At 63.5% G+C, this 55,342-nt stretch carries 56 protein-coding genes, 1 pseudogene and 1 riboswitch; of the genes and pseudogenes, 13 read left to right on the forward strand and 44 right to left on the reverse strand.

Annotated features, from left to right (window positions below; all coding sequences use genetic code 11):
• Both LD110_RS17975 and LD110_RS17980 read right to left on the reverse strand, forming a co-directional pair.
• Window positions 1–219 (reverse strand): hypothetical protein (locus LD110_RS17975; protein WP_225500723.1); only part of this gene is annotated, 219 nt, incomplete at its 3' end.
• A 93-nt stretch (window positions 220–312) separates the two neighbouring features.
• Window positions 313–852, reverse strand: a complete 540-nt coding sequence (locus LD110_RS17980; RefSeq protein WP_225500725.1) for a hypothetical protein — start codon at window positions 850–852, stop codon at window positions 313–315.
• 208 nt (window positions 853–1,060) lie between these two features.
• On the opposite strand from LD110_RS17980, the gene LD110_RS17985 reads away from it, so the two are divergent.
• Both LD110_RS17985 and LD110_RS17990 read left to right on the forward strand, forming a co-directional pair.
• A complete protein-coding gene (locus LD110_RS17985; RefSeq protein WP_225500904.1) occupies window positions 1,061–1,561 on the forward strand; it encodes a sigma-70 family RNA polymerase sigma factor in 501 nt (166 codons plus the stop codon).
• Window positions 1,558–2,229, forward strand: a complete 672-nt coding sequence (locus LD110_RS17990) for an anti-sigma factor (protein ID WP_225500727.1) — start codon at window positions 1,558–1,560, stop codon at window positions 2,227–2,229. The genes LD110_RS17985 and LD110_RS17990 overlap by 4 nt, the downstream gene beginning before the upstream one ends.
• A gap of 4 nt (window positions 2,230–2,233) precedes the next feature.
• Here LD110_RS17990 and LD110_RS17995 read toward each other — a convergent pair whose 3' ends face one another.
• From LD110_RS17995 to katG, 3 genes are all read right to left on the reverse strand, one after another.
• On the reverse strand, window positions 2,234–2,641 hold the full coding sequence (locus tag LD110_RS17995; protein ID WP_225500729.1) for a hypothetical protein: 408 nt from the start codon (window positions 2,639–2,641) through the stop codon (window positions 2,234–2,236).
• Window positions 2,642–2,653: 12 nt separating this feature from the next.
• Window positions 2,654–3,568 (reverse strand): tRNA (guanosine(46)-N7)-methyltransferase TrmB, encoded by a 915-nt coding sequence (trmB, locus tag LD110_RS18000; protein WP_225500731.1) that lies wholly within the window; start codon window positions 3,566–3,568, stop codon window positions 2,654–2,656.
• A gap of 102 nt (window positions 3,569–3,670) precedes the next feature.
• Window positions 3,671–5,896 carry a catalase/peroxidase HPI gene (katG, locus tag LD110_RS18005; RefSeq protein ID WP_225500732.1) on the reverse strand — a complete coding sequence of 742 codons (2,226 nt, stop codon included), beginning with the start codon at window positions 5,894–5,896 and terminating at the stop codon, window positions 3,671–3,673.
• A gap of 128 nt (window positions 5,897–6,024) precedes the next feature.
• On the opposite strand from katG, the gene LD110_RS18010 reads away from it, so the two are divergent.
• On the forward strand, window positions 6,025–7,332 hold the full coding sequence (locus LD110_RS18010; protein WP_374200365.1) for a CynX/NimT family MFS transporter: 1,308 nt from the start codon (window positions 6,025–6,027) through the stop codon (window positions 7,330–7,332).
• A 38-nt stretch (window positions 7,333–7,370) separates the two neighbouring features.
• Here the strand turns inward: LD110_RS18010 and LD110_RS18015 are convergent, their stop codons facing one another.
• The 3 genes from LD110_RS18015 to LD110_RS18025 all read right to left on the reverse strand — a co-directional run bounded on the left by LD110_RS18015 (window position 7,371) and on the right by LD110_RS18025 (window position 10,431).
• Window positions 7,371–7,805 (reverse strand): ester cyclase, encoded by a 435-nt coding sequence (locus tag LD110_RS18015; RefSeq protein ID WP_225500733.1) that lies wholly within the window; start codon window positions 7,803–7,805, stop codon window positions 7,371–7,373.
• Between the two features lie 87 nt (window positions 7,806–7,892).
• Window positions 7,893–9,182: an MFS transporter gene (locus LD110_RS18020; protein WP_225500734.1), complete on the reverse strand. Its 1,290-nt coding sequence runs from the start codon at window positions 9,180–9,182 to the stop codon at window positions 7,893–7,895.
• Between the two features lie 25 nt (window positions 9,183–9,207).
• Window positions 9,208–10,431, reverse strand: a complete 1,224-nt coding sequence (locus tag LD110_RS18025) for a M20 family metallopeptidase (protein ID WP_225500736.1) — start codon at window positions 10,429–10,431, stop codon at window positions 9,208–9,210.
• Between the two features lie 142 nt (window positions 10,432–10,573).
• Here LD110_RS18025 and LD110_RS18030 point away from each other — a divergent pair, with 142 nt between their 5' ends.
• Window positions 10,574–11,620 carry an Lrp/AsnC family transcriptional regulator gene (locus LD110_RS18030; protein WP_225500738.1) on the forward strand — a complete coding sequence of 349 codons (1,047 nt, stop codon included), beginning with the start codon at window positions 10,574–10,576 and terminating at the stop codon, window positions 11,618–11,620.
• On the opposite strand, the gene LD110_RS18035 is transcribed toward LD110_RS18030, so the two are convergent.
• On the reverse strand, window positions 11,584–12,237 hold the full coding sequence (locus LD110_RS18035; protein WP_225500740.1) for a bifunctional 2-polyprenyl-6-hydroxyphenol methylase/3-demethylubiquinol 3-O-methyltransferase UbiG: 654 nt from the start codon (window positions 12,235–12,237) through the stop codon (window positions 11,584–11,586). The two genes, LD110_RS18030 and LD110_RS18035, sit on opposite strands and share 37 nt — an antisense overlap.
• Before the next feature lie 331 nt (window positions 12,238–12,568).
• On the opposite strand from LD110_RS18035, the gene LD110_RS18040 reads away from it, so the two are divergent.
• Entirely contained in the window at window positions 12,569–14,275 is a 1,707-nt protein-coding gene (locus tag LD110_RS18040; RefSeq protein ID WP_225500743.1) for a DEAD/DEAH box helicase, read from the forward strand.
• Between the two features lie 74 nt (window positions 14,276–14,349).
• Here LD110_RS18040 and LD110_RS18050 read toward each other — a convergent pair whose 3' ends face one another.
• The 5 genes from LD110_RS18050 to LD110_RS18070 form a co-directional block, all read right to left on the reverse strand.
• Window positions 14,350–15,000, reverse strand: a complete 651-nt coding sequence (locus tag LD110_RS18050) for an MBL fold metallo-hydrolase (protein ID WP_225500747.1) — start codon at window positions 14,998–15,000, stop codon at window positions 14,350–14,352.
• A 9-nt stretch (window positions 15,001–15,009) separates the two neighbouring features.
• Entirely contained in the window at window positions 15,010–16,020 is a 1,011-nt protein-coding gene (locus tag LD110_RS18055; RefSeq protein WP_225500749.1) for an aldo/keto reductase, read from the reverse strand.
• 213 nt (window positions 16,021–16,233) lie between these two features.
• The gene (locus tag LD110_RS18060) at window positions 16,234–16,554 is read right to left on the reverse strand and encodes a multidrug efflux SMR transporter (protein ID WP_225500752.1); all 321 of its coding nucleotides are present in this window, start codon (window positions 16,552–16,554) and stop codon (window positions 16,234–16,236) included.
• Window positions 16,555–16,574: 20 nt separating this feature from the next.
• Window positions 16,575–16,898 (reverse strand): multidrug efflux SMR transporter, encoded by a 324-nt coding sequence (locus LD110_RS18065; protein WP_225500754.1) that lies wholly within the window; start codon window positions 16,896–16,898, stop codon window positions 16,575–16,577.
• A 10-nt stretch (window positions 16,899–16,908) separates the two neighbouring features.
• A riboswitch (guanidine-III (ykkC-III) riboswitch) is annotated at window positions 16,909–16,973 on the reverse strand.
• A 2-nt stretch (window positions 16,974–16,975) separates the two neighbouring features.
• Window positions 16,976–17,581, reverse strand: coding sequence for a HutD family protein (locus tag LD110_RS18070; protein ID WP_225500756.1), 606 nt, complete (start codon window positions 17,579–17,581; stop codon window positions 16,976–16,978).
• 99 nt (window positions 17,582–17,680) lie between these two features.
• Between LD110_RS18070 and LD110_RS18075 the strand changes: the two genes are divergently transcribed.
• The 4 genes from LD110_RS18075 to LD110_RS18090 all read left to right on the forward strand — a co-directional run bounded on the left by LD110_RS18075 (window position 17,681) and on the right by LD110_RS18090 (window position 20,492).
• Window positions 17,681–18,277 (forward strand): phosphoribosylanthranilate isomerase, encoded by a 597-nt coding sequence (locus LD110_RS18075; RefSeq protein WP_225500758.1) that lies wholly within the window; start codon window positions 17,681–17,683, stop codon window positions 18,275–18,277.
• 200 nt (window positions 18,278–18,477) lie between these two features.
• Window positions 18,478–18,960: a hypothetical protein gene (locus LD110_RS18080; protein WP_225500760.1), complete on the forward strand. Its 483-nt coding sequence runs from the start codon at window positions 18,478–18,480 to the stop codon at window positions 18,958–18,960.
• Between the two features lie 45 nt (window positions 18,961–19,005).
• Window positions 19,006–20,094, forward strand: coding sequence for an ATP-dependent DNA ligase (locus tag LD110_RS18085; RefSeq protein WP_225500762.1), 1,089 nt, complete (start codon window positions 19,006–19,008; stop codon window positions 20,092–20,094).
• Complete coding sequence (locus tag LD110_RS18090; RefSeq protein WP_225500764.1) at window positions 20,091–20,492, forward strand: YccF domain-containing protein; 402 nt, start codon at window positions 20,091–20,093, stop codon at window positions 20,490–20,492. Before LD110_RS18085 ends, LD110_RS18090 begins: the two co-directional genes overlap by 4 nt.
• Before the next feature lie 40 nt (window positions 20,493–20,532).
• Here LD110_RS18090 and LD110_RS18095 read toward each other — a convergent pair whose 3' ends face one another.
• The 6 genes from LD110_RS18095 to LD110_RS18120 all read right to left on the reverse strand — a co-directional run bounded on the left by LD110_RS18095 (window position 20,533) and on the right by LD110_RS18120 (window position 24,610).
• Complete coding sequence (locus tag LD110_RS18095) at window positions 20,533–21,003, reverse strand: pyridoxamine 5'-phosphate oxidase family protein (RefSeq protein WP_225500766.1); 471 nt, start codon at window positions 21,001–21,003, stop codon at window positions 20,533–20,535.
• 48 nt (window positions 21,004–21,051) lie between these two features.
• The gene (locus LD110_RS18100) at window positions 21,052–21,864 is read right to left on the reverse strand and encodes a 2-phosphosulfolactate phosphatase (protein WP_225500768.1); all 813 of its coding nucleotides are present in this window, start codon (window positions 21,862–21,864) and stop codon (window positions 21,052–21,054) included.
• A complete protein-coding gene (locus LD110_RS18105; protein ID WP_225500770.1) occupies window positions 21,861–22,727 on the reverse strand; it encodes a DUF4031 domain-containing protein in 867 nt (288 codons plus the stop codon). Before LD110_RS18105 ends, LD110_RS18100 begins: the two co-directional genes overlap by 4 nt.
• A 19-nt stretch (window positions 22,728–22,746) precedes the next feature.
• The gene (locus LD110_RS18110; RefSeq protein WP_225500772.1) at window positions 22,747–23,205 is read right to left on the reverse strand and encodes a hypothetical protein; all 459 of its coding nucleotides are present in this window, start codon (window positions 23,203–23,205) and stop codon (window positions 22,747–22,749) included.
• Window positions 23,206–23,250: 45 nt separating this feature from the next.
• On the reverse strand, window positions 23,251–23,901 hold the full coding sequence (locus tag LD110_RS18115; protein WP_225500774.1) for a signal peptidase I: 651 nt from the start codon (window positions 23,899–23,901) through the stop codon (window positions 23,251–23,253).
• A gap of 82 nt (window positions 23,902–23,983) precedes the next feature.
• Window positions 23,984–24,610, reverse strand: a complete 627-nt coding sequence (locus LD110_RS18120) for a CalY family protein (RefSeq protein ID WP_225500776.1) — start codon at window positions 24,608–24,610, stop codon at window positions 23,984–23,986.
• A 588-nt stretch (window positions 24,611–25,198) separates the two neighbouring features.
• Here LD110_RS18120 and clpB point away from each other — a divergent pair.
• Window positions 25,199–27,847, forward strand: coding sequence for an ATP-dependent chaperone ClpB (gene clpB, locus LD110_RS18125; RefSeq protein WP_225500778.1), 2,649 nt, complete (start codon window positions 25,199–25,201; stop codon window positions 27,845–27,847).
• 2 nt (window positions 27,848–27,849) lie between these two features.
• Here the strand turns inward: clpB and LD110_RS23945 are convergent, their stop codons facing one another.
• Window positions 27,850–28,659 carry a septum formation family protein gene (locus tag LD110_RS23945; protein ID WP_225500779.1) on the reverse strand — a complete coding sequence of 270 codons (810 nt, stop codon included), beginning with the start codon at window positions 28,657–28,659 and terminating at the stop codon, window positions 27,850–27,852.
• Window positions 28,660–28,889: 230 nt separating this feature from the next.
• On the opposite strand from LD110_RS23945, the gene LD110_RS18135 reads away from it, so the two are divergent.
• On the forward strand, window positions 28,890–29,123 hold the full coding sequence (locus LD110_RS18135; protein WP_225500781.1) for a DUF3073 domain-containing protein: 234 nt from the start codon (window positions 28,890–28,892) through the stop codon (window positions 29,121–29,123).
• A gap of 163 nt (window positions 29,124–29,286) precedes the next feature.
• Window positions 29,287–30,072 carry a VOC family protein gene (locus LD110_RS18140; protein ID WP_225500783.1) on the forward strand — a complete coding sequence of 262 codons (786 nt, stop codon included), beginning with the start codon at window positions 29,287–29,289 and terminating at the stop codon, window positions 30,070–30,072.
• 76 nt (window positions 30,073–30,148) lie between these two features.
• Here the strand turns inward: LD110_RS18140 and purM are convergent, their stop codons facing one another.
• The 6 genes from purM to uraD form a co-directional block, all read right to left on the reverse strand.
• Window positions 30,149–31,291 carry a phosphoribosylformylglycinamidine cyclo-ligase gene (gene purM / locus LD110_RS18145; RefSeq protein ID WP_225500786.1) on the reverse strand — a complete coding sequence of 381 codons (1,143 nt, stop codon included), beginning with the start codon at window positions 31,289–31,291 and terminating at the stop codon, window positions 30,149–30,151.
• Entirely contained in the window at window positions 31,288–32,895 is a 1,608-nt protein-coding gene (gene purF, locus LD110_RS18150) for an amidophosphoribosyltransferase (protein WP_225500788.1), read from the reverse strand. The genes purM and purF overlap by 4 nt, the downstream gene beginning before the upstream one ends.
• 53 nt (window positions 32,896–32,948) lie before the next feature.
• Entirely contained in the window at window positions 32,949–33,293 is a 345-nt protein-coding gene (locus LD110_RS18155; RefSeq protein ID WP_225500790.1) for a hypothetical protein, read from the reverse strand.
• A gap of 30 nt (window positions 33,294–33,323) precedes the next feature.
• A complete protein-coding gene (locus LD110_RS18160) occupies window positions 33,324–34,052 on the reverse strand; it encodes a metalloregulator ArsR/SmtB family transcription factor (RefSeq protein ID WP_225500792.1) in 729 nt (242 codons plus the stop codon).
• Window positions 34,053–34,183: 131 nt separating this feature from the next.
• Window positions 34,184–34,525: a hydroxyisourate hydrolase gene (gene uraH / locus LD110_RS18165; RefSeq protein ID WP_225500794.1), complete on the reverse strand. Its 342-nt coding sequence runs from the start codon at window positions 34,523–34,525 to the stop codon at window positions 34,184–34,186.
• Window positions 34,522–35,019 (reverse strand): 2-oxo-4-hydroxy-4-carboxy-5-ureidoimidazoline decarboxylase, encoded by a 498-nt coding sequence (gene uraD / locus LD110_RS18170; RefSeq protein WP_225500796.1) that lies wholly within the window; start codon window positions 35,017–35,019, stop codon window positions 34,522–34,524. Before uraD ends, uraH begins: the two co-directional genes overlap by 4 nt.
• A 286-nt stretch (window positions 35,020–35,305) precedes the next feature.
• Here uraD and opgC point away from each other — a divergent pair, with 286 nt between their 5' ends.
• A complete protein-coding gene (gene opgC, locus LD110_RS18175) occupies window positions 35,306–37,747 on the forward strand; it encodes an OpgC domain-containing protein (protein WP_225500798.1) in 2,442 nt (813 codons plus the stop codon).
• 13 nt (window positions 37,748–37,760) lie between these two features.
• On the opposite strand, the gene LD110_RS18180 is transcribed toward opgC, so the two are convergent.
• The 17 genes and pseudogenes from LD110_RS18180 to LD110_RS18260 form a co-directional block, all read right to left on the reverse strand.
• Window positions 37,761–38,192, reverse strand: coding sequence for an ATP-binding protein (locus tag LD110_RS18180; RefSeq protein ID WP_225500800.1), 432 nt, complete (start codon window positions 38,190–38,192; stop codon window positions 37,761–37,763).
• On the reverse strand, window positions 38,185–38,517 hold the full coding sequence (locus LD110_RS18185) for an STAS domain-containing protein (protein WP_225500803.1): 333 nt from the start codon (window positions 38,515–38,517) through the stop codon (window positions 38,185–38,187). Before LD110_RS18185 ends, LD110_RS18180 begins: the two co-directional genes overlap by 8 nt.
• The gene (locus LD110_RS18190; RefSeq protein ID WP_225500805.1) at window positions 38,507–40,474 is read right to left on the reverse strand and encodes a glycosyltransferase family 2 protein; all 1,968 of its coding nucleotides are present in this window, start codon (window positions 40,472–40,474) and stop codon (window positions 38,507–38,509) included. The genes LD110_RS18185 and LD110_RS18190 overlap by 11 nt, the downstream gene beginning before the upstream one ends.
• A gap of 30 nt (window positions 40,475–40,504) precedes the next feature.
• Window positions 40,505–41,626 carry a PP2C family protein-serine/threonine phosphatase gene (locus LD110_RS18195; RefSeq protein WP_225500807.1) on the reverse strand — a complete coding sequence of 374 codons (1,122 nt, stop codon included), beginning with the start codon at window positions 41,624–41,626 and terminating at the stop codon, window positions 40,505–40,507.
• A gap of 144 nt (window positions 41,627–41,770) precedes the next feature.
• Window positions 41,771–42,238: a thioredoxin-dependent thiol peroxidase gene (gene bcp, locus LD110_RS18200; RefSeq protein ID WP_225500809.1), complete on the reverse strand. Its 468-nt coding sequence runs from the start codon at window positions 42,236–42,238 to the stop codon at window positions 41,771–41,773.
• A 68-nt stretch (window positions 42,239–42,306) separates the two neighbouring features.
• Window positions 42,307–42,996, reverse strand: coding sequence for a winged helix-turn-helix domain-containing protein (locus tag LD110_RS18205; RefSeq protein WP_225500811.1), 690 nt, complete (start codon window positions 42,994–42,996; stop codon window positions 42,307–42,309).
• 11 nt (window positions 42,997–43,007) lie between these two features.
• On the reverse strand, window positions 43,008–44,351 hold the full coding sequence (gene allB, locus LD110_RS18210; RefSeq protein ID WP_225500813.1) for an allantoinase AllB: 1,344 nt from the start codon (window positions 44,349–44,351) through the stop codon (window positions 43,008–43,010).
• Window positions 44,344–45,543: a glycerate kinase gene (locus LD110_RS18215; RefSeq protein WP_225500814.1), complete on the reverse strand. Its 1,200-nt coding sequence runs from the start codon at window positions 45,541–45,543 to the stop codon at window positions 44,344–44,346. Before LD110_RS18215 ends, allB begins: the two co-directional genes overlap by 8 nt.
• Before the next feature lie 24 nt (window positions 45,544–45,567).
• A complete protein-coding gene (gene gcl / locus LD110_RS18220; RefSeq protein ID WP_225500816.1) occupies window positions 45,568–47,346 on the reverse strand; it encodes a glyoxylate carboligase in 1,779 nt (592 codons plus the stop codon).
• Window positions 47,347–47,474: 128 nt separating this feature from the next.
• Complete coding sequence (locus LD110_RS18225; protein WP_225500818.1) at window positions 47,475–48,353, reverse strand: 2-hydroxy-3-oxopropionate reductase; 879 nt, start codon at window positions 48,351–48,353, stop codon at window positions 47,475–47,477.
• Window positions 48,354–48,382: 29 nt separating this feature from the next.
• Window positions 48,383–49,198, reverse strand: a complete 816-nt coding sequence (locus LD110_RS18230) for a hydroxypyruvate isomerase family protein (RefSeq protein WP_225500820.1) — start codon at window positions 49,196–49,198, stop codon at window positions 48,383–48,385.
• Between the two features lie 213 nt (window positions 49,199–49,411).
• Window positions 49,412–49,510, reverse strand: a pseudogene (locus tag LD110_RS24105) (CGNR zinc finger domain-containing protein); the annotation flags it as partial.
• 22 nt (window positions 49,511–49,532) lie between these two features.
• Window positions 49,533–50,345 (reverse strand): hydrolase, encoded by an 813-nt coding sequence (locus LD110_RS18240; RefSeq protein ID WP_225500822.1) that lies wholly within the window; start codon window positions 50,343–50,345, stop codon window positions 49,533–49,535.
• A 996-nt stretch (window positions 50,346–51,341) separates the two neighbouring features.
• Entirely contained in the window at window positions 51,342–52,025 is a 684-nt protein-coding gene (locus LD110_RS18245; RefSeq protein ID WP_225500824.1) for a hypothetical protein, read from the reverse strand.
• A 1,322-nt stretch (window positions 52,026–53,347) separates the two neighbouring features.
• The gene (locus LD110_RS18250) at window positions 53,348–53,827 is read right to left on the reverse strand and encodes a hypothetical protein (RefSeq protein WP_225500825.1); all 480 of its coding nucleotides are present in this window, start codon (window positions 53,825–53,827) and stop codon (window positions 53,348–53,350) included.
• Between the two features lie 406 nt (window positions 53,828–54,233).
• Window positions 54,234–54,623 (reverse strand): branched-chain amino acid transporter permease, encoded by a 390-nt coding sequence (locus tag LD110_RS18255; RefSeq protein WP_225500827.1) that lies wholly within the window; start codon window positions 54,621–54,623, stop codon window positions 54,234–54,236.
• Window positions 54,616–55,254 carry an AzlC family ABC transporter permease gene (locus LD110_RS18260; protein WP_308012458.1) on the reverse strand — a complete coding sequence of 213 codons (639 nt, stop codon included), beginning with the start codon at window positions 55,252–55,254 and terminating at the stop codon, window positions 54,616–54,618. The genes LD110_RS18255 and LD110_RS18260 overlap by 8 nt, the downstream gene beginning before the upstream one ends.
• Between the last annotated feature and the right edge of the window lie 88 nt (window positions 55,255–55,342).

Genomic DNA, 55,342 nt, shown 5'->3' on the forward strand with positions numbered 1-55,342 from the left:
GGTGATGGCTTCCTCCGCGCGGGCCAGGGCGCGCAGTTTCATCGCGGTGGCCCAGGCGATCAGCCGGTCCGCGGCCACGGCCACGTGCAGGGCGCCGTCCGCGGTGAGGCAGGACGCCAAAGGCAGCCGGACGGTGCCGGAGAGCAGGGAATCTTCCTGGTCGGTGAACAGCTCGGCCGGAACACATGCGTCATCACCGTCAACGAACGCCCCAACCATCCAAACCACCCCCCTTCCCGAAGTACCTTCAACCTAAAGGGAGGCACTGACAAAATAGGGGCGGTCCACCCGGTCGGCGGCAATGACCCCTGCTCAGTAGCCCATCGTCGGGGGCGCAGAAGAGGTGTTGATCATGTCACCGGACGGGCTCACCACGTACCAAGCGTTGTTGACGCCCTGTCCCTTGACGTCGCCCGCAGCCTTGTCCTGCGCGTAGTGGTAAAGCGGAAGCCCGTTCAGCGTGACCTGCTTCTTGCCATCAGACGTCGTGATGGTTCCCACTGTGCCCGTGACACCGTCCACGTTGGGCGTGTCCGCCGTCGTCGTGACCGCCGGCCACGTGGCGACGCAAGAGCCGGAACATGCGCTCTTGCCGGAACCCTTGGTGTCCTTGGTGAAGAAGTAGACCGTCATTCCCTTGCCGTCCACCACGATCTTCCCGGCGGACGATGAGGCGGTCTTGAGTTCGACGGCGGCAGCTGGCGTTGCGGAGGACGTCGCCGATGGGCTGGAGGTGGCTGTGTTCGTGGCGGGCGCCGTCGTCGCAGGCTGGGTGCCCGCGCCGCCGGCGCAGGCGGAGAGCAATACGCCAAGGCCGAGCAAGGCGAGTCCGGTTCGGATCGAGTTTTTCATTACTGCTCCTCACATGGGTTGTGACTGGCGGCGTTCGAGGCGCTAACCCCTATGACGCCTTCAGGTGAAGAATGGTTCACATCTGAACCACAATTGCCCTTCCGCGCGTCGTACCGCAGAGAAAGGCAGGAGGCAAGGTTCGGACATGCTGGATGTGGACATGCTGGACACGAACTGGTCGGACAGGACACGGGGAAGCGGGGCGCGGATGCCGCTGGATGAGGACGTGGTGGCCGCCATTTACCGGGACCACGGTCCTGCCTTGCGCAGGTTCGTTCTCGGTTGCATGCCCGACGCGGCCCTCGCCGACGACGTGGTCCAAGAGACCATCCTGCGTGTTTGGCGCCAGGCCCCGGCCATCACCGGCAGCCTCCGCAGCTACCTCTTCCGGACGGCGCGCAACATCATCATCGACAACTACCGGCGCGCCCAGCATCGTCCCATCGAGGCTGCCGAGCAGGATGTCGCGGACCCGGCCGGCGCCGAGGAACGCGTGGACGAACTGCTGAACCGGGTGCTGATGGAGGAAGCCCTGATGCGTTTGAGCAGTGAGCACCGGGATGTCCTGGTCGCCCTGCATTACCGCCGTTTCACCGTTGCCGAGGCCGCCGTCGAACTGAACATCCCGCAAGGCACCGTGAAATCCCGCGCTTTCTACGCTGTCCGCGCCCTGCGGACAATCCTGGACGAAATGGGGGTGCAGCGATGAATGACGCCGAGCGCCACCAAATGCTGGGCGCCTACTTGCTGGGTGGACTGGACAAGGACGAGGCCCGCGAATTCGAAGAGCACCTCGCCGGATGCGCCCAGTGCCGCAGGGAACTGGAACACCTTGAGAGCCTCCCCGCCTTGCTTGACGCCGTGCCGGTGGACGACGCGGTCGCGCTTACCTCGCGCGGCGCAGCCTCTGCTGGGCCGGCCCCGGCGGGTGAAGTTTCAGGTGCCTTGCTCGCAAAACTTGCCAAACGGCGTCGTAATTCCCGACGACGGCGGGTCGCCCTGGTGAGCGGCGTCGCCGCTGCGTGCCTGGGCGCCGGACTACTTGGTGCCCCCCTGCTCAGCCCGCCTCCCCAGCCGGACGCCAGCTATTCGGTATCGGCGGACAACGGGCTCCAGCTCACCGTCGGATTGGTCAAGAAGAACTGGGGCACTGAACTGAATCTTGAGGGCCGGAGCATGCCGTATGACGGCACCTATTCGCTGTGGGTCAAGGCCCGTGACGGCCGGGAGGACCGAGCCTGCGCCTGGACTGCCACGCCGGGCGGACGGGTTAAAGTCACCGGTGCCACACCTGTGCAACTCGGGGCGATCACCGGCGTCGAACTCCGCGACGAAGAGCAGCACGCTGTCGCGTCGATATCGGTCACGGGCCACTGAGCCATTAACCGCCTTGGATGCTGCCCGCCACCATCATTGCCGAAAAGAGCATGCCGAACGCCGTCAGCGCGACGATGCCAAGTCCAATGAACCCGGTGACGCGACCGGCGTTTACCCTGCGGGAGCGGAACACCGCGAACAAGCCGGAAATCACTGCGGTCAGTACCAAGGTCGCGGCAAGTACAAGCAGGACCAGTGCACCAACCCACCAGCCCTCGTTCCGGTCCGCATACCTGGTGATCTGGGCCGCCAATGACAGGAAACCGAGCGGAACGCTGAGCAGCGCCGCCATGGGGGCCAGGATGGCGGTGACGATGCTGGTGATTCCCGCGGCCAGGCCACGCCTGTCAAAGCGCGGGGGCTGAGGTCCCAGCGGTGGGTACAGCGACGGCGATCCCGGCTGCCGGCTCATGGCGTTCCCTGTCTAGATCCTGCGATACGTGAGATCGAAAATCATACGCCCCGCATCGTGGGCCTTGTTTTCGAAGCTGGTCCGGATGCGGCCATCGAATCGAGGGGCCCAACCGCCCACGTCGTCGACGCCCTCGCTGGGGCCGGTGTGCTGCGTGCTCACAGGGGCCCTGCCTTCCTTGACCGGGGCGCCGCCCACCATGGTTTCGACGCCGGACTCCCACACTTGGGTCAGCGGACTGTCGGCACCGCGGCGCTCGCCGTGGTGCACGTTTTCAAAGTCCGGCGAACCGGCCAGGACTTCGCGAACGTGGACCGCATAGTTGGACCAGTCTGTGGCGATACGCCACAGCCCGCCCTTTTCCAGGGCCTTGGCGGCGACTTTGGCGAACGCCGGTTGGATGAGTCGGCGCTTGTGGTGCCGGGCCTTGTGCCACGGGTCCGGGAAGAAGACCCAAATCTCACTGACGGAGCCCTCCGGGAGCATTGTCTCCAGGACCTCAGGGGCGTTGGCCTGCACCACACGAACATTCGTCAGTCCGCGCTGGCCGATCCTGAGCAGGGTGTTGGCAAGGCCCGGGGCATAGACCTCGACGGCCAGGAAATCCTTGTCCGGGTTTTGTTCCGCGGCGTGGACGACGGCTTCGCCCAGCCCGGAACCGACCTCAACGATCAGGGGCGCTTTTCGCCCAAACTCTTCTTCGGCGTCGAACGCGTAATCCGGGTGCACCGAGGTGTCGGCGATGTGCCGCGGGACGTCGACCACAAACTTGTCGGAGTGTTCCTCCCAAGCCTGCTGCCGGCGGCCCTGGAGCCGTGTTCCACGGCGCACAAAACTGACCGGTTGGTGCCGGTAGGTGCCGAAGGATGCCTGGCTGCCCGGCGTGATCGGCCGCGGGAATTGGGGTTGTTCAGGGGTGTCGCTCATCCCTTTCAGGATAGTTGAGAGTTTTCATGCAAAAGGAGGGCCGGGGCCATCACGACGACGACCCCGGCCCTTCCCGTCCCAGGTACCGGGACTGTGGCTGGCTCAGGCGATGTCGAACCGATCCAGCGTCATGACCTTGTCCCACGCCCGGACAAAGTCGTGGACAAATTTCTCCTGCGCGTCGTCGCATGCGTAGACCTCGGCGATCGCCCGCAGTTGTGAGTTCGCCCCGAAGACCAAGTCAACAGCGGTGGCCGTCCACTTCCACTCGCCTGTTGTCCGGTCGCGACCCTCGTAGACGTTCTCCTCGGACCCGGACGCCTTCCACTCTGTCTTCATATCGAACAGGTTCACGAAGAAATCGTTGGTCAGAGTCCCGGGCCGATCGGTGAAGACACCGTGCTCGGACGGCCCGAAGTTGGCCTTCAGGGCGCGCATGCCGCCTACGAGAACCGTCATCTCGGGCGCGGTCAGGTTCAGCATAAAGGCCCGGTCCACGAGCAGCGTCTCCGGCTGCAGCTTTTGCCCGCTGCGGAGATAGTTGCGGAAACCATCCGCCTTCAGCTCCAGCACGGCGAACGTCTCCACATCCGTCTGCTCCTGGGTGGCGTCCGTACGGCCAGGAGCGAAGGGGACAGTGACCTCGAACCCCGCATTCTTCGCAGCCTGCTCGATGGCCGCGCACCCACCGAGCACAATCACGTCCGCGAGGGAGACCTTCTTCCCGCCGGACAGCGAGCTGTTGAAGTCCTGCTGCACCTGCTCGAGGGTCTCCAGTACCTTGGCCAGCTCCGCGGGCTGATTGACCTCCCAGTCCTTCTGCGGCGCCAGGCGAATGCGCGCCCCGTTCGCGCCGCCCCGCTTGTCAGTACCCCGGAAGCTGGCTGCCGACGCCCATGCCGTGGAGACCAGCTGGGAGACGGACAGCCCCGATGCAAGGATCCTGGCCTTGAGGTCCGTAACGTCTTCCCCACCGATGAGCTCATGGTCGACAGCTGGAACCGGGTCCTGCCAGAGTTGCGGTTCCGCAACCCACGGGCCGAGGTACCGCGTGACAGGGCCCATGTCGCGGTGGAGCAGTTTGTACCAGGCCCTGGCAAACGCATCGGCGAGTTCGTCGGGGTGCTCATGGAAGCGTTTTGAGATTGGCCCGTAGATCGGGTCCTGCCTGAGGGCGAGGTCCGTGGTCAGCATCATGGGCGCGTGGCGCTTCGACGGGTCGTGGGCGTCGGGGACGGTGTCCTGAGCCTCGGGATTCGTCGGCTTGAACTGCTTCGCCCCGGCCGGGCTCTCAGTCAGCTCCCACTCGTACTTGAACAGATTGTCAAAGAATCCGTTGTCCCATTTGATCGGCTCATTGGTCCACGCGCCTTCGGGCCCGCCTGTGAGGGTGTAGGGGCCGTGGCCCGTGCCAACCAGGTTCTTCCAGCCCAGGCCCTGCTGCTCGAGGGGGGCAGCCTCCGGCTCAGGACCGAGGTTCTCCGCCGTGACGGCCCCGTGGGTCTTGCCGAACGTGTGGCCGCCGGCGATCAGCGCCACGGTCTCCTCATCGTTCATCGCCATCCGGCGGAAGGTCTCGCGGATGTCCTTGGCGGAAGCCAGCGGATCCGGATTCCCTTGCGGCCCCTCCGGATTCACGTAGATGAGCCCCATTTGCACTGCACCGAATGGAGCCTGGAACTCGCCCGGCGCGTTGTACCGCTCATCGCCCAGCCACGTGTCCTCTGGGCCCCAGAAGATTTGTTCAGGTTCCCAGATGTCTTCCCGCCCGAACCCGAAGCCGAACGTCTTGAATCCCATTGATTCCATGGCGACATTGCCGGCGTAGACGAGCAGATCCGCCATCGAGATCTTACGGCCGTACTTTTGCTTGATCGGCCAAAGCAATCTGCGCGCCTTGTCCAGGCTCGCGTTGTCCGGCCAGCTGTTGAGGGGAGCGAAACGTTGGGCGCCGCTGCCGCCACCGCCCCGGCCATCCTCGATGCGGTAGGTTCCGGCGGCGTGCCACGACATTCGGATGAACAACGGCCCATAGTGGCCATAGTCGGCCGGCCACCAGTCTTGCGAGTTCGTCATCACTTCGATGAGGTCCCGCTTCAGCGCCTCGACGTCGAGGGCCTTGAACTCCTCGGCGTAATTGAAGGCCTCACCCATGGGGTTGGCCTGGGGCGAGTGCTGATGCAGAACGTCCAAGTTGAGCTGGTTGGGCCACCAGTCTTGGTTGGTCCTGGGCCGACTCGGCTTCGGAGTCGGAGCGGGAATTGCCGGGTTTTCGCTTTCGCTGCCACGCTCAGACATAACTGTCTTCTCCTTAGTGACCGATTCCATGTAGGGATACTCATGATTGTGCTCGGCACCCTTAGAGTATTGACCACTCCACGGAGCCAGTAAAGATCGAACGGCCGCCCGCTGCGGGCGGCCGTGTGACGGCGGCTACGGGTCACAGGCCTGCCAGAATGGGTGGCGTGAATTCCGCTGAGCAGTCCAATACTCGCGAACAGATCAACGACCGGACCGGCAGGCCCGACGTCCTGGTAGACGCCGAAATCGATGATGTCCCCGCCGCCGAGCCGACGCGTGTTGGCCGCCGCGGCTTGGTCTTCCTAGGCGTTTGCCTGGTGCTGATTGGACTGAACCTGCGGACGGTGTTCTCCAGTTTTTCCGCCGTGTTGCCTGAGATGACGTCCGACGCCGGTCTGCCGGGCTGGGCGGTTGTGGCGCTCACCACCGTGCCGGTCACACTGCTGGGGGTTTTTGCACCGCTGGCGCCGTGGCTGGCCCGTCGTTTTGGCGCCGAGCGGGTGCTGCTCGGCGCGATGGCGGTGCTGACAGCCGGGTTGGCGTTGCGTCCAGTGGACTTGCCGGGTACCGGGCACCTGCCAACCCTTTTAGCCGGGACGGTTGCGTGCGGTGCCGCGATCGCGTTGTGCAATGTGCTGCTTCCCGGGGTGGTGAAGCGGGACTTCCCGCACCGGCTGGGACTTATGGGCGGTCTGTATACGACGGCGATCTGTGCCTCGGCCGCGCTTGGCGCCGGATTCACGTATCCGGTTTTTGCGGTTGCTGGCCACTGGACCGCGGCCCTGTGGTTCTGGGTGCTGCCTGCCGCCGTCGTGCTTCTTTTGTTCCTCCCGGTGGCAGTACGCCAACGGCCCATTCACCATTCCGCAGTTGCTGCCGGCGCCAATGTGTGGCGCTCGGCTGTGGCGTGGAACGTCACGATCTTTATGGTGCTTCAGGCGATGATGTCCTTCAGCGTGTTCGCATGGTTGGCCCCGCTCCTTCGCGAGCGGGGGATCGACGGCGGCACGGCCGGACTGATGGTGTCGGTGTCGATCGTGTTGCAGATGCTCGGCTCACTGTTTGCACCCGCCCTGGCCGCGCGTTTCCGCGACCAGCGCGCAATCAATACAGTGGTGGCGCTGATGACCGGCGGCGGATTCGCGCTGAGCATCTTCGGGCCGGTGGAGCTGATTTGGCTGTGGACAGGGTTGCTGGGTTTGGGACAGGGGAGCCTGACCGCCGTTGCGCTGACGATGATCATGCTGCGCACCAGGGATGCGCATACTGCCGCGCACTTGTCCGGGATGATGCAGGGAGTGGGCTACGGCCTCGGATCCACCGGGACGCTGATGGTGGGCCAATTGCACCAGGCCACCGGGAGCTTCGCTGCCGCTGGGGTCCTGTTCCTGGCGGTGGGTGGGCTTGCGGCGGTGTTCGGCTACAGGGCGGGACGCCGGCGGTACGTCGGTGTGGGCGGCTGAACCAGCCGCCCACATCAGCGCTCGCCTCCTAGAGCTCGTCAGGCCTGTGCCCCCATCAATCCCAATTGCGCCATCAAGCCCGCTGCGTCCGGGTAGGCAGTGAAGGAGACGATCTTTCCGTCCTCCACCTTGGCGAAGTACGACCCGCCACCAACGACACTCTTGCCAGTGGCAGGAATCTCAGTTCCGCCAAAGTTCAAGGGGCCGGAGTGCGTGGCCGTGAACTGCACCTCGCCTGCCACCTGATTCTCGGAAACCACCCTGTTTGTGGTCTTGGCCCTCATATCGGGGAAGGCCTTGTACCAGGCTTCCATGTACCGGCGAACGCCCTCGGGTGTAGTAAAGACCTCCGGAACAGAGACATCCCTAAAGACGAAATCGCTGGCAAACAGTGCTACAAAATCATCAACATTGTGTTGGTCCCAAGCAGCCATTCCTTGATCATCGATCCGCTCCACCTCACTGATCGACATCGCACACCTCCTCGCTGAAGCTGCTGACGGCAGTGAGTGTAGGCCTGGCCGTACGCCGTGGCAATGGGTCCTTGGACTGTCAGCGATTTAGTGCGTCAGGTCCTTGCCCTTGGTCTCCGGAACGGTGAAGACGCACAGGGCGCTGATCACCAAAAGGGCCACCGCGTAGACGTTGAACATGTTGCCCAGGTCGATGCTGCCCAACCACGTCTGCAGGTAAGGGGCCGTGCCGCCGAATGCTGCCACGCAGATTGAGTAGGGGACGCCAACACCCACGGTACGGATCTTGGTGGGGAACAACTCTGCGTATACCGCCGGGACGATCGCGGCGCTGCCGGCAATGAAGATGAGCATCACGGACATGGACACGGCAAGCTGCCATGGTGAGTCCTTCAGCAGCCACGTCATCGGGAAATGGAACAGCGCAGAACCTACGGCGCTGGCCACCATCACCGGTTTCCGGCCGAAACGATCGGACAGCTTGCCCCAGAGCGGCAGGACGGCGATGAACACCACCATGGCGACGAGGCTGGCCCACAGGGCTGCGCCGCGATCCATTTTCAGGGCTGTTGCTGCGTAGGTGGGAGCCACAACTCCCCAGATGTAGTAGATGACAGTCAGGCCCACGGTGAGACCGATGACCTGCAACGCCTGCTTCCGGTGGCGGACGATCTGCGGCCACATCGGTTCCCGCTTCTCCGCCGTCGACTCCTGCTCAAACGCGTCCGTCTCCTTCAGCCGAGCCCGCATGATCAGCGCGTACAAGCCCAGAGCCGCGCCGATGAGGAACGGCACGCGCCAGCCCCATGCGGCCATGGCGTCCTTGCTGAGGACTCCGGTGAGGACCGCGCCTAGCAGTGTTCCAGCCAGGATTCCCACGGTTCCCGAGGTGTAAATGAGCGTCGCCCAAAACCCGCGCTTCTCCTTTGGCGCCATTTCGGACAGATAAGTCTGCGACGACGGCAGCTCACCGCCGTGGGCAAGGCCCTGGATGAGCCGCGCCACCAGAAGAAGCAGCGAAGCCCAGAAACCAACGGCCTGGAAGGTTGGCGCGATGCCGATCAAGAGGCTGCCCAGGGCGGCGAGGCCAACCGCAAGTGTCATCGAGGACTTCCGGCCAATCCGGTCGCCAATCCAGCCGAACACAAAGCCACCGAACGGCCGTGCGACGAAGCCGACTGCAAAGATCGCCAGAGTGGACAGGATGGCCGACGTGGGGTCGGCGTTGCTGAAAAGCTGGCTGGAAAAGAACGGTGCGAACGTGGCGTAGATGGCCCAGTCGTACCATTCGACAGCGTTGCCGATGCCGGTACCGATCAGCGTTCTGATGTTGGACGGACTGGTGGACGTCGATGCCGTGGCGGCAGTGGTGGTCATGTGGGGCTCCAAGGACATTGGCTGGTCAGTTGGCGGAGGCGGTGAGTGTCTTGATTCGCGATACGGCCAGCTGCGCGTACAGCGCGGCACCATCGGCGAGGACGCCGTCGTCGAACGTTGCGTAGGGGGAGTGGTTGAAGGGGGAGGTGGAGTGGTCCGCTCCGGGGGCGACGGCACTCAAACCGACGAATGTGCCCGGTACCTCGGCGAGGACCCGGGAGAAGTCCTCGGAACCGCTCATCGGCGTTGCCCAGCGAGCCAGACGCTCCCCGCCGAACATTTCGCCGATGACGTGTTCTGCCGTGGTTGTCTCGTCGTGGTTGGTAATGGTGAGGGGGTACTCATTGCGGTAGTCGACGTCGACGTCCAGGCCGTGTGCTGCGGCGATTCCGCGAAGAAGCCGCGGCACGGATTCCATCATCCTCAGCCGGGACTCCTCGGAAAACGTCCGGATGGTGGCCTCGATGCGGGCAGTTTCCGGGATCACGTTGCGCTTGGTACCTGCCTGCAAGAGCCCAACGGTAAGGACCACGGGATCGAACATGTTGAACTGCCTGGTCACCATCACCTGCAGCGCGGTCACCATCTCCGCGGCCGCGGTGACCGGATCCTTGGCCGAGTGGGGCGCCGAACCGTGGCCACCCGCGCCGAGGACTGTCACCACCAAACCGTCGGAGGCACTGAGCATCACGCCCGACTTTGTGGCGAAGCGGCCGTGCGGTTCCAAAGCGGAGAAGACGTGCATCCCATAGGCTGCATCGGCCCGGCGGCCTGATGCCTCCAGGACACCTTCGCTGATCATGTGGCTGGCTCCGTCGAAGCCTTCCTCGCCGGGCTGGAACATCAGGACGACGTCGCCGGCCAGTTGATCGCGGCGCTCGGCCAGGAGCGTGGCTGCTCCGGCGAGCATGGCGGTGTGCAGGTCGTGGCCGCAGGCGTGCATGGCGCCGTTGATTGTGGAGGAATAGTCGACGCCGGTGCGTTCCTGGACGGGCAGGCCGTCCATGTCGGCACGGAGCAGGACCACGGGCTTCTCAGCGGGAGCGTGAGGCGCGGTTCCGCGCAGGACGGCGGTGACCGACGTCGTGCTCTTGCCCGAGGTAACTTCATAAGGGAGTCCGTCGAGCGCCTTCAGCACCTTTTCCTGTGTGCGGGGCAAGTGCAGGCCGATCTCTGGCTCCCGATGCAACTCGTGGCGGAACCGGACGATGTCTTCCTGCAGTGCTTTGGCGTCGGCGGTGATCGTCATTCTTGGTCCTGACCTCTCGTTCGGTTATGGCTTCCTCTGCCATTTTGTGGTGACATGGTTCACAGTCCGCCAAACTGCTGGAAATATGCACTGGAACAATCTCCAAAGCAGAATTCATGCATCCAAAGGAGAGGGAAGGTCAATGGAACTCAGCGAGGACGATCTTCGCCTCATCAACGCGCTGCAGATTGCGCCCCGGATCAGCTGGTCGGACGCCGCCCAGGTGCTGGGCGTGCACGCGACCACGCTGACGTCACGATGGGAGCGGCTGCGGGCTGAGGGAGCGGCGTGGACCACTGCCCATTTGATGGGCGATCCCAAAAACGCCTGCCTGGCCCTGATGGACGTCGACTGCGAAATGCACCTGCGACCGTCCGTGACCGCGGCCATCGCGGAGATTCCGGAAGTCATCACCGTGGAGGAGGCCGCCAGTGACCGCGACCTCCTTTTGACGGTCATCACGCAGACCCTGGGCGAATTCAGCTCCGAACTGCTGCCCCGGCTCAAGACCATTCGAGGCCTGACGAAGTACCAGGCGGCCCTCTGCACGCGCATTTACACCAGCGGCTACGCTTGGCGGCTCAACGTACTGGACAAGGCGCAGCAGGCCGCCCTCCGCTTGCTTGCCGGGCCGGAAACTACTGGCTTTGCGCACGGCGAAGCTGTGGCTCCGCTTCCTGAGAGCCACTTGGCTATCCTTCCCTTCCTAGCCCGCGACGGCAGGGCTTCCGCGGCCGAAATCGCCAGGGCGCTGGGCCGCCACCCCGCCACGGTGCAACGCCAATTGGGCCGGGTGCTCACCAGTAAGCTGCTGTCCTTCCGCTGCGAAATCGCGCAGAAGTACTCCGGCTATCCCATCACTGTCCAGTGGTTCGCCAACGTCCCGGCCGGCGGCCACGACCAGGCCGCGGCAGCCCTGCGCGGGATCCGCAACATCCGATTCACCGCATCAACCACGGGCCGAACCAACTTTGTGATCATCATGTGGCTGCGATCCCTGGCGGATGTGCTGGAGATGGAACTCCTGGTCCAGCAGCGCGTGCCGGACATTCAGCTAGTGGAAAACGTGGTCATGCTGAATACGGCCAAGCGGGTCGGCTGGATGCTGAACCCGGACTCGACGGCCACCGGCGCCGTGGTCGTGACGTCGGCTCACGCGATGCGCCTGGCCCGCAGCACCGTGTCCTGAATGGTGGCGTGTTGGCCATCGTGGCCCGTGATTTCCCTGGGCCTGGATTCGAGCACCTGAATGAGCCATTGATCCGGTCGGAGTTCCGCGGCAAGCTGCTCGGGCGTGAAATACGGCTTGGGATCGGTGTGGTGGCTCCAGGGAGCCAGTCCGTCCGGGTGGTGGCCCACCATCAGCAGCGTCCCGCCCACGGAAGCGCACTGCTCGGCGGTACGCAGCGACGTCGTCCAGGGCAGCAGCGGCGAGTGCAGGTACTGTGCCGATACCAGGTCAAAAGTGCCCAAACCCGTCCAGGCGGCTACGTCGTCGTAGATCCAGCGCACCCTGGCACCGTGCGGCGAAGCAGCGCCGTGCCGGGCGGCACGCTCAAGCGCGACGGCGGAAACGTCGACGGCGGTGACGCGCCAGCCGCGTCCGGCGAGCCAGAGGGCATCGGCGCCCTCGCCGCAGCCGAGATCAAGGGCGGTTCCGGGTTCCAGGTCCGACGCTTCGGCGACGAGTTGGACGTTCGGATTGCCGCTCCAAACGCGGTCCCGGCTGCGGTACATCGCGTCCCAAAGGGCTCCGGCGTCGCCGTCGTGCCCAAGGTCTTTATCTTCCAAGACGTCTTCTTCCACGCGCAGTGCTCCGTCCCATCCTGTGCTTAGGGAGTATTGTGACGTGTCCGAGCGCCGAGGGGTACCCTCCCGGGATGCTAGACTAGGTGAACTTGATGTGCAGTGATGCCCTGCTTGTGCCTGGCGATTGCCTAGGACTTCGGGGCTTTTTTCATGTGAGAGGCACATCCTGCGTCGATGAACGCGTTTTGGTCCCGGACTCTGCGGCTAGCGCCGCTGCCCGGTTGATCCTCTGACTTTTCCTCGGCGAACCCTCGGCCCAACCGGCGTCGGGGGCCGAACGTTTGTGAGGACCCGTCCGCAAGGACGCCGCAGAAAGACCCTGAAAACTTTGACTACTTTTGCTGCCCTTGGCACGCCCAAAGCCATCTCCGACGCGCTCGCCGCGGACGGAATCGAGACGCCGTTCCCCATCCAGGTGAAGACGCTTCCGGACACACTCGCCGGTCGCGATGTATTGGGCCGCGGCCGCACGGGCTCGGGCAAGACCATCGCCTTCGCCATCCCCCTGGTGTCCCGCCTGGCCGAGCGAGAAGCAGGCTATTTCCGCAAGCCCGGCCGCCCGATGGGCCTGGTGCTGGCCCCGACGCGCGAGCTTGCCACCCAGATCAACGCAACGGTAGAGCCGCTGGCCAAGGCCATGGGGCTCAACACCACGGTCATTTACGGCGGCGTCTCCCAGTCACGGCAGGAAAAGGCGCTTGCTGCCGGCGTGGACATTGTCATCGCCTGCCCGGGCCGCCTTGAAGACCTGGTCCGCCAGCGCATTTTGACGCTGGAAGCCGTGGAGGTCACCGTCCTGGACGAGGCCGACCATATGGCGGACCTGGGCTTCCTTCCCGTCGTGAAGAGGCTCCTGGACATGACGCCCACGCAGGGCCAGCGGCTCCTTTTCTCCGCAACGCTGGACAACGGCGTGGACAAGCTGGTGCACCGTTACCTGTCCAACCCGCTCACGCACTCCGTTGACGAGCCGCAGGCCGCTGTCACCACCATGGAGCACCACGTCCTGGTTGCCGCGGATGTGACCGTGAAGAAGCAGCTGGTCACCGCGCTGGCCTCCGGTGTGGGACGTCGTGTGCTGTTCATGCGGACCAAGCACCACGCCCGCAAGCTGGCCAAGCAGTTGACGGACGCCGGCATCCCCGCAGTCGACCTGCACGGCAACCTGTCCCAAAACGCCCGTGACCGCAATCTCGCCGAGTTCGCCGCTGGCGATGTTCGCGTCCTGGTGGCCACCGACGTCGCAGCCCGCGGGGTGCACGTGGACGACGTCGAGCTGGTCATCCACGTGGATCCGCCGACGGAACACAAGGCCTATCTGCACCGCTCCGGCCGCACGGCCCGCGCGGGCTCCGAGGGCACCGTGGTTACGCTGACGCTGCCCGACCAGCAGCCGGACGTGAAGAAGCTCATGAAGGCCGCTGGCGTCGACGTCTCGTTCGAGCGCGTCACCGCGACTTCGCCGCTGGTCGCCGAATTGGTGGGTGAGGTGGCAGCGCCCGTGGATCCCAAGGTCCGGGCTGCACAGGTGGCGGCCAAGATGCCGCAGCAGGGCGGGGGCAAGTCCACCGGCGCCAACGCTGAGCGGAAGCGCGCGAGGCGGAGCGGCCCGGGTACTGGCGTCGGCGGGCGCGGTGGTCGCGGCGGCCGTGGCAAGGTTGGCCCCGAGCCGGTCCGCACGGACCTGCCCCGTTCCGAGCGCCGTCCCGCAAAGAACGACGATGTCGCCCGCGGCTCGCGCGGTCGCGGCACCGCAGCTGCCACGCACCGGAACGACGTGCCGGGTTCACGTGGGCAACAGGGTTCACGTGGGCAGCAGGGTTCACGTGGGCAGCAGGGCTCTGCCCAAGGCGCGCGCGGCGGACGGCAGGCGACGGGCAACAACCCGGTATGGTCCTCCGAAACGGGCGGGGTATCCGGCGGCTCGTACGGCCCAGGCTCAGGCGGCCGCGGCTCCAACGGAACCAGCAGCACCGGCCGGCGCGGTCCGCGCCGCGCATCAGCTCCGGCGTCGAACGAGCGCCGCGGACGCTAGCTAGCGCTGGTTGGTGAACCCGGGTGCTATTGCCAGCCCCGGTGTCACCAGCCGCGGTGTCACCAGCCCCGGTGTCACCAGCCCCGGGCGCGCCACTCTCCGAGGTGCGGGCGCTCGGCTCCCAGCGTGGTGGGCTTGCCATGCCCCGGATGTACCACGGTGTCGTCCGGGAAGGCATCGAAGATCCGCTGCTTCACGTCGTTGAAGAGCGACGTGAAGCGTTCCGGATCGTTCTGGGTGTTTCCCACACCTCCGGGAAAGAGCGAGTCGCCGCTGAAGATGTGTGCGGGCCCTTCCGGATCGCGGTAAACGTACGCGATCGATCCTGGGGTGTGGCCACGCAGGTGTACGGCGGTGATGGTGAACCCCGTGAAGGTCAGTACGTCCCCGTCGCCCAGCCGTACATCCACGGGCACGGGCAATGCGTCGGCGTCATCCTCACCGGCAACTATTTTGGCGTCGGTGGAATCCGCAAGTTCCTTCAGCGCCCTGACGTGGTCCCAGTGCTGGTGCGTCGTAGCAACAACCGACAGCTTGGGCTCAGCCTCCGAGTCTGCAAGGGAGTCCAGCAGCAGCCCGCCGATCGCGGCAAAGTCATCCGCCGCGTCGATCAGCAGTTGCTCACCCGAAGCCTTCGACGTCAGGAGGTACACATTGTTGTCCATCTCGCTGACGGAGATGCGCCGAATGGTGATGTCACGCAGGGAGTGAATGAGCGAGTCCATTCGGCCAGTTTACGGAGCCTGCTCGCGGCCTTCTGAGACCCAGTTGGGATCAGCTGACCGTGAGCCGACAACCCCGGAGGCGGCGTCGTCGAGGGCGGCCAGCTGGGCGGCACTCAGCTCGAGCGACAGCGCGCCCAAGTTTTCGTCGATTCTTTCCGGCTTGCGCGTGCCCGGGATAGGAACGACGGCGAGCTGGTGCCGCCCGCTTTGGGCGAGGAGCCACGCCAGGGCGACCTGTGCCGGGGTCGCCTGCAGTTCGGCGGCCACCGAACGGACCGCGTTCACCACGGCCTGGTTGGCGTCCAGCACGCCGTCGGCGAAGCGCGGGATGCGGTGCCGGAAGTCGCCGTCGCCCAGATCCGAGGTGTTGACGGTTCCGGTGAGGAAGCCGCGGCCCAACGGAGCGTATGGCACAAAGCCCACGCCGAGTTCGCTGGCAGCTGGAACCACGTTGCGCTCGACGTCCCTGCTCCAGATGGACCATTCGCTCTGGACGGCGGCGATGGGATGAACGCTGTTGGCCTCGCGGAGTTCGTCGGCTGTCACCTCGGAGAGCCCCAGGTGCCGGACCTTGCCCTCGGCTACCAGCGCCGCCATGGCCTTCACGGTTTCCACAATCGGAACGCGGAGGTCACGGCGGTGCAGGTAGTAGAGGTCGATGACGTCTGTGTTGAGCCTGCGGAGGCTTGCCTCGGCTGCCAGGCGGACGTATTCGGCGTCACCGCGGACGTCCGTGTAGCCGTCCCGCGGGTTGCCCACGATGCCGAACTTGGTAGCCAGTTGGATTTCGTCCCGCCGCTCGCCGAGCAACTGCGCGATGAGTTCCTCGTTGCCTCCCGCGCCGTAGACGTCGGCGGTGTCAATAAAGCTGACACCGGCGTCCACGGCGTGATGGAGAGTTTTCAGGGCCTGCCCCTGATCGACACCGCCATATACGGGCGTTAGGGCCATGCCGCCGAAGCCCAAGGGACTGACCTTCAGGCCGTCGCCAAGCTGTATTGTGCCCGTTTCCAAGCTCATGGTGGTACTCCTTCGTGATTCGGTCGGCGGAGGTGCATCATTCGCTGGTAACTGCGCGGTGCTTGTTTGTATTCCGGACTTTGGGACGCAGCGTCGGAAGGCCTCGCTCCCTCCCAGTTACTCGCCACCGCATCTAGTGCGGCTCCTGTATTCCGGGGAGAACCGCCAGAATGGCGGGAACGAGGTTCGGAGCAACTGGGCAGGAACGCAGTTCTACTTCTCCGGCAGAGCCTTGAGTCTTGCAGCGCAGCCCACGATCGCGGCGATGAACAGCAGCTTGAGCGGGCTGGCCGGTTCAGTTCCCAAAACCATCGCCCAGCCCACGGTCAGTGCTGCGCCGAGGCCCACCCAGACGGCGTAGGCCGTGCCCAAGGGGATCCGTTTGACCGCCAGACCCAAGCCCAGCATGCTCAGTGTGGCGGCGACGGCAAAGACAACCGTGGGTAGCGCACGTGAGAAGCCGTCGGACAATCCAAGGGCAGTTGCCCACACCGCCTCGAGTACAGCCGATGCCAACAGAATGACCCAGGCCATGCCCGGTCGCCCGGCCACCGCTACGCCAGGACCTTCAAGCCGACCACGCAGGCACCGATGCCCGCTAAGAGCATTAGCCGCGCTGCCGTTGGACGTTCCACCCTGGTGACCATTGCATAAGCCGAGGTCAGAACCACGCCGACACCCACCCACACCGCGTAGGCAGTGCCGGTAGGAATGGATTGCATTGCGATAGCCAATCCAGCAGTACTCGCGGACACTGAGGCCAGGAAGACAACCGCAGGCAGGATGCGTGCGCGGCCGCGTCGTTGAAAAGTTCGGTGCAGCGCTGCTGCCCAGACGGCTTCAAGCGCTCCGGCGACAAGGAGAATGACCCAGGACATGACGGTTTCCTTTGGCCAGTCTTGTCGCTCACCGGGTACTGAACCGTCGTCCGGAGGTTCGAATGGGAACCTTGGGTTCAGGCTAGCCGATCGATCGACACAATGGCCACGAAGCCCCGTCCCGAGATCTCAGGACTATGGACGTCGGAACCAGCTACCGTGTCATAACGAGCCAGTTCGATCGGCTCATGTGGGTCTTGTTCGGCACCGGAATCAAGGGGATCAGTGCGCGGCACCACCGAGGCTTGGCCCTCCAGGAGAACCGCGAATTGGCCTTCGAACACCGGCTGCGGTCTTTTCTTGGACAGCTCGATGATGGAGGTATAACCCTTGAAGGCCCGCGCACGGGCAATGATGTTAAGGTCCCGGATATCGCCAGTCGGAAGCGTCGCAGAGGATGGCGCCTCGCCCGAGAAACGGAACGGCCGGTACTTCTCAAGGGGCTGCTCCTTCCCGTCCACGGTAAGCAGCAACAGATCGCCGTCGATCACGGTGAGAACACGCTCCATGCCGGAAAAAACGGAGAAATCGCCCGCTTTTGAAACGTCCGCAATGCTTAGCCGCCAATCCCAGGCATCGTCCTGCGCCGAAGCCGCTTTCGGGTGGCTTGCGAGCTCACGCGTCACCCCGCCCCCGTTGCGCCACGGTTCCGGCCTGATATCGGCAAAGCGGATGATCTCCATGTAAGCCAGCCTAGCCGGGAGCCTCGGGACTGCGCTTGAAACACAGTCTTGCTAACGTCATAGGAGTCCGAAATACGAGATGTAGGGGAAGTTCGCGAAATGTTCGTCAAAGTGTGCGGCCTGAGCACGCCCGAAGCGGTACGCACGGCGGTGGAAGCCGGCGCCGACGCGGTGGGTTTCGTCCTCACTGCAAGCCCCCGCGAGGTATCTCCGGAGCGGGCACGCGAACTTTTGGCTGGAGTACCCGAAGGCGTTGCCGCCGTCGCGGTTTTCCGCAAGGAGCCCGCCGCCGACGCGGTGGCAACGGCAAGGGCCGCCGGACTGGAGTGGGTCCAGCTTCACGGCAACCGCACGGTGGAGGACGTCAAAACAGTGCACGACGCCGGCATGCGGCTCATCCGGGCCGTCACCATGGGTGCTGCGTCGGAAGAGTTCGAAGACCTTGGCGAGGAACTGCTCCTGGTGGATGCGGCGGTGCCGGGCTCGGGTGAATCCTGGGATTATGCCTCGGTGCGGGCCAAAGGGCTTGGCGGCCGCCGCTGGCTGCTGGCCGGCGGGCTGTCCCCGGAGAACGTTGCGGAAGCCACCCAGGCCGCAGGCGCGTGGGGCGCGGATGTCTCTTCCGGCGTCGAATCCTCCAGAGGCGTCAAGGACCTGAAGAAGGTCCGCGCCTTCGTGCTCGCCGCGAAAAGCTAAACCTCAAAAGCCATGACTCCTGCCTTCACCTGACCCAGGGTCCCGCTGGCTCGGGACCTGTTCTTGGCTCAAAATGTCCAAAAGTCAACTTGGAAGGCGCGGGGCCATTCAGGCTAGACTCGCTCGCCGGGGACAAGCAGGCCATTGTCGTCGGAGCGGTGAAGCCTCCGGAGACACCCAATACGAGCAGAATGCGACCCGTGAAAAAATCTTTCAATAGCGTTGTCCGTTACCTGAATGTCGCCGTCATCGGAGGCCTGGCCTTGTCCGGCAGCCTTGCCCTATCCGGCTGCACCGGGCCGTCAAGCAACGCATCCGCGCAGGGCTCCAGCACGCCGTCGGCCTCCTCGCAGCCCACAGCGACGGCAAGTGCCAGCGCATCGGCTTCCGGGCCGTTTGGCGGCTTCGCCTCGGCAGCCGAAGCCTGCACCGCCGTCTTCGACCAATCTACCGGTGCTTCCCTTCTGCCCATGGCCGCGGCGCAGGGCAGGACTGCCGAACTGGAGAAAGCCAAGGCGGACCTGGCTGCCACGGCGGATCGCGTCCCGGCAACCCTGAAGGAGGATTTCGCCCGCTTCAAGGACACCGCAATCGCAGGGCTGACCGACCAAACGGTGTATTCGAGCGGCAAATTCAACAAGGCGATGGCTCCCGTCAACGCATGGCTGAAAGCCAACTGCTAGCTGATTCGGCTGGCGCGACGGGTGTTGCACGGCAAGAATGGCTTCATGCAGCTGCCGGTCATGCCTCCTGTTGCGCCCATGCTCGCCAAAGCGGTGGACTCCATCCCGGATGGGTCCATGAGCTACGAGCCAAAATGGGATGGATTCCGCTCCATTGTGTTCCGTGACGGTGACGACATCGAGATCGGGAGCCGCAACGAGAAACCCATGAACCGGTACTTCCCGGAGCTGGTTGCCGCTTTCAAGGCCGAGCTGCCACCGCGGTGCGTGGTGGACGGCGAGATTGTCCTGGTGGGCGCGTCCGGGGACCGTTTGGATTTCGAGACCCTGCAGCAACGCATCCACCCTGCGGCCAGCCGGGTCAAACTACTGTCCGAACAGACGCCGGCCAAGTTCGTTGCATTCGACCTACTGGCGTTGGACGACGAAGACCTCACTGGGAGGCCATTCGCCGAGCGGCGGGCGTTGCTCGAAGCAGCGCTCGCCGAAGCGAAGGCCCCCATCCACCTCACGGCTACAACAAGGAACAAGGAAACCGCCGAGCAGTGGTTCCACCAGTTCGAGGGTGCTGGTCTGGATGGCCTCCTGGCCAAGCCCTTGGACGGCACCTACCAGCCGGACAAACGCGTGATGTTCAAGATCAAGCATCAGCGGACGGCAGACTGCGTTGTTGCCGGTTACCGCACTCATAAGAGCGGCGATGACCGTATCGGATCGTTGTTGTTGGGGCTTTATGACGACGGCGGCCGGCTGGCCAGCGTGGGCGTTGTGGGTTCGTTTTCCTTGCAGCGCCGCAAGGAACTTTTTGAGGAACTCCAGCCGCTGGTCACTGATTTCGACGAGCATCCGTGGGCGTGGGCCAAGCAGGAAGAAGGCAGCCGGACGCCGCGCAACGCTGAAGGCAGCCGCTGGAGTGCGGGGAAGGACTTGTCCTTCACGCCCCTGCGGCCCGAGCTTGTGGTGGAAGTCGCCTACGACCACATGGAAGGGGAGCGGTTCCGCCACACCGCCCAATTCGTACGCTGGCGGCCGGACCGGGAGCCGGAATCCTGCACGTACGAGCAGCTTGAGGAACCCGTGAAGTTCGATCTGGACGCTGTCCTCAATACTGGTCGCGGGACAATGGAATCATGAAGACCTTGCTCAATATCATCTGGCTGGTTTTTGGCGGGCTGTGGCTGGCCCTTGGGTATTTCCTGGCTGGAATTGTGTGCTGCCTGCTGATCATCACAATTCCGTGGGGGATTGCCTCGTTCCGTATTGCGTCCTACACCCTGTGGCCGTTTGGACGGATGGTGGTGGACAAGCCGGGCGGGCAAAACGTATTCACGCTCCTCGGGAACGTGATTTGGCTTCTTGTAGCCGGCATCTGGATCGCCATTGGTCACGTCATTACGGCAATCGCCATGGCGCTCACCATCATTGGCATCCCGCTGGCAATCGCCAACCTGAAACTCATTCCGGTGTCCCTGATGCCGCTGGGCAAGCAGATCGTACCCACGGACCGCCCGTTCGTACGCAGCTACCGCTGAAATACAGCTAGCGCTGAAATACAGCTCGGGCGCCTATACCTCACTCCGGGCTAGCCTTGGGGCCTGTGCTCATCGACGCCCACCACACCTTGGGTTCAGCAACGGTGAAGCGCCGGCCTGAGACGGAGTCGGGCGTCACTCGCACAAAATGGTCCTTGCCCCCGGCTTCCCACGGGAACAGCATCAGTGACGCGGAATCAAGGACGTCCTCCGTGCGGTTGATGGCCGAGGCCCGGCCTTTGACCACAACACTCCACGCCACGCCCTTCTCCGCGTCAACACCGTCGGCTTCCACTGCCACGGGGTTTTCAGAAAGTGCCGCAGAAAGTTTGGTGCCGGATCCGGTCCGGAACACGAGGGTTCCGTGGTCCACTGTGTAGTTCACCGGGAAAATGTCCGGATGGTCTTCCACCCATACGGCCAGGCGGCCAACCGACACACCTCGTAGGAGCTGCCAGCATTCGTGGGACTCGAGTTGTTGCGTGGCCGGAGTTGCAGGATTCTCGCTCATGGCCCGAACCTACGCCTGTGTGCAGGCGCCCGCTAGGGCATTTGGGCCCTACGCGAGGCGCCGGAAGACGCCGTCACGCAACAATGCCACAGCGGAACTGCCGTCCAGCTCCGCGGCGATCCCGACGTCGTCGGCGTATCCCTCACCAACCAGCTCCCGGCCGCTGGAGCAGTCGCGGAGCATCTCAAGCAGGCGCGGCTCGGCCGCGTCGAACACCGCCTTGGCAGCCAAGGCCTCCGGAGAGTAGCCGTGTACGCCCTGTTCGGCCTCATAACCGCCCTTCCCGGCCGCGACCAGGCCCGCGATGAAAGCGCCTGCCCCGATTTGGTCCTCCACACACGGCCGAATGGACTCGTCCGGCCAGCGTTCACCGGCGGCCACGATGGCCACCACTGCTTCAGCCGGCAGCGTGGCGGCCACCCAGGCGGCAGTGGCTCCGGCGTTCCGCAGGGAAACGGCGGCGACCAGCGGGACTTCACTGGCCAGGGCGTGGGCGATCGTCGAGCCGTTAGGCGACGGCAGCACCACACGCTCAAGGGTTTCAGCGGCCCTGAGGCTGGCGGGCGACAAGCTGAGTCCGCCGCCGTTTCGCGGGCCCGCCAGCTGCGCATCGTGGTGGGCGGCGAAGTCCTCGGCCGTGGCGTCTTTCCACGGGTACGGGAAAACCTCGGCGCCGCGGTCCAGGGCCACACTCACGCACGTGGTAAACGACAACACATCCACCACAACAGCAAGGTCGGCCCCCGGAGCCACCACATTTGCTCCGTTGAGTCCCCACTCGAATCGGACCGAATAGGGCAGTTGGCGGTGGACCGCGCTGGCTGAGTGTACGTGGAGGATGTGTGAGTGGGGTGCGTTCATGCCAGTTCACGCTCCAGGTTCCGGTGCGCGGCCTCGAGCCATAGTTCCCGCGCCTTGCGGCTGTGGAAGAGCGGGTCCAGCTCCAGCAGATGGCGTACGACGGCGGTACGGCCGCGGGCGAAGTCATCGTCCGGAATGTGGGCGTAGTCTTCCCGGACGGCGGTGAGGTAGCGGGCGTAGGCATCTGGTTCGCCGCCCAGGACGGAGAGGTCGGCGTCGCAGAGCAGCGCGCCGTCGTCGTCGTTGCTTTCCGGCCGGTGGGTGGCAGTTAGGCGGACCAGCCGCGCAACTTCACTGACTTCCGGGGCAGGCAGGCCGGCGTCCGTTAGGCGCTGTTCGGCGAGCTGCGCGGATTCTTCTTCGTCCTGCCCGGCCACGCCCTCGTAGACGGCGTCGTGGAACCAGGCCGCCAGGAGCACCGTGCGGGGAGCGCCACCGGGGGCGAGCAGGTCCAAGGCCTCCAGCACAGACAGCAGGTGCGTGCGGCTGTGGTACCTGCGGTGCTCCTCGCCCCAGCGTTCCAGCAGTTCGAACCCCAGCTCCTCATGTCCGGGAAGGACGGCGTTCCAGCGTTCCAGGAGCGGAACTGTGAGCGTTTTGCTGCGTTGGCGGGCGGGTATGCGGAGGCCGCTGGCGATCAGTTTCCGGACCAGGACACGGGCTTCCACGGGGATTGCTCCCGCCGCTACCAGGCCTTGGTACCGTCGCTCGGGGACGTCGTAGTGGTCGCCGTCGAACGCGCGCTCCGGGATGCCATTGGCTTGCGCGAAGGCATGGAGTTCGTCGAGTGACTCGTCGGAGACCAAGTGCGAAAACACGGTCCCATGGGCGGGCCACAACGGCGGATCCACGTACACAGCCATGGCGACAGTGTAGACCTAGCTAGCAGACTGCCACCTGCGGTGAGTTGCTGGACCAGGTGTTGGTGGCGCTGAACTTCTGGATTGCGTCGACGGAGTATTTCCAGCCATTTCCGCCGCCATTCGGCGAGGTGTAGACGACGCTTTGGGACAGGTCAACCGTGGCGACTTTACCGGTGGAGTTATACACACTGAGCGTGTAGCCGGTTGCGCCCTGCACTGTGCCATGCGAAACAACCGTCAAGGTGAGGCTGTATTTGCCGCTGGAACCCACAGGCAGGCAGACCGGCGTCACTACGTTGTTGGTGGGTGAAGCGATGGTCGTGGTGGTCGCTGAGGTGCGCTGGCCGGACACGTTAGTGGTGGCCGTCGCCACGAAGGCCGCTTCGGCCAGCCCTGGCGCGACGGCCAAGGCGGCAGCGAGCACGACGGCGGCAGCCGCAACGCGGCCTGTCCGGCGTCGGCGGTGCTCGCTGAACACGAAGGTTCCTTTCGCTCTCAGGGCTTGCTGCGGCAGTGGGAAAGTCTATTCAGTGCCCTCGGCAGGACGCCGGCCGGGTCGCTTCCAGATGTTAACCAGCAGCATCGCCACCAGGAGGGTCGGGGCGGCGTACATCAGGGTGGTGCGGACGATCGGTTCACGCAGCGCCCGGATGGCGGTGCCGAGGTACGGGACGGTGAAAGCATGCCGATCGATGGTTAGTTCAGTGAGCGTGGCGGTCCACGGGTCGGCGCCGTTGTTGGCGTCCCCTTTGGTGCGGATCGCAGCAGCACCGGAAGGGGTGGACTGGACCTCGATGATGCGGTGCGTCTCCACGCGGTGGTCTTCCACGGGAATGCTGAAGGTGACGATGTCCCCCACCTTGAGGTCGCTCACAGGGACGCGAGTGGTCACCACAACATCGCCGGGGTTGATGAGCGGCGACATGCTGCCGGTCAGCATGGTGGACGTTTGATAGCCGAAGATCCTGGGACCGATGGCCAAGAAGATGAAAGAGGCCACTGCCACCATCAGCAACGCCGTCGCGATGCTCCGGGCGACGAAGCGGAGTCCCTTGGCGACAATCCTGCCGGCACCCGTCGACACCCGCGTCCCACGGGTGCCTTCGGCAGGTTTTCCAACCGCAGGCGCGTCGACGTCCTTCGGGACATCGGCGACTGGCGCTGCAATGGTCATGGTGGCCTCTTCCGAGTGGTCCGCTCCCGGACCGCCGGTTGGGCGGCGGCCCGGGAGGGGTCTTGGGGGGATGGAGGGAGGTTTAGCGGTTGGTGGCGGAGCGCTGCGTGCCGGTGAAGGTGAAGCCGACCACGCTGTTCTTGGCCTGGAACGTGTTGTCCGCGGTGGTGGGCAGGGTCAGGGTCACGCGCAGGTAGTCGTTGGTGCCGGCGGTGACGGTGTTCAGGTTGGCCAGGGCCAGGTTGGAGCCGATCACGGCGCGGCTTGCCAGGACGGTGCTGCTGGTGCCACCGGTGCAGGAGTAGGTGAGGGCGGGGGAGGTGCCGGCCTCGGTCCACGGAACCGAGCAGGCATCGATCTGGACCTGGAGGCCGTTGGTGGCGTCGGTGTCCAGCAGGGAGGAGGTGGTGGCCGCGGTGGTCAGGGTGACGGAGGCCAGGTTCTGGTTGCCGGTGTTGCTCAGGGTCACGGCGCGCTGGATGGTGTCGCCGGGGACGACGCCGGTGGCTCCTACGTTGAGCCGGTTGTTCGCGGTGCCGGAGGTGCCCAGGGCGATATTCACGGTGCCGGACGTGACGTCGGAGGATGCCGAGGTGGTGGAGGTGAACGCACCGTAGGTTCCCATGCCGGCAACCGCGGCGGCCGTGCCCATCAGGGCCAGGGAAGCCAGAACCTTGCCAGAGGTGCTGTTCAGGTTGAGACCCTTCATGACTGCTCCTTGATATGCGGCCACTCCCAGCGCGGCCAATTTGTCTTTGCTTCAGCCCCCAGCGGGCTGCTGCACTCACTATCCCGAGGAAGAATCAAGGAACTGGATGGGTAAACGGAAAAGGTTGCTCAAGAAACTGAGTACTCGCCTCAAGATCGGCTCAAGTTTCTGAGTACACGCGTGTTGAATTTGCTTTTTGGGGCTCCCATTCGTTATTCGAACGAGTAATTACGTGCTTTAGGCACCTCTGCCAAAACGGCGAAGTGGCCGGGATATATATCCCGGCCACAAATAAATTTAGTACCTAGTTTGCGTAATTACATTCCCGGTATTGCGAGCGATTCATAGATCTGGATTGTTGCTCCTTCCCCGGTCATAAAATGCGGGTGGTCCTTCAGGAGATCCAGCAAGGCCTCCTGGGACTCAGCCTGAATCAGGCTGTAGCCGGGGTGTGCCGAAGTGTCTGGACACAAGTTTCGCCGTGGGCAAACATTGACCACGGGAAGCTATCGAGCAAAGTTGAGCGTAGTAGACTCAACTTTGAATAGCAGCACGTCGTACAGGCTTACCCCCGAAAGGAGCTCTTCTTTGGACGTCAAATTCACCACCAAGAGCCAGGAGGCCCTTTCCGCGGCCGCCATGAATGCATCAACGGCGGGGAATCCGCAGTTGGAACCGGCTCATCTCCTGAAGGCCCTAATGGACCAGCGCGACGGCGTGGCTGTCGCCCTCCTGCGCGCCACCGGCGCCGACCCTGACTCAGTCAGCGTCCAGGCGAGCTCGGCGATCAAGGCGATGCCGTCGTCGTCGGGCAGTTCGGTTCAACAGGCCCAGCTGTCCCGCCAATCCCTTCAGGTAATCCAGGCCGCCCAGAACGAGGCTGACAAGTTGGGAGACTCCTTTGTCTCCACGGAACACCTGCTGCTGGGACTCTCGGCCGGCAGTGACGGCGTAGGCAAGTTGCTTCGCGACGCTGGAGCCTCCCACGAAGCGCTCCTCGCCGCCCTGCCTGGTGTCCGCGGCGACCGCAAGGTCACGTCGCCGGACCCGGAAAACACCTTCCAGGCGCTGGAGAAGTTTGGCACAGACCTCACTGCCGTAGCGCGTTCCGGCAAGCTCGACCCCGTGATCGGGCGCGATTCGGAGATCCGGCGCGTGGTGCAGGTCCTGAGTCGGCGCACTAAGAACAATCCGGTGCTCATCGGCGAACCTGGCGTTGGCAAGACGGCCGTCGTGGAGGGCTTGGCGCAGCGCATGGTGGCCGGCGACGTCCCGGAGAGCCTCCGCGGGAAGACGCTCATAGCCCTTGACCTGGCCTCCATGGTGGCCGGCGCCAAGTATCGCGGCGAGTTTGAGGAACGCCTGAAGGCCGTGCTGGAGGAGATCAAGAACTCCGAAGGCCAGATTGTCACGTTCATCGATGAACTCCACACCGTGGTTGGCGCAGGTGCCACAGGCGAGAGCGCAATGGATGCCGGCAACATGCTCAAGCCGATGCTGGCCCGCGGGGAACTACGCCTCATCGGCGCTACCACCCTGGACGAATACCGGGAGAACATCGAGAAAGACCCTGCGCTGGAGCGCCGTTTCCAGCAGGTGTACGTCGGCGAGCCCAGCGTGGAAGACACCATTGGCATCCTCCGCGGCTTGAAGGAACGTTACGAAGCGCACCACAAGGTGGCCATCGCCGATTCGGCGTTGGTCGCTGCCGCCACGCTGTCCAACCGCTACATTTCCGGACGCCAACTGCCGGACAAGGCTATCGACCTCGTGGATGAGGCCGCGTCGAGGCTTCGAATGGAGATCGACTCGGCACCGGAGGAAATCGATCAGCTTCGCCGCGCAGTGGACCGGCTGACGATGGAAGAACTGGCCCTCCAGGGCGAAACGGATGCTGCTTCCGTTGAACGCCTGGCTGCGTTGCGTGCTGACATGGCTGACAAGAAGGAGCAGCTGGCCGCGCTCAACGCCCGCTGGGAGGCCGAAAAGGCTGGCCTCAACCGCGTTGGTGAACTCAAGGCCAAGATCGACGAACTCCGCTCGGCCTCGGACAAATACCAGCGCGAGGGAGACCTCGAATCCGCTTCCCGCATCCTCTACGGGGAACTTCCCGCACTGGAGCGTGAGCTCAGCGCGGCCGCAGCAGAGGAGTCGGCCCAGACGGAGAAACAGGCTCCAATGGTGGCGGAGGAAGTCACCGCCAACGACATCGCCGAGGTCATTTCCGCCTGGACCGGCATCCCGGCAGGACGTATGCTGCAGGGCGAATCGCAAAAGCTCCTACACATGGAAGAAGAGCTCGGCAGGCGCCTGATCGGGCAGTCCAAGGCCGTGGCCGCGGTGTCCGACGCCGTCCGCCGCGCCCGCGCCGGCATCAGCGATCCCAACCGCCCCACCGGTTCCTTCCTGTTCCTTGGTCCCACGGGTGTCGGCAAAACGGAACTCGCCAAAGCGCTGGCCGAGTTCCTGTTCGACGACGAACGGGCCATGGTGCGGCTCGACATGTCCGAATACTCCGAAAAGCACTCCGTTGCGCGCCTGGTCGGGGCTCCTCCCGGTTATGTCGGCTACGAGGAGGGCGGTCAGCTCACCGAAGCCGTCCGCCGTCGCCCGTACACGGTGGTGCTGCTGGACGAGGTTGAAAAGGCGCACCCTGAGGTCTTCGACATCCTCCTGCAGGTGCTCGACGACGGCCGCCTCACCGACGGGCAGGGCCGTACGGTCGACTTCCGGAACGCCATCCTGGTGCTAACGTCCAATCTCGGCAGCCAGTTCCTGGTGGACCCCAACCTTGATGCCGCGGCCAAGAAGCAGGCTGTGATGAACGTGGTCAACGCCTCGTTCAAGCCCGAATTCCTGAACCGGCTGGACGAGATCGTACTCTTCGACGCCCTCAGCGTGGAGGAGCTCGCCCGGATCGTGGAACTGCAAGTGGCGGACCTGTCCCGGCGCCTCCACGAGCGGCGCCTGCAGCTTGAAGTCACTGATGGGGCCCGGGCTTGGCTGGCCATGACGGGCTACGATCCGGCGTACGGCGCCCGCCCGCTGCGGCGGCTGGTCCAGCGCGAGATCGGCGATCGTTTGGCTAGGGAGATCCTGGCAGGCAACATCTCCGACGGCGACACCGTGCTGGTTGACACATCTGCCGATGTGGACGAGCTCTCCGTCGAAGCGCTGGAGAAGCAGGGCGCGCTGGCCCTGTCCGGAGGTGGCCTCACGGTCCGGCGGAAGGAATAGCTTCAGGGCTGCTGGATGAGGTTCTCCGTGATGGAGTTTCCGTTGTCCACCACAACAAAGCAGTCCACGCGGCGGTCGCCCTTGTCCCAACTGGTGGGGCTTGGGTAGACGAACTTGTATTTGGCAGCGTAGGCGCCCACCTTGGGCGTCAGCTTCGCCGCCTTGCAGGCCTCCTGGGCTTTGGTCTTGAGCGCGTCCCGCCCGGGATATCTGTCCTCGGCGGGATAGCGGAAAACAAACACCAGTTGGGCTGAATGTCCCGTATCGCAGGCAACCGCCATGGCAGTGTTCGCCTCCGAGTCGAAGTCAGCAAAACAGTCGCCCAACTTGAAGTCCAGGGCACTGACCTCGTGGGGGAGGGGTTGGTCGCTGGTGGAAGGCTCGGATGAGGGCTCCGGAGCGCTTTGCTGGGGCCCGCTGCTCAGCATGTTCACTAGAAGCCAAATCGTGACGCCCATGACAGCCATCACCGCCACGACGATGGCGGCGATGATGAGCCGCTGCCGGCCTGTGTTATCGGCCAGCGGCTCATCGGAAGGGTCTTCCATGGGATCCGGATTGCCCACGGCATCCGGGTCACCGTGGTCCGAACCGATGTTGCCCGAGCCGAAAGCCGAGTCCCAAAGGTTCAAGTCCTTTTCAGGATGGAGCCAGTTGTGGGCGTTGGGATCCGGGTTGTGGCTGGCCACGTCCACCGGCGTGCCGTTGGGTTCCGGGGGTGGAGGGGTTGACGAAACCGCGGCTTCGGCGCCATTGCCGTCCGCTCCCTTGGTCCGTGGATCAGTGTTCTCCTGGCCCATGTGTTCCTTCACGCCTCCTGGGAATCTGCCCCGTTGTTTGCGACTTTACCCAAGTTTTTCTGCAGGCCATAAGGCAGGTGCGTCTGATTCAGCGTGACAAACGTCTCCGGAGGGGTGCAGTGGCGCGCAGTAGTTTGGGAAAGCATGTAATCTAGACATACGACAAATTGACCAATCATTCCGGGGCCTCACCTCTGCCAAGGTGACCACCTCCGGTCCAAGTACAAAAAGGGGGTCACGCCATGGGGCGCGGCCGTCAAAAGGCAAAAGCTACTAAGCAGGCTCGGGACATCAAGTACTACTCCCCGAACACTGACTACTCGGCGCTGGAGCGCGAGCTCTCGCGACCGTCTGGTCGTGCCTCGAGCCACTTCGCTGAAGATCCCCTGGAGCCGGACTACTCGGCGTACGAGGACAAGTATGCGCAGGACCTGGAAGACGATGACGACGAGGTAGACTCCCGACGCATCGGCTAACAGCTGCGTAGGCGGGCCCCTTGGGCCAGCCGTAGCTCAGTCGTACATTTCACCTCTCTGGAGTGCCTGCAACGGCACTGCTATCCCTAGCCACGTCTGGTTCGCGGGCGATACGTTGGTGCCGTAAGGCACAGTACCCATGGACCCAGGCGAAGGGACGGCAATGCCTGAAAAAGACAGCTACACCCAGGGAACCCCTTGTTGGGTGGATCTCTCAACCACAGACATCGTGGTGTCCAATGCGTTCTACTCTGCCCTCTTCGGGTGGGAAATGGACCCAATGGACGCCGGCAATGGCATGACGTACTACATGGCCAAGCTTCAGGGAAAGTATGTTGCGGGCCTGATGCAGCAACCTGTGGAGCAGGCCGGGGCGGGAATCCCATCTTATTGGGCAAGCTACATCTCCGTGGACAACGTGGATGAAACGGCTGACAAAGTTGAGGACGCCGGGGGCCACATAGTCTTCGCACCGGACGAAGTCCCCAACGGGGGCGGCAGGATGTTCGCCGCATCGGACCCTACTGGAGCCCAGGTGGGATTCTGGCAGGCCGGTAACCACCATGGAGCTGGGCTGGTCAACGAGCCCGGAACGCTGGTGTGGAACGAGCTTCAGACCAACGATGTGCCCAAGGCCGTCGCGTTCTACGAGGCTGTCACCGGTTGTGGCTCCGAGACTGCTCCGGCGGGCGACCTGCAGGAATACACCAGGCTCCTGGTGGACGGCCAGGCGGTGGCGGGCGTGATGCGCCTCCCAACGTCCGGGGTGCCGCCGTACTGGATGCCTTACTTCAACGTCGACGACGTAGACACCACGGTGGCCAAGGCGCAGGACCTCGGCGGACGGGTCTATGCTCCGGCCTTCGACGTACCCGGGGTTGGACGCATGGCGGTGCTCGCGGACGCAACAGGCGCTGCCTTCAGCGTGATGCACGCAGAAACGGCTTAGGGTCCGGACACAAAACAGCCCGGTACCGCGCGATGCTTCGCGTGGTACCGGGCTGTCCTGTTAGTGGCGGTACTACTTAGGCGTAGGCGTTGACCAAACGGACCGCGCCGCCGTCGACGCCCTTTGCGCCCTGGACGTAGTCCGGGCCTGTCTTGTCGATCGAGTCGGAGTCGGCCTGAACGGCGCCCATGATCCAGGACGGCAGTCCGCGCTCGTTGAGGCGCGCCACGGCCGCGTCTGCGGCTTCGTGAGAGACGATGGCCACCATGCCGACGCCGAGGTTGAGCGTGCGCTCCAGATCGGCCAGCGGCACGTTGCCCAGCTCGGACACCAGCTTGAAGATTGCAGGCAGTTCCCACGTGGCACGGTCCACAGTGGCCACGAGGCCCTGCGGCAGGACGCGTGCCAGGTTGGCAGCAAGGCCGCCGCCGGTAACGTGGCTGAAGCCGTGCACGGCTGCGCCTGCGGTGACCGGGAAGGTGCGCGCAAGGTCCAGGCAGTCGGCGGCGTACACGCGGGTGGGCTCCAGAAGCTCCTCGCCCAGCGTGCGGCCAAGCTCGGTGACCTGGCGGTCCAGGGCCCAACCGGCGTGGTTGATCACACGGCGGACCAGCGAGTAGCCGTTGGAATGCAGGCCGGATGAGGCCATGCCGATCACTACGTCTCCCGCGCGGACCCGGTCCGGGCCGAGCAGTGCGTCGGCTTCCACCACGCCGGTCGCGGCACCTGCGACGTCGTATTCGTGCTCGCCCAGCAGGCCCGGGTGTTCCGCGGTTTCGCCGCCCACCAGCGCGGTTCCGGCCACGGAGCATGCTGCCGCGATGCCGCGGACGATGTCCGCGATGCGCTCGGGAACCACCTTGCCGCACGCGATGTAGTCAGTCATGTAGAGAGGCTCGGCCCCCACCACCACGATGTCGTCCACAACCATGCCCACCAGGTCGAAACCAATGGTGTCGTGGATGTCCATGGCCTGGGCGATGGCCACCTTGGTACCTACGCCGTCCGTGGAGGTGGCCAGCAGCGGCTTCTTGTAGCTGAGGAGCTGGGATACATCGAACAGCCCCGCAAAACCCCCGACGCCGCCAATCACCGAAGCGTTGTGCGTCGCCTTGACGGCGTCCTTCATGAGTTCGACGGCGCGGTCGCCCGCTTCAACGTCGACGCCGGCCGACGCGTACGTGATTCCGGCGCTGTTCTCGGGGGTAGCGGAGGTCATACGGACTCTTTCTTGTCGGCGTCGGTCAGCAGGTTTTCGAACTCGGCATCGGGTCCCGGGTCGCAGCCAGTGGCGCCGGGCTTGTCTGCCGGATCTGTCTGGTCCGCAGCGGAAACCGGCGGAACGGGCAAGTTGCCAAGATCGGTCCGTTCCAGCAGGTTCTTGCCCAGCTTGTCCGCGCTCGGAAGTTCAATGGGGTACCTGCCGGTGAAGCAGGCAGTGCACAGGCGTTCACGGGGCTGTTGGGTTGCCGCGATCATGCCGTCCTCAGAGATGTAGGCCAAGGAATCGGCGCCGATGGCCTGTGAGATCTCATCGATGGTGGCACCGTTGGCGATCAGCTCCGCGCGGGAAGCGAAGTCGATGCCGTAGAAGCATGGCCACTGGACCGGCGGGGAGGAGATCTTGACGTGGACTGCCTTGGCGCCGGCCTCGCGCAGCATCCGGACGATGGCCCGCTGTGTGTTGCCGCGGACAATCGAGTCGTCCACCACCACAACCCGCTTGCCGCGGATCACGGATTCCAAGGCGTTCAGTTTGAGGCGGATACCTAGCTGGCGCAGCGTCTGCGAGGGCTGGATGAACGTGCGGCCCACATAGGCGTTCTTGACGAAACCGTGGGCAAAGGGAATCCCGGAGGCTTCGGCATAGCCGACGGCGGCAGGGGTGCCGGACTCGGGAACGGGGATGACGATGTCTGCTTCGTGGGTGTTCTCGCGGGCGAGCTGACGGCCCATTTCCACGCGGGACTCGTACACCGAGCGGCCAGCGATCGCTGCGTCCGGACGGGCGAGGTAAACGTACTCGAAAACGCAGCCGGCCGGCGTGGCGTCCGCGAAGCGCTGGGAACGGACACCGTTCTCATCGATGGCGATGAATTCGCCGGGTTCGATTTCGCGGATGAAGCTGGCACCCACGGTGGCTAGGCCTGCCTGCTCGGAAGCGACCACCCAGCCGCGCTCCAGTCGGCCAAGGCAGAGGGGACGGATGCCGTAGGTGTCCCGGGCCGCGTACAGCGTGCCTTCATCCATAAAGACGAAACAGAAACCGCCGCGGATCTTGGGGAGCAGGTCCATGGCGGTCTCTTCGAGGGACTTGCCCGGCTCGCCCTCCAGAAGGGCCGTGACCAGGGCGGTGTCCGAAGTGTTGCCCTGCTTCATCTCACCGCTGAGGTTGCCGCCGTTCCTGGCAAGGATCATTTCCTTGAGTTCGGCAGTGTTGGTGAGGTTGCCGTTGTGGGCCAGGGCCACCGTTCCGGTGGCGGTGGCGCCGAGCGTCGGCTGGGCATTCGCCCAGTGGCTGGCACCTGTGGTGGAGTAGCGGCAATGTCCAACGGCCAGGTGCCCGGTGAGGGTGTTGAGGGTGGCCTCGTCGAAGACCTGGGACACCAGGCCCATGTCCTTATAGACATTGATGCGCTTGCCGTCGCTGGTTGCGATGCCGGCTGACTCCTGGCCGCGGTGCTGCAGCGCGTAGAGTCCGTAGTAGGTGAGTTTTGCTACTTCTTCACCCGGAGCCCAGACACCGAAGACGCCACAGGCATCCTTAGGTCCTTTTTCGCCGGGGAGAAGATCATGAGAAAGTTGTCCGTCGCCACGTAACACTGATCGATTATCTCATGATGTCGACGTGGTATTGATCAGGGCGCTTATGTGACTCAGTCGTCCGAATCGTGTGGTTCCTCATCCGGAACTTCTTCAACAACGGCCCGCTCGGCGCGGCGCACGCTGACGCGGTCCAGGATGAGGGCTGCCACGGAACCGAGGATCACGCCGGCCGCCGCGAAACCTACGGTGAAGAAACCGAAGACGGCGCTTCTTTCGAAGGAAGGATCTCCCGGCAGTCCGTAGGCAACGAAGGCCGCGAGGATGATGCCGATGATGCCGCCGAGGATCATAAATGGCACGAACCTCGGTGCGCGCCGCACTACGACGTCGCGCCGTTCGGCGCCGGAGGTGCTGCTGTCGCTCGGAGTGGGGGTGTTCGGATCCTCTAAAGCCATGGATTCAAGCCTACTGCCCGGAGCCGGATGCTAAGACTCCCGCGGGGCCGCGGTTGGGCGGGGCTCGCCTGGCTCCAATTGCTTGTCGGCTTCCACCGGCAAGCCGGCCTCTTTCCACTCGGGATAGCCGTCTTCGAGGCGGACTGCCTCGATGCCATGCCGGCTGAGCGTCCGCACTGCGTCCAGGGCGTACACGCAGTAGGGACCCCGGCAGTATGCCACCACAGTTCGGTCGTTGGGGAGTTGATCCAGCCTCTTGTCCAACTCCTTGACGGGAAGCGAGATGGCACCCGGGATGTGACCGGACGCGTATTCCTGTTGTGGGCGAACATCAATGACGGTCACGTCACCGGATTGCAGGCGTTGCCGCAGCTCGCTTCGCGTCACTGACTGAAGCGCGGAGCGATCGCCCAAATAGGAGGCTGCGAGGTCATCGAGTTGTGCCACGTGGTCTTGCGCCACGGAACGAATCGCGGCCCAGAGCCGGTAGACGGAAGGTCCGCTGAGGGAGTAGTAGATCCGGGTGCCATCCCGCCGGGTGGATACGAGTCCGGCTCTCAGGAGCAGCTGTAGGTGCTGGGACGTGTTGGCGACGGTCTGGCTGATTTCGCGGGAAATCTCTTCCACCGGGCGTTCACCCTGGGCCAGGATGTCCACGATTTCGGCCCGTCGTCCGCTGCTGAGTGCCTTGGCCACGCTTCCAAAAGCGTCAAAGAGTTCCGTTTTTGCGTGGCGCCCATCCATCTGCTTGCCCACCATATCTGCTCCACCTACCCTTGTTCAAGTAAGTACTTGAGAATGTAACCCACGCGGTCTGACTATTCAATTATCTACTTGAATATGGCTGGATGCACGGAAGCGATGGGCGTGGCGGCGTGAACCGAACGGGCTCAGGAGCCTCGGTAAGTCGAGAAAGCGAACGGGCTCAGGAGCAGGGGCACGTGATAGTGCTCGCCGCCGTCGGAGACTGTGAAGTTGAGGTCCACCTGCGGAAAGAACGTCTCTGTGCTGTGCGCCGCATAGTACGCGCCGGTGGCGAAAGTCAGGCGATAAGTGCCACCCGAGAGCCGCTCCGGCCCGAGGTCCTTGATCCGGCCGTCCGCGTCAGTGGTTCCGCTCGCCACGGACGTCCAGTTGCCGCCGTCGAGCATAAAAAGCTCGACGGCGACGCCGGCGGCCGGGCGGCCTGAGCCGGTGTCCAGGATGTGGGTGGTTACTTGTGAAACGCTCATTCGCTGATCACTCCCTCTAGCCGCAGCACCGCGATTTCCCGTAATTGTTCAGCCACGATGGCGTCTTCCTGGGCAGCTGAGTGTGTCAGCCGTTCGTTGAGGGCCGCGAGGATGTCCCTGGCGGTGCGTCCGGCGGCACGGATCAGGAAAACCCTGCCGAACTTTTCTTCGTACGCACGGTTGCCGGCGGCAAGTTCGGCAGCGACGCCGTTGTCCGCGGGGTCGACGCCGGACTGTTCGGAACGGGACATGGCGGCCTCGGTGGTCTTGCCGCTTGGGCGTTCGCCGATGCGTGGGTGGTGGGCCAGGGCGCCCTCAACCTCTTGAATCGTAAATGGCTGGGCCGCGCCCCGCGCGAATTCGACCAGCTGGGCAACATCGGCAAACGGTCGAGCGTCGGCTATGGACTCTACCCAGCGGTCGATATCAAGGCAGGGGCGAAGTACGCCAAGGACGTCCGCCCGATCCACGCTGTTGAATACTGCAAGCTCCATGCTTGTGTCTTCCTCGTGAAATGCTGGCATCCATGGTGTCGGCTATATGGAATACGGTGAGGTTTCCTCGAATCCGCGCCAGCACTTTTGGCCAGCAAATTCCATATCATGGAACTGTTATTTCAGCATACGTAAATAGTGAATCGAATTGCCACCCTCGGTGTCAAGAGAGTATCCGTGCCGCACGTCATGAGGGCAAATTGACAGGCGGCGTGCGGTCCAGCTCGGTTAGTATCCAGCATGGTGGGGCCCTGGTGTTGCTTCACAGAGTCTCCCAAGGAGATCGATGCAGGCACAAGCAAGTGGCGCCCCGGTGCGGGTCGCCGTCGTCATCGCGGCGCTGACCGCCGTCGTCCTTCTGTTGCTGCTGGGCGCTGCACGCCCGGCGTCGGCCGCCGATGCAGCGGCCTCCGACGCAGACGCCAAGCCGGCTCCCGGGAAGCCGTTCCTCGGGGCCTTCCTTGAATGGGATGAGGACGACGCCGCAGGCTTCGCAGAGCGCCTCCAGGCCGAGCCGGCTCTCTTCGGCCATGATGTGTCCCTTCCCCTCAAAGAGCAGGAGATGGGCTACCTCCGCGAGTACCTCTCCCAAAGTGCCGCCGCGGGGGCCCACGCCCTTCTTGCGGTGAAGCCGACCATCGCTCTGGACCGCGTGGACGCCGCGGCTGCCACCGAGTTCGTGGGGCAGTTGGAGAAGGCCGCCCAGGCATTCAAAGGCAAGCTGCTCATCAGTTTTGCCCCGGATATGAATTCCAACTGGACACCGTGGGGGCAGCAGCCCGGCACCTATGTGTCCGCATACCGGGCCGTCGCCCAAGCGTTCAAGGTCAAGTCCAATGCGGCAATGGTGTGGCAGCCCTTCCAAGGCAGGGGCTATCCCTTTGCCGAAGACCCCGCCGCCAGCGCCAAGAGCCTCGGCTCGCTGGACACCAACCACGACGGCGTCCTGAACGGAGCCGATGACCCTTTCTCGCCCTACTATCCCGGCGATGACGTGGTGGACTGGGTTGGCATCTCCGCCGACCACGACGACACAGGAGGCGGTGCCGCCGTCAACACAATGCCCGCCCCCGGTGAACTGGAATCCATGCTGACGACCTTCTACGAGTCCTACGCAGCCAGCCGGAACAAGCCTCTCCTCGTAGAAACCGCCGCCTACTTCAGCCCTTCAGCGGGCGGCGCTGCGGAGCGGGACATCAAGCTTGCCTGGTGGCAGCAGGCGCTCGACGCCGGCGCTTCCGCGAAGTTTCCGGCGATCGGCGCCATAGTGTGGGATGAGAAAACCAACGTGCGCGACGCCGGCGACGTCACCATCGACTGGCGGCTCACCGGCCGCACCGACATCGCAGCGGGAGCGGCCCAGGCCGTCCGCGCTTCCACGCTGGTGACCGGGCCCGTGACGGAGAAGTCCACCGGATGGGGAGGCTACAGTCCCGGGACGACCCTGACCGGTCCAGCCGCCTGGATCGCGGCCGGTGCGGTCCTGCTTATGGCACTGCTTTTGTGGTTCCTCCCGTCATGGCTACCCGCGGCACGGGACTGGGCCTACCTGGATCCGTCCGCCAGGGATGCGCGGGTGGACATGCTCCGCGGCATAGCCATTGTGTTTGTGGTGGTGAACCACGTGGGCATCACCTCGCTGTTCCAACTCTTCACGGAGGAGGCCATCGGCTTTGTGTCCGGGGCCGAGCTGTTTGTGACGCTGTCCGGGTTGGTGCTCGGAATGGTGTATGGGCCCAAATCCCTGGACAACCTGGGCGACGTGGTGGACAAAACGACCAAGCGCGCGTGGAAGCTGTACGTCACTGCGCTGGTGGTGGTGGCGGTCGTTTTCCTCATCAGCAAGATTCCCTCAGTCCACGCCGATGTGCTGACGACATTCACCGATCAAGGGACTGGCGGCGCAGGCAGGGGGGCACAAGGGCGCACGTACGATCTCTACGGCGGGATACAGTCCCTGTTCCAGTTCCCCGTGTCGCCGTCCGTTGTACCGGCAGTGCTGCTCCTCCAGGTAGGGCCGTGGCAGTTCAACGTCATGGGCCTGTATGTCGTGATGCTGTTGGTCAGTCCCCTGGTCCTGTGGATGCTGACCAAGGGACGGGTGCTGTGGGTACTTGCCGTTTCCCTGGTGCTGTACGTGTTGGGGACGGTTTTCCGCTTCCGGGTACTGCCCTCGCAATTCGAGGACTCATTCCCGCTGCTCGTCTGGCAACTGCTGTTTATCGTTGGCCTTGTGGCGGGCTTCCATCGCAGGCAGTTGGTGTCCTGGCTACAGGCACATCGCTGGGTGGTGGCCTGTTGCGCAGCGGTGACGGCATGTTTTGCCATCCTGTCCTGGGCCAACCCCTACGTCGCCAATGACTTCGATGTGCGGTTGGCCTTTATCCCGGATGCCAGCTACAGGGCCATGTACGACCACTTCTTTGGTCGCACCTACTTGTCAGTGGGCCGCCTGCTGAATGTCATCACACTCCTGGTGACGGCATACGTACTGCTCACGGCGTACTGGAAACCGTTGCGGCGGGCCTTCGGCTGGCTGCTGATTCCGCTGGGCCAGGCCACGCTCTACGTCTTCATCGTGCACGTAGCACTGATTGCGGTGATCTCAAACATCCCGCTGCTGCAGGAGGGCAACGTCCTGCTGAACACAGCCATCTATGCCGTGATCGTCGCCCTCCTATGGGTTATGGTCCGGACCAGGTTCCTCTTCCGGATCATTCCCACCTAGGCCGTTCGCGGGGTCAGGATTCCGGCCTGGAATCCTTGGACAGGATCCACGTGTTGGTTTCGTCCTGGCGCTCAAAAATTAGCGTGGTGACCAAGGCTTTGATCAGGGCGAGCCCACGACCGGATTCGGAGTCCTCGTCCGGGAGTTCGGCGTCGTCGTAGGGGACGATCGGCTCAATCGCGTGGAAGGCGCTGACTTTGGCCTGCAGGCGAGTGGCGCTGACCGTGAGCTCGACGCCAAGTTCCACCGGTTCGTCACCGATCGGACGGCCGTGCTGCACCACGTTTGCCGCTGTTTCGATCACCGCTGTAGTGAAGATCATCTGGTCCGTATCCGGAACAAACGCGGCATCGGCCCAGATGGCGTCCAGATGGTTGTGCACCGACTCGATCGCCTCGGGGGTGGCCAGGCCGCGGAAGCTGCGCTCAGCGAGGATTTCAGTCATTGCTGAAGGCCACTTCTGGTGAGTCGTAGGCGGCCAGGACCCGGTCCATGTTGGTCAGTTCCAAGACCATCTTCACTTGTGGCTGCACGCCGGAGATTCGCAGGTCCCCGCCGGCCTGGCGTGCAGCCTTCAGGCAGCCGATCAGTGCGCCAAGGCCGGATGAATCCATAAAGACCGTCTCTTCCAGATTGACGACGATCCTGCTGTTGCCGCCGGCCACCACCTCGGAGACGAGTTCCCGGAGCTTGGGTGCGGCAACCATGTTCAGCCGGCCGGAACTCTTAACCTCGGCGTAGGAGTCCTTTAGTTCGTAACTAAACTGCATTCTCGTTCCTCTCTCCGGAGCTATCAGAATCTTGGGGGACAAAGCCCTTGTACTTCACGGCCGTCACAAGGATGCTCATGACCACCAGGTCGTAAGCCACCCACGCCACATTCACGAGCGTACCGATCGGCTCATTCAGTCCTGCCACAAGACGCGCCATACCGGTCACCAAGGCGATGACCAGCAGCACGGACACAATGATCTGTGGCCGGATGAGGCTCCAACTGGGGCCACCGCTCTGCCGGGCCTTTGGGGTGACGGCGAACCCCAGGGGACGGCCGAACCAGACGTTGCGGGCCGCCGTCGTACACGCCTTGATCCAGGTGGGAAACAGCGCCAGGCTGTACTGCTGCCCGCGCCAGGTGGGCGCGCCCTGCGCGGCCACCAGGAAGAGAATCTGGTTGACCACCATAAACGGGATGAAACGGACGAAGAAATCGGCGCTCAGGCTGGAAACCGGCAGGATTCCCAGCATCAAGTAAATGATCGGCGCGGCGAAATAGACGACCGCCGCGAAGCCGCTGAGGTAGGACCACATCGTGGCGAAGTACATGAGCCGCTGCGGCAGGGACAGCCCCTTCTGGACCAGCGGGTTTTCGCGGAGCAGTACCTGAATGGTGCCCTGCGCCCAGCGGAGCCGCTGCGTAAGCATTGTCTTCAGGTCCTCGGGCGCCAGTCCGTAGGCCAGGATCTCGTGGTGGTAGACGCTCTGCCAGCCAAGACCATGGAGCCGCATTGCCGTGGCCATGTCCTCCGTGACGGAAATCGTGGCCAGCGGCATTACAGGCTGGGCTTCGTCGTCGCGCTCAATGGAGATGGCGTCCAGGACAGCCTGCACGGATTCCAAAGCACCCAGCGGGGACCAGTCGCGGCCGGACATTCGCTCCACCGCCTCACTGGCCACGGTGGGAACGCCGGAATCACCCACATGCGCCAATTCCATTGCCGCGATTTCTTCCAGGTCCGACTGCACCGCCGAGAAATCCGCCTGAACCAGGGTCTGCACGGCCTTGTCCACTTTCCGGCGGACTGTGTAGGTGATTTCACTCAGCGGCCCGCCGGCATCCACACGCAGTTGGGCTTCTTCAGTGGCCGACTCCACCTCGTCCAGCATCGCTGCAACCAGTGGCGAGTCGGCATCAACGGAGCTTCGGGCTTTGTGGATGGCCTGCCGGGAGGCGCTCAGGGCGCGCCTGACGCTTTTCTCCGTTTCCTTGACATAGCCAACCAGGCCCAGTTGCATCAGCGCCTCGCGGCGCAGGATGGCGTTGGAGCCGCAGAAGAACGCGGCATTCCAGCCATCCTTGCCCTGTTGGATTGGCCCGTAAAAGAGAGGCGCCTGGCTGCCCAGGGGGTCCGACGGCGGCACATTGCTGAAGTATTGCGGCGTCTGGACCAGGGCGACTTTGGGGTTGTTGAAATAGCCAAGCGTCTTTTCGAGAATGTCCGGTTCCGGGATCTGGTCCGCATCCAGGATGAGGAGGAACTCGCCCTCGGTGACCATCAGGGCGTTGTTGAGGTTTCCGGCTTTGGCATGGCGGGGCCGGTCCTTCCAGTCCGCGCTGCGGGTCACGTAACCAAGACCGTGTTGTTCGCAGAGCCTTTTGAGTTCGTCCCGTGCGCCGTCGTCGAGGATCCAAGTGGTGTGGCTCCACCGGATCTTTTGCGCGGCCAGCGCCGTGGTCATCACGAGGTCCAGCGGCTCGTTGTAGGTGGTGATGAAAACGTCCACCGTGGTCTCCGGGGGAGCGGCGGGTGGGGGCTGGCGGATTTTTAGGTTCCAGATGGTGAGCCCGAACAACATCACATCGATGAGGCTGTAGGTCTCTGCTGCTACAAGGGGTACCGCGATCCACCACGCCTCCCAGTTCAGGGAAGCCAGCCACCGCCATGCCACATAGTTCACGCCCAGCAAGACGGTGAGCAGCACTACTAGGCGCGTCCAAAAACGTGTCATGGTTCCCCCTTCCCAGAGACTGTTGGGACCCTAGGTTCCGATCGCGTCCGTTCTACGGACTACCACCGCGGTCACATCGTCTTCGGCCATGTCGGCCGGAGCCAGGCGCAGGATCGCCTCGCACGCTTCCTCCGCCGAAGTCTGGGACCGGACTGCCGCCTCGACTCGCGAGGTGAATTCCTCGACGTTTCCGAAGGCGTCCAGCACACCATCACTGACCACCACCAGTGAATCGCCGGGGGCGAGCAGCAGTTCAGCGGATGGCCAGCGGCCAACCCAAGCGCCAACGGGCGGACCGGCGGAGCGCAGCCGCCGAACGTCGCCGTTGGCCGGAAGGTGCAGGGCGAGGCCATGTCCGGCGTCGACGTAACTGACCTTGCCCGTGACGGCGTCGAGGCGGGCGTGGAACAGCGTGACGAAGGAACCGGATTGGCCAAGGTCCGCTTCGATGGAGCGGCTGGCCGCCTCAAAAGCGGTGTCGATGTCTGCGCGGCCAGCCTCGGATCGCATGACGGCTCGGACAGTGGCGGCGATGAGCGCTGCGCCCATGCCCTTGCCCATGGCGTCGGCGAACGTCAGGTGAAGGCCGTCGCGAGTGGGGTACCAGTCATAGAAATCGCCACCCACACTGCGGGAAGGGCGGAACCGGCCCGCAACCTCGTAGTCGTCCAGGTTCACTGATTCCTGCGGCAACAGGCTCTGCTGCACCTCCGCGGCGCGGGCCAGATCGTCCTGGGCGGCCAACTGCAGTCCACCCGTACTTGCCAGCGGCGCTGCTGCCCGACGGAAAAGAGCGTTGATTCGTGCCTGAATTTCCCTAGGGCTAAATGGTTTGTTGATGTAGTCGTCCGCGCCGGAGTCCAACCCGGTCAGCCGGTCGATTTCCTCAACCCGGGCAGTGAGCATGATGATGAAGGCGTCGGAAAATTCTCGCAGGAGTTTGCAGACTTCCAGCCCGTCGATATCCGGAAGGTTTAGGTCGAGCGTCACCAATGCGGCACCCGTCGAACGCACTAGTTCGATGCCGTCATACCCCCGCCCTGCTTCAGATACCTCAAAGCCTTGCTTAGCGAGGATCCGCACCAAAAGTCCGCGGATATCGGGATCATCCTCAATGACCACCGCGCGGCGCATTTCCAAGCTGGAAGACATATCCCTAATTAACTAGGGAAATTGAGCGTTTGTCACATCATTCATAAAGATTTGACTCTTATGTCGTGAGTAGTTGACCAAAAGACTGCCGCCCGGCGTCATGAGACGCCGGGCGGCAGTTGGATCCTTTAGCTAAACCGGAGATTAAAGCCCCAGTTCCGCGCGCAATTTGGCGACGTGGCCCTGGGCCTGGACTTGGTACTGGGTCAGCCTGACCTTGCCCTGCTCGTCCAGTACAACGGTGGAACGCACAAGGCCCTCGGTGATCTCACCATTGATGATCTTTTCGCCCCAGGCGCCGTACTTCAGCGCCACGCTATGGTCCACGTCGGACAGCAACGGGAACGTCAGCGAGAATTCGTCAACAAAGCGGGAGATCTTCTCCGGCCCGTCGGGCGAGATGCCCAGCACCTCGTAACCGGCGGATTGCAGGCTAGCCAGGCTGTCACGGAAGTCGCAGGCCTCCGTGGTGCACCCGGGTGTGGAGGCTTCCGGGTAGAAGTAGACAATAACGTTGCGCCCGCGGTAATCGGCCAGGGAAACCTGCTTGCCTTCAGCGTCGGGCAGGGAGAATTCCGGGGCCTGCGTTCCGGCGAGGAGTTTCTGGGTCATGTTGATGATCCTTCAGTTCAGGCTGCCGGGTTTTCCGGCAACTGGTCTATCCGTGGGCAACAGCGGAATTAGATGGAGTATTCCGCCGGCCCCCGGACCGAGGCGTTCGGTCCGGGTACAAATTGGTACCCGCCGCCGCGCACTGTAGCCACGGCGTGCCGGGCAGGGCCCAGCTTCCGACGCACCCGGCCAACATACACGTCGATGGACCGGAATGCCGCACCGGGACAGTCGAGTGACTCAATGAGACGTTGGAGTTCCTCCCGGCTGATCGCCCGGGAACAGTTCTCCACAAGGTAGCGCAGGAGCTTGTATTCCATCGCCGTAAAGGGCACCGGTTCCCCGTCGAGAAGGACGACGTCGGCCGCGAGGTCGACTGCCACCTGGCTCCGCCGGCTCGCCAATGACGCAGGCGCGGCTGGAGCCTCAGGTGGGGTGCCGCCGTCGGGCGTTCCGACGGCGGCAGGTGGGTTTCCGGCGTCGGCGGCCTGCAGCGGAGTGCCGCCGCTGGAGGCGCTGCCCAGCGGAGTGCCGCCGCGTGGGGCATCGCCGACGCCGGAAGTCTGGGTCCCAGAGGCAGGCCAAATGCTGGCCTGCGCCCCGGGTGCGAGCAGTTGCGCCCGGCGCAGGACCAGTTCCGCAGCCCGGGCCATGGTTTCGGCATCGATCTCCTGGCCTTCGGCCGGCTGGACCCAGACAGCCAGGCCGCACGCCTGGGCGCGAGCGGCACGCCTAGGGAAATGTGCGTTGACGGCCATAGCCGTCCGTCCTAAACGCCGCCGCGGCGGATGAGCTTGCCGCCGGGAGTCTGGCCGTCCACCACCGAGCCCCGCAGGAAGGTCTTGCGGACCACACCGGACAATGCTTTACCGTCGTAAGGCGTGATGGGGTTCTTGTGCTTTAGCTTCTTGACGTCCACAACGAACGCCTCGTCCGGGGCGAAGATGGAGAAGTCGGCGTCGTAGCCCAGTGCCAGCTGGCCCTTGGTGTGCAGGCGGGCGAGCTCGGCGGGCTTTTGGGCCATCCAGCTGACCACTTGTTCCAGGGTGATGCCGCGGTGCCGGGCCTCGGTCCAGATCAGGGACAGGCCAAGCTGCAGGGAGGAAACACCGCCCCAAGCCACGGCGAAGTCGCCGTTCTCCAGGTCCTTCAGGTCCAGCGTGCTGGGGGAGTGGTCGGAAACGATGCAGTCGATGGTGCCGTCCTGCAGGCCCTTCCACAGGAGTTCGCGGTTGGAGGCTTCGCGGATGGGCGGGCAGCACTTGTATGCCGTGGCACCGTTGGGGATTTCCTCGGCCATCAGCGTCAGGTAGTGCGGGCACGTCTCCACGGTGAGGCGGACGCCGTCGCGCTTGGCTGTGGCGATCATCGGCAGGGCGTCCGACGACGACAAGTGGAGGATGTGCGCACGGGCGCCGGTCCAGCGGGCGCGCTCGATGACCTCGGCGATGGCCTTGTTCTCCGCGCCGCGCGGGCGCGACGCCAGGAACGTGGAGTAGTGGTCGCCGCCGGGGTGGGGTGCGTGGTCGATGGCCCGGGAGTCCTCTGCGTGGACGATCATGAGGGAGTCGAAGGACCGCAGTTCGGCCATGTCCTTCTCCATTTCCTCCGCGTCCAAGTGCGGGAACTCGTCCACGCCGGAGTGCAGGAGGAAGCATTTGAAACCGAAAACGCCTTCGTCATGCAGGGGGCGCAGGTCCGCGGTGTTGCCGGGGATGGCGCCGCCCCAGAATCCGACGTCGATGAAGGCCTGGTCCTGGGCCACGCTGCGCTTGAGCTTGAGGTTCTCCACCGTGGTGGTGGGCGGGATGGAGTTCAGCGGCATGTCGATGACGGTGGTGACGCCGCCCGCGGCCGCGGCGCGGGTGGCAGAGGCGAAGCCCTCCCATTCCGTGCGGCCGGGTTCGTTGATGTGGACGTGCGTGTCCACCAAGCCGGGGATGAGCGTCTCGTCGTCGGCGAGTTCGATGATCTCGGTGCCCTGCAAGCCGTTGCCAAGGGGCTCCATGGCCACAATGACGCCGCCGCGCACACCCACTTCGCGCGGGGCAAGGCCGGCGGTGGTGAGGATCCGCTGACCGCGGATAACAAGGTCGAAAGTCTGCTCAGGCATTGAGGGGCTCCTTCTTTTGGGCACTGGCCGTGCCGGACGCTGCGTGTTCTTCGATCAGGCGCACGCCGATGTGCTGACCTAATTCTTCAAGCAGGCGTCCAGCTTCAGCCATACATATCTCTACATTGCTCTCCAGCTCGGTCAGCGGATACACCCGCTGAAAGCCGGACTCTTCGATCTGTTGCATGTCCAGGGTGGTGCGGCCGCACACTGCGATCACCGGGATTCCCGCCCGGGCGGCCGCCCGAGCGACTCCCATGGGTGTCTTGCCGAGCAGGCTTTGCTCATCCAGGCTGCCTTCGCCGGTAATCACCAGGTCCGCACCCTCGGTTCTTTGCTCCAGGTCGGTGAATTCAAGAACGACGTCGATACCCGGCTTGCGTTCCGCGTTCAGCATCGCGAGGGCCGCATAGCCCACGCCCCCGGCTGCACCGGCGCCCGGCGCCTTCGCGGCGCGTGTTGCCTTCTGGCCGACCTCTGCGGTGAGGACTTCCACGAAACGGGTCAACGCGGCGTCGAGTTCGGTGACATCGTCCGGCGTCGCGCCCTTTTGCGGGCCGAACACCGCTGGGGCGCCACTCGGACCAAGAAGGGGATTATCGACGTCGGACGCCAGGATCACGGTGGTGTCCTCCAATCGGAGGTCCAAGTCGGCTGTGTCGATGGTCTCCAAGCGGGCCAGTGCGGCGCCACCCGGCGGCAGTTCGTTGCTGTTGGAGTCGAGGAAGCGAACGCCAAGGCCGCGCAGGAGGCCGGCGCCGCCGTCGTTGTTGGCGCTGCCGCCGACACCCAAGGTGATGCGGCGGCAGCCGAGGTCCAAGGCGGTGCGGATGAGTTCGCCCGTGCCCTGGCTGGTGGCCGTCTTGGCGGTTTCACGGTTGGGGCCGGTTGGCAGCAAAGCCAGGCCGGACGCCGTCGCCATTTCGATGACCGCCTCGGTGCCGCGGACGGCGAAGTCTGCTTTGACGAGCTGGCCCAGCGGACCGGTCACCGTGGCAGTGCGGCGGGTGAAGCCGGCGGCGACGGCGGCGTCGAGGGTACCTTCGCCGCCGTCGGCCACCGGAATGAGCGTCGTCTCGATGTCCCGTTCCGCTTGTTCCGCGGCCCGGCGCAGGCCAGCACTCAGGTGAGCGGCGACGTCAGGGGCGGACAGCGAACCCTTGAATTTATCCGGGGCGATGACCACGCGCATTCCGGTGACTCCTTTGCTCGGGCGTTACTTCTGCAGGGCGAGGATGGCGGTGGGGGCGTCCTCTGCGGACTCAGCCAGCGCCTCGAACTCGTTCACGGCGTTGATTTCCAGGCCCATTGAGATGTTGGTGACCTTCTCTAGGATCACTTCCACCACCACCGGCACCTTGAATTCGTCGCGCAGAGCCTTGGCCTTGTCGAAGGCAGCGGGCATGTCCTGGGGGTTCTCCACGCGGATGGCCTTGCAGCCCAGGCCCTCAACCACCTTGATGTGGTCCACGCCGTAGCCCATGGTTTCCGGGGAGTTGATGTTGTCGAAGCCCAGGGACACGTGGTAGTCCATGCTGAAGCCGCGCTGCGCCTGACGGATCAGGCCCAGGTAGGAGTTGTTCACCACCACGTGGATGTACGGGAGGTTGAACTGCGCACCCACGGCCAGTTCCTCGATCATGAACTGGAAGTCGTAGTCGCCGGACAGGGCAACCACGTTCTCACCCGGCTTGCCGCGCACAACGCCCAAGGCGGCAGGAGCGGTCCAACCCAGCGGGCCTGCCTGGCCGGCGTTGATCCACTTCCGGGCACCGAACACGTGCAGCAACTGGGCACCGGCGATCTGGGACAGGCCGATGGTGGTCACATAAGTGGTGTCCTTGCCGAACGCCTTGTTCATCTCTTCGTACACGCGCTGCGGCTTGATCGGCACGTTGTCGAAGTGGGTCTTGCGGTGCAGGGTGGCCTTGCGGTTGGTGCACTCTGTGGCCCATTCCGTGTAATCCGGCAGGGTCTTGGCTGCCTGGCGCTCGCGGGCGATCTCCAGCAGGCCATCCAGGGCTGCACCGGCGTCGGAAGCGATGCCCAGGTCAGGGGAGAACACGCGGCCGATCTGCGTGGGCTCGATGTCGATGTGCACGAACTTGCGGCCTGCCGTGTAGGTTTCCAGTCCGCCGGTGTGGCGGTTGGCCCAGCGGTTGCCGATGCCGATCACAAAGTCGCTGCGCAGGAAGTTCTCGTTGCCGTACCGGTGGCTCGTCTGGAGGCCGACCATACCTGCCATCAGTGCGTGATCGTCCGGGATGGCGCCCCAGCCCATGAGGGTGGGAACCACGGGGATGTTTAGCAGTTCGGCCAGCTCAACCAACTGCTCCGAGGCGCCGGCGTTGATGATGCCGCCACCGGCCACGATCATCGGGCGCTCGGCCGCCGTCAGCATGTCCAGGGCCTTCTCCAGCTGCTTGCGCGACGCCTTGGGCTTCTCCACAGGCAACGGCTCGTAGGCTTCGATATCGAACTCGATCTCGGCCATCTGCACGTCGATCGGCAGGTCCAGCAGCACCGGTCCGGGGCGGCCCGAACGCATCACCTGGAAGGCCTTCTGGAACGCACCGGGCACCTGGCCCGGCTCCAGGATGGTCATGGCGAACTTGGTGACCGGCTTGGCGATGGACTCGATGTCCACAGCCTGGAAGTCTTCCTTGTGCAGCTTGGAAACGGGGGCCTGGCCGGTGATGCAGAGCATCGGGATGGAGTCGGCCCAAGAGGCGTACAGACCAGTGATCATGTCAGTGCCGGCAGGGCCGGAGGTGCCGATGCAGATGCCGATGTTGCCGTCGGCGGCCCGGCTGTAGCCGTCGGCCATGTGGGAGGCGCCTTCAACGTGGCGGGCCAGCGTGTGGCGGATGCCGCCGTGGGCCTTCATGGCGGAGTAGAAGGGGTTGATCGCGGCGCCTGGCAGGCCGAACGCCTCCGTGGCGCCCTCCTTTTCCAGGATCAGGATGGCCGCGTCAACGGTGCGCATCTTGGGCATTGGGTGCTCCTAGTAAGTCTTGTTTGGCCCGCTCAGGGCCGGAATTGGGTGTGGTGAGGGAGCCGCCGTCGTATAAGTACGACGGCGGTTGTCCCGTTTGCTTGTTGTCCGGCTACCGCCGGGGTGCTCTACTTCTTGCCGCTGAGCTGGAGGACCTGCTTGAAGAGGCCGGAGTGGTCCAGCCCGCCGTCGCCTTGGTTGACGGTGGCGGCGACCAGTTGGGCCACGACGGCGCCGAGCGGGATAGCGACGTTGGCTTCGCGGGCGGCGGAGGTGACGATGCCCAGGTCCTTGTGGTGCAAGGCGAGGCGGAAGCCGGGGTCGAAGTTGCGGTCCAGCATCTTCTGGCCCTTCTGGTCCAGGACCTTGGAGCCGGCCAGGCCGCCGCCCAGGACCTTGAGGGCTGCATCGGTGTCAACGCCGTAGGCCTCAAGGAAGGCGATGGCCTCGCCCAGGACCTCGATGTTGACGGCGACGATCAGCTGGTTGGCAGCCTTGACAGTCTGGCCGGAGCCGGAGGGGCCGACGTGGACGATGGTCTTGCCGACGGCGTTGAGGACGTCCTGAGCGGCCTCGAAATCGGCTGCTTCGCCACCGACCATGATGGAGAGGACGGCGTCGATGGCGCCCTGCTCGCCACCGGAGACCGGGGCGTCAAGCGGGCGGATGCCGACTTTTCTTGCTTCTTCCGCAAGGCGGACGGCGACGTCGGGGCGGATGCTGCTGGCGTCGATCCACAGGGCGCCTTGCTTCGCGTTGGCGAAGACGCCTTCTTCACCGGTGACTACGCCCTCAACGTCGGGGGAGTCCGGCACCATGGTGATGACGACGTCGGCGTCCCTGACGGCGTCAGCGATGCTGCTGGCGCCCTTGCCGCCCTCGGCGACGAGCTTGTCGATCTTCTCCTGGCTGCGGTTGTAGCCGGTGACGGTGTGGCCAGCCTTGACGAGGTTGATGGCCATGGGCAGGCCCATGATGCCGAGTCCGATGACTGCAACGTTGGTCATTGTGGTTCTCTTTCTCTAAGTTCGGCGTTCTAGCGGGCCGCGCGCTCGCGGATGGCCGGTTCGCGAATAGCCCAAGCGAAGGCGGTCTCTTGGGGTTCCTTGTACTCGAGGCCGATGTAGCCTTCGTAGCCGAGTTCGCGGCTGCGGGCGATCCACTCGCCGAGCGGGAGGGTGCCGGTGCCGGGTGCGCCGCGGCCGGGGTTGTCGGCGATCTGGATGTGGCCAAAGTCCTTGGCGTGGTTCTCGATGACGGATTCCACGTCATCGCCGTTGACTGCCAGGTGGTAGAAGTCGGCGAGGAGCTTGATGTTCTCTGTTCCGGCTTCGTGCCTTACCTTGGCGATGATGTCGAGGGCGTCCTGGGCCTTGAGGAGCGGGTACTTGAGGGCTCCGCTAACCGGTTCAAGGAGGACCGTGCCGCCGATGCTGGCGACGCCTGCGGCCGCTGCCGCAAGGTTCTCGGCTCCGATTTCGTCCTGCTTCTCGGCGGACTCGCCGTCAACGCGGTTGCCGTACAGGGCGTTGAAGGCCTTGCAGCCCAGGCGCTCGCCGATGCCTGCGACGACGTCGATGTTGTCCAGGAATTCGGAGGAGCGGGCGGGCCAGGAGACCAGGCCGCGGTCGCCGCCGGGCATGTTGCCGGCGTTGAAGTTCAGGCCCGTGAGCTGTACGCCAGCGTCGGTGATGGCGGTTTCGAACTGCGTGGTTTCTTTGTCCGTGGGAACCGAGGTGTCGAAGGGCCACCAGAATTCGACGGCGTCAAAGCCGGCAGCCTTGGCAGCCGCCGGGCGCTCGAGCAGGGGAAGCTCCGTCAGCAGGATGGAGCAATTCACTGTGTACGTCATCGTGGGTCCTTCCGAAGAGGGGCTTTGGATCTATCTTCCTGTGGGCCTCGCTGTCTGGCGAGTCGCGGATTCTGAGCTGTTTCCGCTTTGTGGAATTTAGATTCTGCTTTATGAAAAGTGTAAGGAAGAGTGGGGAAGGGAGTCAAGGGGTGCTGTGATTGGGATACCAAAGATGGGACGCAGGCAGCACATAGCTGCTGGTCGCCAAGAGAGTTACATTGCCGCCTTGGCTTCGTCATCCTTGTGGCGAAGGTAGTAGCCGGCGACGCGTGCCCGGTGGCCGCAGATGCTGGGCGTGCACCAGCAACGGTGGGGGTTGCGAGTAACGGACCGTTCAGGTCAGATGGTCGTAGTCTCCTCGCGCCCAGGCAGCGTGCCGTTGGGCGGAATCGTGCAGAATGGCCTCGGCTCTGGACGCGATGACATTGTTGAAGTTGCCGTAGATCCGGTCGAACTTGAGCTCTCCGAGCTGCGCGGCGATTCGCAGCGCCACCGTGCCGGATAGCGGCAAATGATTCGGGTAGCTGCGCATGAAGGCGATGGAGCGGCGGTCTGGATTCGGAAACACGCTGTCACCGGTCAGCAGTACTCCTTTGCCGCCAGCTCCTGTGGCCCAGTGCACCACCGCGCTGCCCGGGAAGTGCCCTCCAGTCTGGTGAAGAGTCAACCCTTCGGCGAGAGTCCGACTGCCCGACCAGTACTCGATGACCGGATCGTTGCGCCCCAGCCATCGCTGGTCTACGTCGGCTACAAGTACAGGTACGCCACCGAGCCGATGCGACCATTCGACCTGCACGCCGAACATGTGTGGATGGCTAGCGGCGATCGCGAGGACCGGGCCTCGATCGAGAACGGCTTTTACGGCGCTGTCATCGACATATCCGACCGGATCCCACAGCAGCGAACCCTCATCCGTCACCACAAGCTGGGCGGTCTGGCCGATTCCGACTTTTGGCTCCGTCGTGATCCCGATAAGTCCCGGCTCGTTCTCTTTTAACAATGCCTGCTGGCCCGCCTGCTCCAGCCCGCCCAGCGTGAGCCACTTTTGTCCGCCCTCGGGAACATATTGCCGCTCATCGGCGCAGATCGGGCAGACTTCCGGGATGGATCCGTCGCGTTCGACGGCGCAGGTTGCACAGATCAGCACGGTGGGTCCCTTCTCATGTCTAGTGTCGTGCGTTCCAGCCTTCTTCATCTTCGGCCGCAGGATGGCGTGCCCAGACTATGGCACGAGAAAGTGCCTAGGAAGAGAATCCTCGCGGTATCAAGTGCAAAGTTGGAGATCTGTGCGGCCCGGAACTGTAATCCGGCCATCGCTTCTGCGGCGTGGCTGGGCAGCATTCTCATGGCCGTGATTCCCGGCCTCATGCCAACAGGGGCCAAACCGCGCGCGCGACACTAAACCGGCTCGTAAATCCAGCCGTTAGGGCCTAGCCGTGACTTCTGACAATCAGAGCGGAGTCGGGGCTAATGCTCACAAACACAATGCTCAAGGTGACTAACCGCCGTAGCGTCTAGGTCGCCGCGCAGTCCCAACCTGCACAGCAGTGATGAGCTCACACAGGGCGCAGATGTGAAGCCCCGCGATCAGCACCATCAAGTTTTGGATGGTGGATGTCCACACCGCGCGCCACCGCAGTGCAGTTCCAATCAAGGCTCTCGCCTGAGCTTCCGATGTGGTGCTCGAAAATACAATCTCTCGCCCTGTTGCTTCTGACTAACGCTAGTCGGGGAGGAGACGGTCAGTCTCCTCCCCGAATCTTTGGTCACGTAGTCGTTTCGGAGGGGCCTCGGTGGAAGCGTCCGAAGCGTTGAAGATACAGGAAAATACCGATGAAAGTGAGCACGCCTAGAAGGGGTCCTGCCCATATTGCAACTCCGGTTCCGCGAAGGAGAATTGCTGCTGCCCCGAAGAGTCCAGCAATAACGCCGACTCCCGGGCTTGCCGTCGCGAGCCTCCCCTGAACCTTACGGCCTATCTGCCGGTAACTGACGCCCTGCAAGATGCCGAACAGGATGAAGGAAGCCACCATCATTAACGGCCACGGCCACTCTGCCATCGCTACGACACTCAAGGTGAGCCCGTACATAGCGGCTAAGACTAGCCAATAGTTTCGTGCAGTCCTCCGCATTCTCGTGTTCATCAGCAACCCCTATTGAAGTCGATCACGGACCCAGCAATTGCCATGGCGGCAGAGCATCCTAGCGCCGCCATTGGTCCAAAGAAGCCCATGGCACCACAAAATGCAGCGTTGGTGCCCCACCAAGCCCACAGAGCTGCCCAAGCGGCCGGGCACTGCGGAAACATTGGCCTCATGGACATGCCCCGAAGGCCTCCTCCCATCATCGCAGGCTTTGACTTATGAATCTTCGCCACCTTGGAGCCGCTTGGCCCGTCCTTGACTGCGAGCGTCAGATACCCAGTTTCCGTCAGCACGACCAAGGATTCGAGTACATCGGTAGGCATCATGGCCGCTAGGAATTCCTGTTGAAGTTGACTGTCGAAGCGAATATCCGAGGCGAGGAACGTGGTTAGAGTCTTGGAACTCTGGATTATGCCAAGCCGTTTTGCGAAGCCGGTCGGGTCCGCTGATCGCGACTGCTCCAGGCGTTTCATCGCCTCCATTTTCTGTGCCTGAGTTGGCTGGAGCAGCGCAACCCCTGAATCGACCGGTACGACCGTCCGCGTGGCTGCGGCATTCGCCGGAATGACTGAAGCAAGAAGGACGGCAAGGACCGCCGTGAACGTGGAGATTACGCGCCAGATTTGCTTCCATGAGCTTGTTTTGTGAAACATGCAAATCCCCAATCTTGAGATTTCACTCACCCCGGCAGGAGCAAGCGAGCCAAGCACCGCCGAAGGAACGGCGCGTAACACAGCCAGATGCCCGAACCCAACTTCTACGTCGCTCCTATATGGACGACGTAGGCAAAATGGCTGGTACACGAGAACCTAAGCCTCGAAATCATCGTTAGGTGGACTTTGGACGCGAATTGAGTGGCCTTTGGCAGAGAATTAGGTGCTTCTAGGCGGATTTTGAGACTGAAATTGAGTGTTGGATGGCATCTGCTGTGGGAAGGAACCGCTTTTGGATTGGCTAGATCACCAACTGCAGCGGCCGTTTCCAAGCTGCACAGTGATTTTCTGACCCCGCGAACCGGTAAGCCGATCGTCCTCCGTCCCGTCGCTAGACACGACACCTGCTCAGTCACGGTCGCTCGACACGTGCATCGGCGTCGTCAATTGATAGCGGGAGGATGGGTGGAAGGCGTGGCCCACAAAGATCTCGGCGAGTCCCGAAAGCTCTTGGCCGTCATCGAGGCGAGCGGAGATAGTAGTGAGCTCCTGGCAGGAGAGTTACCGACCTACGACGTAGGCGTCAGCTTGTGCATCCCGCAAAGGTGCACCGCCGCCGAGTATGCCGGGCCAGGACGCCTATGTTCCCCCCGACTGCGGGTTGGTGCCGTGCGGCCGCGGACACAACGCGCAAGCTGCCTTGAATGCGCTGACATGGGTGAGCTGGGTTAGTTACGGGGACGCAGACTCGCTCTCCACCGGCATGAGTTAGTGGGCCTGTTTAGTGGTTCCGTGCGAGATCCCAAACCACGAATATCGTTCCTCCGGAAAGAGCAACAGATACAAGGTAGATGCCGATTAGCATCGATGCGGCGGTCGAGCGAAGTACGGCCATCTCAACAATTCCCAATAAAACCGTGCATGCTACGGTTGCAACGGAAAAGGAGACTGGCAGCAGGACTTTGGGAACCTGATAACGAGTACACCAGGTCAGAGTGGGTCCCCACAGACCCTGCGTCATTAGCAATACGACTCCGAACCCGAGAGCGTAGCTAAACAAAACGCTTTCAGGACTCGGAGGTTGTACGGATATTCCAAAAAGGTACAAAGACGTTGCAATCGCTGAACCCGCCATGAAGCTGACATAGACGTGGGAAGCCTGGAGACGAATCAGGGTCTTCACCCGACTTGGGAGACGCTTATGTTGTCTGTGGGGCAAACTGGCTCAAAAAGGCAGGTAAATCCAGCGTTCGGACGTTGGGTAAGAGTTTTCCAGGTGTCCCATCCATTGGTATTGAAGCGGGCACAAGCCTCGTGAGCAGGAGCCTGAAAGCGCCATCCCACCATTTCAATCAGTCCAGAGAATCCGGATTACCCCAGTTCAGATTATCTCCACCAAATTCCCAGCCACTTTGACCTACTACATCGCAGCTAAAGGCGCCTGCAAGGTCCAGGGAGACTCGATTGTCGGGAATGAAAGTTTTATATTCTACGGCATTCGTGTAAGGCTGGTAAGCCAAGAGTGTCGGGCGGGTTTCACTTGATGTTGTGACTCTGAAAGTTCTTTGATGTAGTCTTTCGGCAGAGGGCTGATTCCCGCTCTCAATGATTTGGTATTCATAATTCGTATTTGGCTTGAGATTGCCCTCTGAGAAAGCATCTTTGAGTTCATCTGCTACCAGACGCCCATCGCGGAACACTTGGTAGGAATTCTCCTTATTGACTCTCCGCCAACTGATACTGATCGAGTGCTTCGTGGTGGCGACCGCAAGACTTGGCCTCATTGATCCGGAACTCAATTCAATCTGGTTCTTTGTGATCGAAGCATCCACTATGCCCGGGTTGTCCTCTGAATAGTTAGACGTCCAATCCCAGGCCGTCGTGTCTACGTTGGGCGCCCTCTCTGACGTCTCGAATGGATCGACGGGGCTTTCATACCGAACCACGCGGACCGCCTCTCCCGATGCGAGTGAGCCAGTGTAGATGGCCTCCCCAGTGCGAGCGTTGCCGCCAGTGTAGTTGTCTCCATCATTCCTTCCTCCCCCCAACGATGTTGGTAACTGCGTGTGGAGGGAAGGCTAGGGAGGATGAGTGGTTAGGGGCAGAAATTGAGTGTCATGAATGCTGTGTTTGTGGACATGTAAGGTGCATCAATGAGTGTTGTCGGTGCTTTGCAGCGGAGTCTTCAACGGCGCCGTCGGCACAGCGTTGCCGCATCTTTTCCAGCCCTGCTCTGGATCATCGGATGCATAGGAATGGCCACGATCGCGGTCCTGATGAACGCCGGAGCAGCCAAGCCCATTGGAAAACATTAACCAGCACGACATACGTCAACGTCCCGACGCCGACACTCAACAAGGTGCGACGCCCGCCGAGGAGGTGGGTTGCCGCCGTCGTAATTACTGCGACGACGGCCAGGCTGGCGGACGGCGGGTCGGCGATGATGGTGCCGCGGAGGGTTGACGCAGCCAGGATGCCTAGGATGCCGACAGGCATCCACACCGAAAGCACCTTCACCAGCGTGGAATCGCGGAGGGCCTTCAGCGCAGCGAACGGCACCGCCCGCAGGGCAAAAGTAATGACGAAGACCGTCGCGAGGATCACAAGGATGTAGCCGGTATCAGGCATCAGTGCTCACCTTTCGAGTACGACGACGGTCCAGGCCGAAGCGGACCAGCAGCAGTAAGAGGAACATCACCAGGGCCACGAACAGGGCCTGATCCGGAGAAACAATCAGTGCAAACGTGAAACTCAGCCCCGCCAGCACTATTGATGGGACCTGCTGGCGGGTTCGGGCAGCGTCCAGGGTGAGCGTGATGAACAGGGCGCACAGGGCAAACTCGAGCCCTTCGATGTGGCCGGGCGTCAGTGCGGCGATGGCAACCCCGGTCAATCCGCCGAATACCCAGTAGCACTGGAAAGCAAGTTGCATGCTGAGGAGACGCCAAGGGGTCCATGTCTCCCGGGAAGCCGCAGTCACGGCGTACGCCTCGTCGATGAGCGCATACAACGAATAGAACTTCGCCAACGGGTTCTTCACGATGCTCAGCGGGAAGGAGAAAGCGTAGAACACGTGGCGAAAATTGACGAGCAAGGTGGTCAGCGCCACCGTGGCCAGGGGCGTCATCGCGACCATCATGCCGATCAGGAGCAGCTCCAACGAACCCGCAAATCCGGCAATCGACAATGCCGGGGCAACCCACCACGGCAGGCCCGCCTGCATCACCAGCAAGCCAAATGCCACCCCCAGCGGGTACATCCCCAGTCCTGCGGCGAGGGAGTTTCGTACGCCTTTGAGGATCTCATTTCCTCGGGAAAGACGGTTGGCTCCGCCAAAGCTTGCACAT

Source organism: Arthrobacter sp. M4 (assembly GCF_020251205.1).
GTDB lineage: Bacteria > Actinomycetota > Actinomycetes > Actinomycetales > Micrococcaceae > Arthrobacter.

Coding starts and splice junctions, on each gene's coding strand:
- purM (WP_225500786.1), bottom strand. CDS start 31,291: ATGACCTCCGCTACCCCCGAGAACAGCGCCGGAATCACGTACGCGTCG.
- LD110_RS18015 (WP_225500733.1), bottom strand. CDS start 7,805: ATGTCGATCAGTGAGGTGGAGCGGATCGATGATCAAGGAATGGCTGCT.
- LD110_RS18025 (WP_225500736.1), bottom strand. CDS start 10,431: ATGACGATCACCGCCGACGCCAAAGCACTGCAGGAAGACATCGTCCGG.
- LD110_RS17995 (WP_225500729.1), bottom strand. CDS start 2,641: ATGAGCCGGCAGCCGGGATCGCCGTCGCTGTACCCACCGCTGGGACCT.
- LD110_RS18120 (WP_225500776.1), bottom strand. CDS start 24,610: ATGAAGGGTCTCAACCTGAACAGCACCTCTGGCAAGGTTCTGGCTTCC.
- LD110_RS18185 (WP_225500803.1), bottom strand. CDS start 38,517: ATGCAGTTTAGTTACGAACTAAAGGACTCCTACGCCGAGGTTAAGAGT.
- allB (WP_225500813.1), bottom strand. CDS start 44,351: ATGCCTGAGCAGACTTTCGACCTTGTTATCCGCGGTCAGCGGATCCTC.
- bcp (WP_225500809.1), bottom strand. CDS start 42,238: ATGACCCAGAAACTCCTCGCCGGAACGCAGGCCCCGGAATTCTCCCTG.
- LD110_RS18215 (WP_225500814.1), bottom strand. CDS start 45,543: ATGCGCGTGGTCATCGCCCCGGATAAATTCAAGGGTTCGCTGTCCGCC.
- LD110_RS18095 (WP_225500766.1), bottom strand. CDS start 21,003: ATGAGCGAGAATCCTGCAACTCCGGCCACGCAACAACTCGAGTCCCAC.
- LD110_RS18230 (WP_225500820.1), bottom strand. CDS start 49,198: ATGACGTACACAGTGAATTGCTCCATCCTGCTGACGGAGCTTCCCCTG.
- LD110_RS18090 (WP_225500764.1), top strand. CDS start 20,091: ATGAAGACCTTGCTCAATATCATCTGGCTGGTTTTTGGCGGGCTGTGG.
- LD110_RS18180 (WP_225500800.1), bottom strand. CDS start 38,192: ATGACTGAAATCCTCGCTGAGCGCAGCTTCCGCGGCCTGGCCACCCCC.
- LD110_RS18100 (WP_225500768.1), bottom strand. CDS start 21,864: ATGAACGCACCCCACTCACACATCCTCCACGTACACTCAGCCAGCGCG.
- gcl (WP_225500816.1), bottom strand. CDS start 47,346: ATGCCCAAGATGCGCACCGTTGACGCGGCCATCCTGATCCTGGAAAAG.
- katG (WP_225500732.1), bottom strand. CDS start 5,896: ATGGAATCGGTCACTAAGGAGAAGACAGTTATGTCTGAGCGTGGCAGC.
- LD110_RS18105 (WP_225500770.1), bottom strand. CDS start 22,727: ATGGCTGTGTACGTGGATCCGCCGTTGTGGCCCGCCCATGGGACCGTG.
- LD110_RS18050 (WP_225500747.1), bottom strand. CDS start 15,000: ATGGACTCGCTCATTCACTCCCTGCGTGACATCACCATTCGGCGCATC.
- LD110_RS18010 (WP_374200365.1), top strand. CDS start 6,025: ATGGGTGGCGTGAATTCCGCTGAGCAGTCCAATACTCGCGAACAGATC.
- LD110_RS18225 (WP_225500818.1), bottom strand. CDS start 48,353: ATGACCAACGTTGCAGTCATCGGACTCGGCATCATGGGCCTGCCCATG.
- uraH (WP_225500794.1), bottom strand. CDS start 34,525: ATGAGCGTTTCACAAGTAACCACCCACATCCTGGACACCGGCTCAGGC.
- uraD (WP_225500796.1), bottom strand. CDS start 35,019: ATGGAGCTTGCAGTATTCAACAGCGTGGATCGGGCGGACGTCCTTGGC.
- opgC (WP_225500798.1), top strand. CDS start 35,306: ATGCAGGCACAAGCAAGTGGCGCCCCGGTGCGGGTCGCCGTCGTCATC.
- LD110_RS18070 (WP_225500756.1), bottom strand. CDS start 17,581: ATGGAGATCATCCGCTTTGCCGATATCAGGCCGGAACCGTGGCGCAAC.
- LD110_RS18260 (WP_308012458.1), bottom strand. CDS start 55,254: ATGTACCCGCTGGGGGTGGCATTTGGCTTGCTGGTGATGCAGGCGGGC.
- LD110_RS18065 (WP_225500754.1), bottom strand. CDS start 16,898: ATGTCCTGGGTCATTCTCCTTGTCGCCGGAGCGCTTGAAGCCGTCTGG.
- LD110_RS18255 (WP_225500827.1), bottom strand. CDS start 54,623: ATGCCTGATACCGGCTACATCCTTGTGATCCTCGCGACGGTCTTCGTC.
- LD110_RS18205 (WP_225500811.1), bottom strand. CDS start 42,996: ATGGCCGTCAACGCACATTTCCCTAGGCGTGCCGCTCGCGCCCAGGCG.
- LD110_RS18160 (WP_225500792.1), bottom strand. CDS start 34,052: ATGGTGGGCAAGCAGATGGATGGGCGCCACGCAAAAACGGAACTCTTT.
- LD110_RS18030 (WP_225500738.1), top strand. CDS start 10,574: ATGGAACTCAGCGAGGACGATCTTCGCCTCATCAACGCGCTGCAGATT.
- LD110_RS18140 (WP_225500783.1), top strand. CDS start 29,287: ATGCCTGAAAAAGACAGCTACACCCAGGGAACCCCTTGTTGGGTGGAT.
- LD110_RS17985 (WP_225500904.1), top strand. CDS start 1,061: ATGCCGCTGGATGAGGACGTGGTGGCCGCCATTTACCGGGACCACGGT.
- LD110_RS18060 (WP_225500752.1), bottom strand. CDS start 16,554: ATGGCCTGGGTCATTCTGTTGGCATCGGCTGTACTCGAGGCGGTGTGG.
- LD110_RS18135 (WP_225500781.1), top strand. CDS start 28,890: ATGGGGCGCGGCCGTCAAAAGGCAAAAGCTACTAAGCAGGCTCGGGAC.
- LD110_RS18085 (WP_225500762.1), top strand. CDS start 19,006: ATGCAGCTGCCGGTCATGCCTCCTGTTGCGCCCATGCTCGCCAAAGCG.
- LD110_RS18020 (WP_225500734.1), bottom strand. CDS start 9,182: ATGACCACCACTGCCGCCACGGCATCGACGTCCACCAGTCCGTCCAAC.
- LD110_RS18155 (WP_225500790.1), bottom strand. CDS start 33,293: ATGGCTTTAGAGGATCCGAACACCCCCACTCCGAGCGACAGCAGCACC.
- LD110_RS18195 (WP_225500807.1), bottom strand. CDS start 41,626: ATGTCTTCCAGCTTGGAAATGCGCCGCGCGGTGGTCATTGAGGATGAT.
- LD110_RS17980 (WP_225500725.1), bottom strand. CDS start 852: ATGAAAAACTCGATCCGAACCGGACTCGCCTTGCTCGGCCTTGGCGTA.
- LD110_RS18055 (WP_225500749.1), bottom strand. CDS start 16,020: ATGAGCTTGGAAACGGGCACAATACAGCTTGGCGACGGCCTGAAGGTC.
- LD110_RS17990 (WP_225500727.1), top strand. CDS start 1,558: ATGAATGACGCCGAGCGCCACCAAATGCTGGGCGCCTACTTGCTGGGT.
- LD110_RS18075 (WP_225500758.1), top strand. CDS start 17,681: ATGTTCGTCAAAGTGTGCGGCCTGAGCACGCCCGAAGCGGTACGCACG.
- LD110_RS18190 (WP_225500805.1), bottom strand. CDS start 40,474: ATGACACGTTTTTGGACGCGCCTAGTAGTGCTGCTCACCGTCTTGCTG.
- LD110_RS18115 (WP_225500774.1), bottom strand. CDS start 23,901: ATGACCATTGCAGCGCCAGTCGCCGATGTCCCGAAGGACGTCGACGCG.
- trmB (WP_225500731.1), bottom strand. CDS start 3,568: ATGAGCGACACCCCTGAACAACCCCAATTCCCGCGGCCGATCACGCCG.